The organism is Exiguobacterium sp. s138 (genome assembly GCF_018618775.1).
GTDB lineage: Bacteria > Bacillota > Bacilli > Exiguobacteriales > Exiguobacteriaceae > Exiguobacterium_A > Exiguobacterium_A artemiae.
Window position 1 is genome coordinate 1 of the sequence record NZ_JACSMW010000012.1, and the last position, 41,794, is coordinate 41,794.

The following is a 41,794-nucleotide window of genomic DNA, read 5'->3' on the forward strand; positions in this document are numbered from 1 at the left end:
GAAAGTAGTTGGGGGCTTCCCCCTGTGAGGATAGGACGTTGCCAGGCCAGTAAGAGACCGATCTGCATTTTGCAGGTCGGTCTTTTTGTAGTTTAGATTGGAAAGGACTGTAGGAGATGAAAGGTCGTATGCCGATTATTGAAGCACTTTGTGCTCATGTAGAAAGAAAAGCTACTTCCTGGCATGTTCCAGGACATAAAAATGGAACATTGTTCGAAGGATTACCGTCTTTTTTCGAATGGGATAAAACAGAATTGCGAGGGTTGGATGATTTTCATCATCCGGAAGAGGCCATTTATGAAGCAAAACTCTTATTACGTCAAGTCTATGAAGCACGTGACAGTCATTTCTTGATTAATGGATCGACAGTTGGTAATTGGGCAATGTTAGCTGCGGTCTCACAGCGGGGAGACCGGATATACGTTCAGCGTAATTCCCATAAATCAGTTTTTAATGCGTTGGAATGGCTTGGGTTATCTCCGATTTTATTGGAACCGGAAATAGATCCCTCCACAGGTATCAGCGGAAATGTTTCACGTGAAACATTGGAGGAAGCGTTAACGACTTTTCCGGGAGGCGTTGCGGTCTTTTTAACTTCGCCGACCTATTACGGTGAAACGGCTCGAATCGAGGAGTTGCTTCCATTCACGACAGCATCGGGTATACCATTGTTGATTGACGAAGCCCATGGTGCTCATTTCGGGGAAGCTTTTGGCGTTCGTTCAGCGTTTGAACTGGGAGCCACTGCTGTTGTTCAATCGGCGCACAAGACGTTACCTGCTCTGACAATGGGAGCCTGGATCCATGAACGCTTTACGGATGACGAACGGAGACGGTTAACAAGGGCTCTTCAGGCCTTTCAAACGTCCAGCCCGTCGTATCTGTTGATGGCTTCACTCGATTTTGCTCGTGAGTATCGTGAAAAATGGACGGTTTCCAATATGAAGTCTGTCCGGACCAGTCACGAACACCTTCATCAACAAATCAATCAATTAACAGATATAACGGCGTTTACGTTCGATGATTGGTCACGGATGATTTTGTCCTGTGAGGAATATTCCGGAAGTCAGTTAATCGAGGCGTTGGCGGATCAAGGACTGGATGCTGAGTTTGCTCTCGGACCCCATGTAGTTTGTATATTACCGCTACGAAGTATCGAGCCATTTGAACAGGATACCTGGATTAATCAGATCCAATTAGCAATCGAAACCTTAAAAGCGGAAGGAATTCCGGATAAAAGGTATATGGAACAACCGTTTATGGGTAAAATAAAGGTATCGTCCCTGGCTTGTCCACTCGATCAATTGGAAGACGCTGAGGCGGTCGAACAAACTTTTGAACAGTCAGTCGGATTGGTTTCACTTGAAACAATCATTCCCTATCCGCCCGGGATACCACTAATCCTACGGGGAGAACGGATAACAGCAGAACATATTACAATGATTGAACATTATATAAACACATCAATTCATCTGCAGGGCGGTGAGTTTCTCCATCAGGGGAAATTACGTGTGATACAGGAAGGAATTAGAGAATGACAGGAACATTTATTACAGTCGAAGGACCGGATGGTGCCGGAAAAACGACCCAGTTGCAATTACTTGCAGATCGATTGACGGCTGAAGGGTATGAGATCGTGATGACACGCGAGCCGGGTGGAACACGAATCGGAAATGAAATTCGGTCATTGATTTTAAATCCTGATTTTCAAGAGATGGATGAGATGACTGAAATCCTTTTGTATGCAGCTTCACGGGCACAACATGTCAATGAATTGATTCGTCCGGCTCTTGCTGCTGGAAAAATTGTTTTATGCGATCGGTTCATCGATGCATCGATTGCTTATCAAGGGTATGGACTGGGTTATACAATTGAACAGGTCCGTTCCATTAATCAGCAGGCAACAAACCATTTAACACCGGATCGAACGTATCTGTTTGATTTGACGGTGTCGGAATCGAAGCAACGAATGATGGACCGAGGGGCACTGGACCGAATCGAGCAACGCGATGATGCGTTCCGTCAACGGGTATACGATGGTTTTATGACGTTAGCGGTACAAGAACCGGAGCGTATTCAGTTGGTCGATGCCAATCAATCGATTGAAAGTTTACAAACGGAATTATGTAAGGATGTTTTGACGTATTTAAAAAAAAGGGAGAGATTATCATGAAAATGGTCATTACGATTGTTCAAGATAAAGATAGCCTACGTTTAGCAGAAGCATTGGTCGAACACGATTTTCGGGCAACAAAACTCGCTACGACAGGCGGTTTTCTCAAAGAAGGAAATACCACGTTCATGATTGGTGTCCAAAGTGAACGCTTGGATGATTTGATGCGTTTGATCAAAAAGAACTGTTCAAGTCGGGAACAAATGGTTTCACCGATTTCACCAATGGGTGGTCATGCCGATTCATATATTCCGTATCCGGTTGAAGTACAGGTTGGCGGAGCAACGGTGTTCGTCTTGCCAATCGAAGGGTTTCATCAATTCTAATGCAGACATTTCATGAACTAGAACAAACTCAATCGGTCATTGCGACGATTTTGCGCAACTCGTTACAGACGAATCGTATCAACCACGCTTATATCTTTACGGGAGACTATGAGCCGCTTCTTTTAGAGGCGGCTCAATTGTTCGCCAAAAGCCTGTTTTGTGAACGTCGTGATCAAATCGAACCATGTCAAACGTGCCGGAGCTGCCGTCGGATGGACAGCGGAAACTTGGTCGACTATTATCAAATCGAACCGGACGGTGCGACGATAAAAAAAGAACAGATTCAGGAATTGATGCATGATTTATCCTTACGGGGTCTTGAAGGTGACCGCCAAATCTATGTGGTGACGCAGTCGCATAAAATGACACCCCAGGCGGCAAACAGCCTGCTGAAGTTCTTTGAAGAACCGGGAGCGGGAAAAGTAGCCATTTTGATTACGAATCAACCGCAATTGCTGTTGCCGACGATTCGTTCGCGAGGTCAATTATTAAGTTTTCGTCCAGCGGATCGCCTGTTGATTGGACAAGTCCTGTCCGAAAAAACGGGACGGGATAACGAATTGACTCAGCTGGCGGCCCGAGTCTATCCTAAAATAGAAGATGCAGAACAGGCATTAGTCGAAGACTGGTTTGTAAATGCGCGAGTGTCAGTGTTACAATTGATGGAGGAATTAGCGAATCGTCCGGCGGATTTACCGTTGTTTGTCCAGGAGAAATGGATGAGTCAATTTAAAAATCGGCAAGATGCACGAATTGGTCTGGAACTGGTGACATGTTTCTTTGAAGATGTACTGCATCTTAAATTGAATCCGTCATGGGAAACGATCACATATGCAAACAGCCGGCCATTACTGGAACAGATGGGTGGGAAAAGTCAGACGACGATCACACGGTGGCTGCAGGCAGTACTCGCAGCCGTTAAACGGATCGAAGCAAATGTTAATCCTCAATTAACAGTTGAGCGTCTCATGTTTGACTTACAGAAAGGGTAGAGCGATATGCTAGAAGTAGTAGGCGTTCGCTTTAAAGAAGCGGGCAAAATTTATTATTTTGCACCTGGACAAGAGTCATTATCACGAGGACAATCCGTCATCGTCGAGACAGTACGGGGCATTGAATACGGCGAAGTGGTGATTGCCGATAAACAAATGGACGAAGAAGATGTGGTCTTGCCATTGAAATCCATCCTTCGGGTCGCAGATGATAAAGATGCGATGATCGTTCGTGAAAATAAAATGGCAGCGTTTGATGCGCATGCTGTTTGTGTGGAAAAAATTCGTGAGCACAAACTCGATATGAAATTAGTCGATGTCGAATATACATTTGATCGCAATAAAGTCATTTTTTACTTCACGGCAGAAGGTCGTGTCGATTTCCGGGAACTCGTCAAAGATTTGGCGGCTGTTTTCCGGACACGCATTGAATTACGACAAATCGGTGTCCGTGATGAAGCGAAGTTACTGGGAGGAATCGGTCCATGTGGTCGTGTTCTCTGTTGCTCTTCGTTTTTAGGTGAATTTGAACCGGTCTCGATCAAGATGGCGAAAGATCAAAACCTATCCTTGAACCCGACGAAGATTTCTGGTGTCTGCGGTCGTTTGATGTGTTGCTTAAAATATGAAAATGACACGTATGAAGAAATGCGACGGGATTTGCCGGATTACGGAAAACGTTTGACTGTTCCGGAAGGCGAAGGACGGGTAGTCGGTCTGAATATTCTTGACCAAATCGTTCAAATTGAATTAAAAGACCGTTCGCGGGTCCTGACTTACTCGATGGAGGAACTACTTTCTGTCGGTGCCGTAAAACAAAAACGACCAAAAGAATGACGGGGTGCATGCGCGTGGAGAGAGTCGATAAAAAAGAAATCATTACGCGTGTTGATGCGATCGAGCAACAGATTCACTTGCTGACTGAGCATCTGAGCGTATTGAAAGATCAGCTTGCTTACATGATGGAGGAGAACCAACATCTGTATCTTGAGAATCATCACCTCCGTGAGAAGGTAGAGCGCGATGAACAACAACCGATTACAGAAGAAGCACAGGCGGAAGCCGGTACAGGTGCTGGCTATGATAATCTGGGACGGTTGTATCAAGAAGGATTCCATATTTGTAACCTGCATTATGGTCAAGTCCGTAAAGACGGAGATTGTCTGTTCTGCTTGTCCATGTTAACGAAACATTGAGAGGCTGACTTCCTAGGAGTCAGTCTTTTTTTCAGAAAGGAAGAACGTTATGCCTGAACTATTATCAGATGAGCGACTGGATCATCTGCTTGGAAAAGAAGGACGAATCATTCAAAGTCCAACCGTGTTTTCATACTCTCTGGATGCTGCCTTGCTGGCACAGTTCGCCTGGGTGCCGATCCGACAGGGGAAGTTGGTGGATCTATGCGCCGGTAATGGAGCGATTCCCCTGTTTTTGTCTTACCGGACGAAAGGGACGATCACAGGACTTGAAATTCAGCCCCGTCTCGTTGATATGGCCGAGCGCAGTATTCAGATGAATGAAAAACAAGACCAATTGCAGATGGTCGAAGGTGACGTCAAGGAAGCCGGGAAACAATTGGGATATGGTCTTTATGACGCTGTCACATGTAATCCACCATACTTCCTGGCAAACGAATCGTCGAACCGAAATGCAAGTGAACATTATACGATTGCCCGTCATGAAGTATTATGTACACTCGAGGATTGTATCCGGTCGGCTGCAGATCTGCTGAAGCAAGGCGGAAAAACGGCATTCGTCCATCGTCCGGAGCGCCTGCTCGACATCGTGACATTGATGCGGCAGTACCGGCTTGAACCGAAGCGGATGCAACTCATCTACCCGAAAGAAGGCAAAGAGGCCAACATGTTGTTGATTGAAGGGATTAAAGATGCCAAGCCGGGTCTTAAGGTATTAGCCCCCTTCATCGTCTACGAACAAGACGACACATATACGTTACAGATGCGGAATCAGTTTAATGTCTGAGCATGCCGTCTACATTGTCCGTTGCCGGGACGGCAGTCTCTATACAGGATATGCGATTGATGTCGAAAAACGGTTGGCGACACACAATGCCGGACAAGGTGCCAAGTATACCCGGGCCAGACTGCCGGTCGTGCTCGAGTATACTGAAACATTTCCAACGAAATCGGAAGCCTTAAAGCGTGAGTATGCCATCAAACAATTGACACGTATAAAAAAAGAACGACTTATTCAAGGAGGGAGGTCATCTCATGAAAGCAACAAGCAGTTTTAAAGGACAAACGACCGGATTATACATCGTTCCGACACCAATCGGAAATCTTGAAGACATGACATACCGGGCTGTTCGTATCTTACAGGAGTCCGATCTCGTCGCGGCGGAAGATACGCGACAAACAATGAAGTTATTTAATCATTTTAAAATCGAGACGAAACTTGTCAGCTATCACGAACATAATAAGCAGGTCAGCGGAGCACGTCTGCTAGCTGATCTGCATGCGGGAAAACAGATTGCCTTGGTCTCGGACGCCGGTATGCCGGGAATCTCTGATCCAGGCAGTGATTTAATTCGGGAAGCGATTGCCGAAGACATTCCGGTCATCGTCTTACCGGGGGCAAATGCCGCGCTGACGGCACTTGTTGCCTCGGGTCTTGCGACAGAACGCTTTTTGTACTACGGTTTTTTGCCGCGTAAGAAAAAAGAACGTCGTGAGGCGCTTGAAACCGTCCGGTACGAAAAAGGAAGCCTGATCTTCTACGAGGCACCGCATCGTCTAAAAGAGATGTTAGGTGCGTTACGGGATGTGCTCGGTGACCGTCAATTGACGTTAGCCCGTGAACTGACTAAACGGTATGAAGAGTATATCCGGGGTTCTGTGACAGAAGCGCTCGAGTGGGCGGAAGAAGAGGTCCGGGGCGAGTTTGTCGTCATCGTCGAAGGATCGACCGAAGAACGGCCGGCGGAAGAAGAACAGGAAGCGGATCCGTTGCAACAAATTGAAAGGTATATCGAACAAGGCGAAAAACCGAATGCTGCCTTAAAACGGGTGGCGAAGGAACGGGGACTCGATCGCCAGGAACTGTATTTGCGTTATCATGAATCCTAAAAAAAGAAGCGACTCCGTTTGGAATCGCTTCTTTTGCTTATTCGTTTCCTGCGTAATGACGGTCGAGGAAATCTTTTAACTCAACGAGGACACGTTGTGCGCCGTCTGGAGAGAGAATCAATTTACCATCAGCTAGTTTGAAGTTATCTTCTGATACTTCACCTGTTACTTGGCAAGTCATGTTTGGTTTGTATTTTTTAAGGATGATTTGCTCGTTGTCGACATAAATCTCAAGAGCATCCTTCTCTGCGATTTGAAGCGTACGACGAAGTTCGATTGGAATAACGACCCGGCCGAGCTCATCTACTTTACGTACAATACCTGTTGATTTCATTTTGTTGTTCCTCCTCTGATGTCTAGGTTCTCTTTATTTTTGGAAAATCGTCAAAATTCGACATCACTTCTATAGAATGTAGAATACTAAACTTTCCAAAAGTAGTCAACCAATCTGAATAGCTTGAAATCAAAATGTCATTTATTTCTCAAAAAAGCCACATTTGAAACGATTTACTAATAGATTTTCCCTTTTTAAAGGAAATCAAACTATTTAGTGTGTTTTTTTGGTATTCGATGTCTGATGTCAAAAAATGTTTGCATTCGACAAAAAACGTGTTTCGACACAGACGACAGAACAGCGTATAATAATGAAATGAAATACAGAACGGAGGAATATCATGGCAAAAACATTTTATATCACTACACCGATTTATTATCCTAGCGCCAAGCTACATATCGGTCATGCCTATACGACAGTCGCAGGGGACGCGATGGCGCGTTACAAACGACTTCAGGGATTTGATGTCCGTTACTTAACGGGAACAGATGAGCACGGACAAAAAATTCAGGAAAAAGCGAAGGAAGCCGGTGTGTCCGAGCAGGAATTCGTCGATGGTGTCGTCGAACAAATCAAAGTATTGTGGGACCGTCTTGATATTTCCTACGATGATTACATCCGGACGACAGAACCGCGTCATAAAGAAGTCGTCGAACGTGTATTTGAAACGTTGCTTGAAAAAGGCGACATCTACCTCGGAGAGTACGAAGGTTGGTATTCCGTTCCGGATGAAACGTATTATACCGAATCACAGCTGGTTGACGGTAAGAGTCCGGACAGCGGTCATCCGGTCGAACTCGTTCGGGAAGAGTGTTATTTCTTCCGGATCAGTCAATACGCAGATCGCTTAGTCGAATATTATGAAGCGAATCCATCGTTCATTTTACCGGAGTCACGGAAACACGAGATGATCAACAACTTCATCAAACCGGGTTTACAGGACCTTGCTGTTTCACGGACGACATTTGATTGGGGCGTCAAAGTTCCATCGAATCCGAAACACGTCGTTTATGTATGGGTCGATGCGTTAACGAACTACATCTCGTCACTCGGATACGGAACGGATGACCAAGGAAACTTTGATAAGTACTGGCCGGCTGATGTCCATCTCGTCGGAAAAGAAATCGTTCGTTTCCATACCATCGTTTGGCCGGCTCTTTTGATGGCGCTTGACTTACCGCTTCCGAAACAAGTCTTTGCACACGGCTGGTTGTTGATGAAAGACGGTAAAATGTCGAAATCCAAAGGAAACGTCGTCGATCCGGTTCCGATGATTGATCGGTACGGACTCGATGCATTACGTTATTACCTCCTTCGGGAAGTACCGTTCGGATCAGATGGCATGTTCACACCGGAAGCATTCGTCGAACGGATGAACTTTGATCTCGCGAACGACCTTGGAAACTTACTCAACCGGACGATTGCGATGATCACGAAGTATTTCGACGGCGTCATTCCGACATATGCCGGAAATGTGACACCGTTTGACGAGACATTGTCGACACTGGCAAAAGAAACAGTCGAGAAGGTCGAAGCTGCGATGGAACACATGGAGTTTTCGGTTGCCTTGTCACACATTTGGCAACTGATCAGCCGTGCCAATAAATATATCGATGAAACACAACCGTGGGTGCTCGCAAAAGACGAGTCGAAAACGGATGAACTGGCATCATCGATGGTTCACCTGGTCGGTGCGTTACGTCACGTCGCCATCATGTTGCAACCGTTCATGACACGTTCGCCAAAAGAGATGTTCCGTCAACTCGGACTGGAAGGACAACCGATGGACTGGACGGCTCTTGAACAGTTCGCGGCTATTGAAGAAGGAACAAAGGTCGGTGCTGCCGAACCGATTTTCCCGCGTCGTGACATGAAAGAAGAAGTCGAAGCGATCGTTGAGATGATGAAACAAGCCTCTGCCGCACGTGTCGAAGAAGAGACGGAAGTTGAGGAAGAAGACACTGATGCTCGGCCGGAAACGACGATTGATGTCTTTGACCAAATCGAGTTACGTGTCGGAGAAGTCGTCACAGCTGAAAAAATCAAGAAAGCAAAAAAACTGCTGAAGCTGACCGTCGATATGGGGAAAGAGACACGACAAATCGTTTCGGGAATCGCGGAATGGTATGAGCCGGAAGATTTAGTCGGCCGTAAAGTCATCGTCGTCGCCAATTTAAAACCGGTCACATTACGGGGAGAATTGTCGCAAGGAATGGTGCTCGCTGCTGAGAAATCAGGTAAACTTGAATTAGCTACCGTACCATCAACGATGGCGAACGGAGCAAGCGTAAAATAATCCGGATGCCTGTGGACTTGATGTCACAGGCATTTTTTTGAAAGAAGGAGTCGAATAGTATGTTGATTGATACACACACACATTTAAACTCGGATCAGTTTGACGGAGATGTCGAGGAGACGATTGAGCGGGCAAGGGCAAACGGGGTTTCTCCGATGATCGTCGTTGGCTTTGATCACAAGACGATTGACCGGGCAATGGAACTCGTCGAACAGTATGACGACCTGTATGCTGTCATCGGATGGCATCCGGTCGATTCAATCGATTTCGACGATGCCGCCTATGAAAAAGTGGAACGATTGATGGATCATCCGAAAGTCGTTGCCCTCGGAGAAATCGGACTGGATTACCACTGGGATACGTCGCCGAAAGACGTTCAGGACGCAGCGTTTCGAAAACAGATTCGCTTGGCGAAGCAAAAAAATAAACCGATCGTTATTCATAATCGGGAAGCGACGGAAGATACGCTCCGCATTTTGGAAGAAGAAGATGCAAAAGAAGTCGGTGGGATTTTGCACAGCTACAGCATGAGTGCAGAACTGCTACCGCGTTGCTTAGCCATGAATTTCTACATTTCCCTCGGAGGACCGGTGACATTTAAAAATGCGAAGATGCCTAAACGCGTCGCACAGGAAGTACCGCTTGATCGTTTATTGGTCGAGACGGACTGTCCGTACCTGACACCGACTCCGTATCGCGGAAAACGGAATGAGCCGGCATATGTCCGATTCGTTGCGGAAGAAATCGCCCAATTGCGGGGAATGATGTACGCGGATATCGAACAAGCGACGACTGAGAACGCCAAGCGCGTCTTCCGCCTTCCATGATTCGATCGATCACCTATATGACCATCGGCTGCACCTTATTGTTGGTTGCCAGTCTGCTTTATATGATGATGGACCATCCGCGTGACGTTACGATTCTTGTGGATGGCCGGCAAACGAAAATCGAGACGGTGGAGACATCCGTTTTCGGTGTCTTGAAAGAAGCCGGCATCTCGGTTCGCTCACAAGATGTCATCGAGCCGGCTTTAAGTGCCGATCTTCCGAAAAATGATTTAATCGTCATTCAACCGGCTAAAGAAATTACATTAATCATGGGGTACGGTGAAGCACGGACAATCCGGACGCAAGCACGTAGTGTCGAGGATCTGTTAAAAGAACAGGGAATCAGCCAGATGCTTGAGACGGATGATGTGTATCCTTCGAAAGAAGCTGTTTTGACGAGCGGCATGACAGTCCGGTACCGGGAGGCATTTCCGATCGAGCTAATTGTCGAAGGAAAAGCGCGTGAAGTCTATACGTATCAAACGACGGTGCGGGAACTGTTGTCGATGCAGGGCGTTAAGCTTCAGACAGAAGACAAGGTCATGCCCGGTCTGGATACGGTCGTCGCAAAGGACATGCTCGTTACGGTCAATACGACACGGCGTGCCGTGCTGACGGAACAACAGCTGTTACCGTTTGAAGTCGAGACTGTCGAAGACGACACCTTACCGGCGGGCGAACAATTGGTGACGAAATCCGGTCGCCCGGGCATCCGGACCCAAAAATATCAATTGACCCTTGCGGACGGATTGAGTAAAGAAAAGAAACTGATTGCTAATGAAGTGACGAGTGAACCGGTTAAACAAGTCGTCAAGATCGGAACGAAACCCGTTGAATCGGTTGAGGCCGCGACGACACCGGCACCGACGTTTGATCAGGAAAAAGCGACGGTACCGTTAGCAGAAGAACCTAAGGCGGCAACTGATTTAGATTTTAGCAAAGCAAAAACCCTGATGGTTGAAGCAACGGCTTATACAAATGATCCGGCTTCCAATGGAAGTCAATTGTATGATGGACGGGCACTGACGGCGACCGGTTATGACGTGACGGATACGATCACGTATCAAGGACTGCCGATCATCGCTGTTGATCCGAAAGTCATTCCCCTCGGAACAAAGGTATATGTCGAAGGGGTCGGACTGGCGATTGCCCTTGATACCGGCGGTGCGATTAAAGGAAATAAAATTGATGTGCTTGTTGAAGGAGAGTCGACCGCCAAAACATTTGGCCGGAAGACGATCCAGATCTGGGTCATCCCGAACGAGACGACGGAAGCGGGCACTTGACGCTTCCTTGTTTTTTTTGTGGAAACAGGTACAATTACGGAAGTGTTTGAAAAAGGTGGAGAAGATATGATGCGGAAACGCTTAAAAGAAGTCATCGTCGTCGAAGGACGCGATGATACGACACGCTTACAGGAAGTATTTGATGTCGATACAATTGAAACGAACGGTTCTGCGGTCAATGAGCAGACCCTGCAGCGAATTGCCAAAGCGCTTGAACGGCGCGGTGTCATCGTGTTTACCGATCCGGACTTCCCGGGCGACCGGATTCGGGCCCGGGTTAACGAGCGGGTACCGGGATGTAAACAGGCTTACCTGCCACGGGCAGATGCCAAGGATAAACGCGGGAAAATCGGTGTCGAACATGCGTCACCGGAAGCGATTGAACGGGCGCTTGGTGCCGTATATGAGACGGAAGAGCAGCATGATGCGGAAGTGACGCGGGAGATGATTCTCGCAGCGGACTTGATCGGGGGACCAGCGGCCTCAAAACGCCGGAAACGGCTCGGACAGCTGCTCGCCATCGGTGAACCAAATGCCAAACAACTCGTCAAACGTGTCGCGTCGATCCGGATCACGAAACAAGAATGGGAAGACGCTTTGAAACAGATAGAGGAGGAACAGGATTGAAAGACATCGCAACACTACACCGGACAAAGGAAATCTTGGCGAAGCACGGATTTTCATTCAAAAAGTCCTTGGGACAAAACTTTTTAATCGATTTAAACGTACTCGGAAACATCGTCGGTGCCGCTAATCTGACACCGGACAGCGGTGTGCTTGAGATTGGTCCCGGTATCGGATCGTTGACGGAACAATCAGCAAAACAGGCGAAAAAAGTCGTGGCGCTCGAAATCGACCAGCGGCTCCTGCCGATTTTGGAAGATTCGCTTGCTCCGTATCCGCACGTGAAAGTCATTCACGGGGATGCGCTCGAACTGGATCTTGAAACGATCGTCGATGAAGAGTTTACGCAACAAGGGATTACGGACCTCGCTGTCGTCGCAAACCTGCCTTATTACGTGACGACGCCGATTATCATGCGGATTCTCGAAGCGCGGACACCGTTCCGGACCCTGATCATGATGATTCAAAAAGAAGTGGCGGAACGAATCGGGGCACAGCCGGGAACGAAAGCATACGGTTCCTTGTCGATCGCCATTCAATACTACGCAGAAGCAGAAGTTTGTTTTACGGTTCCGAAACAGGTCTTCATTCCTGCGCCGAACGTCGATTCGGCTGTCATCCGTTTAAACATTCGTAAAGAACCGGCCGTCAAGACACTTGATGAGAAACTCTTCTTCGAAGTAACACGCGCCAGTTTCGCACAACGCCGGAAAACGATTCTGAATAACTTATCCAGCCATTTTGGAAAAGCAGAAAAGGAAGCGGTCGAAGCGGCTTTACATGAAGCCGGCATTGATCCACGCCGCCGTGGCGAGACGCTCAGCCTGCAGGAATTTGCACAACTTGCCGACGCACTTTTGCCGATTAAAAAACGTTGACGGTAGACAAAAGAACAGATATAATATTTCCCCTTCCTAATATTTACTTCATATGCTATAATAAATATTAGTGAGGTGAAGCGTATGCCAAAGACGTTGAACGAAATCAGACATGTATTTGAAACACATGTAGGTGAAAGACTGACGCTAAAAGCAAGCGGCGGTCGTAAAAAGGTCGTAACCCGAATCGGAACGCTCGTTGAGACGTATCCATCGGTGTTTGTAGTCAAGCTAGACGCAGAGCGTCACAATGTCGAGCGAGTTTCTTACAGCTATGCCGACGTTTTAACCGACTCCGTACAAATCGAATTCGCGAATTCGTAAACTTACCTTCCGAAGTGGACAGAAATGTTCGCTTCTTTTTTTGTGCAAAGGTTGATACAATTCGTACAGGAAACGTACTAGAGGAGGAACGGCACGATGACGATTATTGTAAAAGCTCCAGCGAAAATCAATTTAGTATTGGATGCGACGGCGAAACGTCCGGATGGTTATCATGATGTACATATGGTGATGACGACGGTGGATTTGGCAGATCGTCTCGAATTGACGGAATTAGCGTCCGGCGAGATTCGGATGAATGCCCAACATGCTTACGTACCAAATGATGAACGCAACTTAGCGTATAAAGCAGCAGCAGTCCTGAAAGAACGATTCAACGTCAAGAGCGGGGTTGAAATCTATTTGGAGAAACAAATTCCGGTCGCAGCAGGTCTTGCGGGCGGTTCGAGTGACGCAGCCGCAACACTGCGTGGACTGAATGAACTATGGAAGCTCAACCTGACGCTTGAACAGTTGGCGGAAATCGGATCAGAAGTCGGATCGGATGTCCCGTTTTGTGTCATGGGTGGCACCGCGATTGCCACGGGGCGCGGGGAAAAGCTCGAGAAATTAGTCTCTCCTCCGCCTTGTTGGGTTGTACTGGCGAAACCGACCATCGGTGTCTCGACAGCAGATGTGTACGGAGCGCTTGATTTGGAAACAGCGGAACGTCCGGATGTCGGAGCAATGATCGATGCGGTCAAGAACCAAGATTTCACGGCCATTTGTGAATCGCTCGGCAATGTCCTTGAATCCGTGACATTACCGATGCATCCGGAAGTCGAACAAATCAAAGCGTTCATGACAAGTTGTGGAGCAGAAGGTGTCTTGATGAGCGGCAGCGGTCCGACCGTTTTTGCTTTGACGGAACACGAAAACCGGGCGCAGCGTCTCTATAACGGATTACGAGGATTTTGTAATGAAGTCTACGTCGTTCGTCTTTTAGGGGAAAACCATTGATAGTTTCCGTATGAAAATGATATATTCACTATTGAATATTCGGAATTACGGAGAGGTGGAACGATTTAGATGAAAATTCGGAGAAGTGGTCGGCTGGTAGATATGACACGTTACCTGCTGGATCATCCGCATCATCTGGTCTCATTGACGATTTTCGCAGAACGGTACAGCTCTGCGAAATCTTCGATCAGTGAAGATTTAGATATTGTCAGTGAAATGTTGGAGCATGAAGGAACCGGACGACTCGTCACTGTCCCGGGAGCCGCGGGAGGCGTCATGTTCATTCCGACCTGGAGCAGTGAAAAGGCGTTGCCGTTCATTGATGAATTATGTGAACGTGTCGCACGCCCCGATCGTCTGTTGCCGGGAGGCTACTTGTATCTGACGGACTTGCTCGGAGATCCGCGGATGGTGAAACAGATGGGACAAGTGTTTGCTTCTGTCTTCAGCCAGAAAAAAGTCGACGTCGTCATGACGATTGCGACCAAAGGAATCCCGCTTGCTTATGCCGTTGCCGAACAATTGGGTGTACCGTTCGTCATCGTCCGCTCAGACAGCCGGGTGACGGAAGGTTCGACCGTCAGCATCAACTATGTTTCCGGCTCATCGAAAGCAATCCGGACGATGGCTCTTGCGAGACGCAGTTTACCGCGAGGTGCGAACGTCCTGCTGATTGACGATTTCATGAAAGCTGGCGGAACGATCCGGGGGATGATGAGTCTGCTCAGTGAGTTCGAAGCGAACGTGGCAGGTGTCGGTGTGTTGATCGAAGCAGAAGGTGCCGAGAAGAAGATGGTCAATGAGTACGTCAGTCTGATGAAGCTTTCGGATGTTGATGTCGATCTTGGACAGATTCAAGTGAAACGGGGAAATGTCGACCAGTATTTCACAGATGGAGAAAACACCTGAATTTGACACAGATTTTTTTTGTAACTATACTGTAATTATCAAACTTTTGGAAATTATGCGTGAAATGAGTGGCAAAAGCTAAACCTTTGAATGTTTTAAGCCGTAAGTAGAAGTAGACAACGAAGAGTTGTGACAACGGTTATAAAAAGGGGTGCGGACAAAATGAATGTCACCGACGTTAAGATTCGTCGCGTCGTAGCAGAGGGTCGAATGAAAGCACTGGCCTCGATTACGCTCGACCACGAATTCGTGGTACATGATTTACGCGTGATCGAAGGAAACAGCGGTCTTTTCGTCGCGATGCCAAGCAAGCGGACACAGGAAGGCATCTTTCGTGATGTCGCCCATCCAATCAATGCATTAATGCGAAAAAAAGTCGAAGATTCAGTATTAGAAGCATATGCGATTCGTGAAGAAAACGGTGAGGCGTCAGAACTTGAACTGGCGGCGCTTGAAGCAACCGATCCTTCCTAACGCGATTGACAGGTCTCCGCCAATGGGAGAACCTGTCTTTTTTTATGTGTTTTGTCGATTTCCGGTCTGTCCTGTCATTGATTCGTTGCGCCATTTTCGTTATAGTGGGAACGAGTGGACTATTTCAGAACGAAATCAACACTAATTTACATGGAGGAGCGACAAGGATGAATCATTTCGCGGTAATTCTAGCAGCGGGTAAAGGCACTCGGATGAAATCAAAGCTCTACAAAGTACTTCACCCAGTAGCTGGGAAACCTATGGTACAACATGTCGTTGATCAGTTGACGACACTTGGTGTCACACGTCAAGTCGTCATCGTCGGTCACGGTGCAGAGTCTGTAAAAGAAGTGCTCGGCACATCGGTGGAATATGCACTTCAAAGTGAGCAGCTTGGCACGGGTCACGCTGTTCAAATGGCAGAACCTGTTCTTGGACAGGAAAAAGGTTCGACACTGGTCGTTTGTGGAGATACACCTCTTTTGACAAGTGAAACGTTACAGTCGCTCTTGCAACACCATGCAGAAACAGGTGCGAAAGTGACTGTTTTGACGGCACATGCGGACGATGCAACAGGATACGGACGAATTGTCCGCGGCGAAGACGGAAACGTCTCGAAAATCGTCGAGCACAAAGATGCGAACGCAGAAGAACTTCTCATTAAAGAAATCAATACCGGAACGTACGTATTTGATAATGAGATGTTATTCGAAGCACTTAAGCAGGTCAAAAACGATAATGTCCAAGGTGAATATTATTTGCCGGATGTCATCGAAATCGCTAAAGCAGACGGAGAAACGATTGCAGCCTATGCGGCATCGACGTTTGAAGAAACGATTGGTGTCAACGATCGGGTGGCTCTTGCGCAAGCGGAAACGTCAATGCGTAAACGGACAAACGAACATTGGATGCGTCAAGGCGTCACGTTCATCGATCCGGCGTCGACGTACATCGGACCGGATGTCGTCATCGGTTCCGACACAGTCTTGTACCCGGGCACACAGTTGCTCGGTAACACAACAATTGGCTCGGAATGCATCATCGGACCGAATTCGGATATCCGTAACAGTGAAGTCGCTGATCAAGCGGTCGTGCGTCAATCGGTCGTGACGGACAGCAAAATCGGACCAGCAGCACAGGTCGGTCCATTTGCCCATTTACGTCAACAAGCAGTTCTCGGTGCCGACACACGAATCGGTAACTTCGTTGAAGTGAAGAAATCGACTTTTGGTGAAGGCAGTAAATCTGCTCACTTGAGTTACGTCGGTGACGCGACGATCGGCACAAACGTCAACTTAGGTTGCGGATCGATCACCGTGAACTATGATGGAACAAATAAATTCCAAACGGTCATTGAAGACGATGCGTTCATCGGATGTAACGTCAATTTGATCGCGCCGGTCACGGTTGGTAAAAATGCGCTAGTCGCAGCAGGATCAACTGTTACGGACGATGTTCCGGAAAACGGTCTCGCTATCGCACGGGAACGCCAAACAACTAAACCAGATTACCGTTAATTTTTATTCGTTCATTATCCGTCGCTCTACTCGTCTAAACCCAAACAAATGGAGGCCACCTAACCATGTCTACTGTCTTAGAACATGAAATTCGTATTTTCGCACTTAACTCGAACAAACCACTGGCAGAGGAAATCGCTAAAGTCATCGGAATTCCTGTCAGCGAAAGTTCAGTCAAACACTTCAGTGACGGCGAAATTTCAATGAACATCGAAGAAAGCGTCCGTGGGGATGATATTTACATCATTCAATCGACAAGCCAACCGGTCAACGAAAACCTGATGGAACTTCTCATCATGATCGACGCTTTGAAACGTGCTTCGGCCCGGACGATCAACGTCGTTATCCCGTACTACGGATATGCACGTCAAGATCGCAAAGCCCGTTCACGTGAGCCGATCACAGCGAAGCTTGTAGCGAACCTGCTTGAAGTAGCCGGTGCGACACGCGTCGTGACGATGGATCTTCATGCTGCTCAAATCCAAGGATTCTTCGATATTCCAGTAGATCAATTAATGGGTGTTCCCTTGCTTGCTTCTTACTTCGAGAAGAAGAACATCGACCCGAACGAACTCGTCATCGTTTCTCCAGACCATGGCGGCGTAACACGGGCACGTAAATTAGCTGAACAATTAAAAGCACCAATCGCGATCATCGATAAGCGTCGTCCGAAACCGAACGTCGCCGAAGTCATGAACATCGTCGGCCAAGTCGATGGTAAAATTGCGATCATCATCGATGACATCATCGATACAGCGGGTACAATCACGCTTGCTGCCAATGCCTTGATCGAAAACGGAGCGAAGCAAGTGTACGCTTGCTGTACGCACCCAGTTCTCTCCGGTCCAGCCATGGAACGTATCGAAAACTCGGCAATCGAAGAGCTCGTCGTTCTCAACACAATCGATTTGACGCAACGTGAATGTGCAAGCAAAATCAAACAAATCTCGGTTGCACGCTTGTTGGCAGAAGCCATCATCCGTGTCCATGAACAAAAATCAATCAGCCCGCTCTTCAGCTGATTACAAACAGATATGAACGCCAAGGTCCGGTTTTTAAAAATCGGACCCTTGTGCGTTGCTTTTTTCGTCAGCGGGATCCAGATTGGAAAAGTAGAGGAGGTGCCGATATGAAATGTATCGTCGGTTTAGGAAATCCAGGTGCAAAATATACGAATACACGGCATAACATCGGTTTTTTGGCTATTGATGCCCTCGCCAAGGAACATGGCATAAAATTAACAGAGTCTAAGTTTAAAGCCGTCTTCGGAACGGGAATGATTAAAGGGGAACGGGTCGTTCTCGTTAAACCATTGACGTATATGAATTTATCGGGAGAAGCTGTCCGTCCGTTGCTCGATTTCTACAAAATCGCAGTCGAAGATGTCCTTGTCATTTATGATGATCTTGATTTGCCGCTTGAGAAGATGCGCCTGCGTTCAAAAGGGAGTGCCGGTGGTCACAACGGAGTCAAATCGTTGATTCAACATTTAGGAACACAAGACATCAAACGATTGAAACTCGGAGTCGGCCGTCCGCCGGCCCCGATTCAAGTCATCGACTGGGTCTTGATGCCATTTGCCAAATCAGAACAGACGACGTTGCAACATGTGTTGTCTGATTCCGTTAATATCGCAACTGATTTCATCGATACACCGTTTTTAGCTTTGATGAATCGCTATAACTGAACAAAACGCTTTGGGTGACCAAAGCGTTTTTGCTGTCGTCCTAGGAGGGAAAGTATGAAACAACTACAAAATCTGTTACTCGGTATTCCGGAGATCAAAACCGTCCGGGAACGGTTCCGCGACGGGGTCAATGCCCAACTGATCACGGGCCTGATGAATAGCGGGAAAGCGTTATTCATCGCTGGCATTTACCAAGAGACGAAAAAACGATTCGTCATCGTGACTCATAACATGTTCCAGGCTCAAAAATTATATGATGATTTAATTGAACTTGTTCCCGAGCAGGACGTGATGTTGTATCCGGTCGACGAAACGCTTGCCGCTGAATTATCATACGGCGCAAGCCCCGAACTTCGGGCAACCCGAATCGAGACCCGTCATCGTCTGTTGACGACGGACGACGGTATTTTAATCATTCCGCTTGTCGGTCTGAGACGATATGTTCCGACGGCATCTGACTTTTTAGATCATACGAAACGGATCAAACCGGGGGATGTCTTATCGATTCCGGACTTCATTCAGGAATTGGTCGATGCCGGATACGAACGGACAGCGACTGTGACGACGCCCGGAGAATTCGCGGTCCGGGGAAGCATCATCGATCTATATCCGTTGACTGTCGAACGTCCTTATCGGCTCGACTTATTTGATGAAGAAGTCGATTCGATTTATACATTCGATGCCGAGACCCAACGTTCACTTGGTGTCATCGCAGAAGCGTTAGTGCCTCCGGCGACGGAACATTTTGCAACACGCGAAGGATTGAAGACGGCGGGTGACAAGTTACGCCGTCTGTATGATGCGACGAAGGAACGGGTTCAAAGTACGGAAGTATTGGCTGCCCTTGAAGAAGGAATTGCCTATGACGTCGAAGTGCTTGAAGGCGGGGACCGTCCGAAACAACTCGCGAAGTATGCGCCGCTTTTATATGAAACGACGTTGCTTGACGATATTAAGGATGCTGTTTTGATTGTGGATGAAGTGGCCCGGATTGAAGAAGCGGCCGAAGTGCAGGATACAGAAGAAGCGGAATGGATGGCTTCGTTGATCGAACGGGGACAAAGTGTCAGTGACTATACGTTATCGGTTCCGATGCTGAATGTGTTCAAGCAACGGCAATTGCTTTATTTATCGTTGCTTCCGACACGGCGTAGCGGTGTGCCGGAAAGTGCGGCGATTCATTTCAGTATTAAGCCGATCGCTCCGTTCCATGGACAGATGGAACGATTGAAACAGGAAGTCGACCGGTATGGTCGGGCGGATATGTGGATGGTCTTTCTGGCAAGCAACCGGGAACGGGCGGAACGCATGCGGCAGACGTTATCCGATTACGGGGTCGAAGCGTCTCTGCATACGACGGAAGATGAAATCCGTCGCGGACATCCGTCCATCTTAATCGGTGGTATTCATGGCGGATTTGAGATGACAAACGCCCGTCTTGTCGTCATCACGGAAGAAGAAGTCTTTAAACAGCCGGCACGACGACGGAAACAAACGACGAAACTGACGAATGCCGAACGAATCAAAAGTTATCAGGAACTGAAGACCGGTGATTACGTCGTCCATATCCATCACGGAATCGGTCGTTATCACGGCATCAAGACGATTGATGTCGCCGGCAATCACCAAGACTACCTGCATTTGATTTATGCCGGTGAGGATTCCCTGTATGTCCCGGTCGATCAAATCGACTTAATCCAGAAGTATGTCGGGGCGGAAGGGAAAGAGCCGAAGATTTACAAACTGGGTGGGATGGAATGGAAGAAGGTCAAGGCGAAGGTTCAAAAATCCGTCGAGGATATCGCGGATGAACTGATTAAGCTGTACGCGGCACGTGAAGCGGCCGTCGGCTTTGCCTTCCCCGAGGATGATGACAGTACACAGGCTTTTGAAGCATCCTTCCCTTACGAGGAAACCGTCGACCAACTCCGGTCGATCGAAGAAATCAAAAAAGACATGGAGCGCCCGCGTCCGATGGATCGTCTGTTATGCGGGGATGTCGGTTACGGGAAAACGGAAGTTGCCATTCGGGCTGCCTTTAAAGCAGTCATGGCAGGCAAACAGGTCGCACTGCTCGTTCCGACGACGGTTCTCGCCCAACAGCATTATGAAACGATGCTCGAACGCTTCAGTGACTGGCCGATTAACGTCTCCGTCATGAGTCGTTTCCGCTCGGCAGCGGAACTGAAAGCCACGAAAAAGGGCTTGAAGGAAGGAACAATCGATGTCGTCGTCGGCACCCATCGTGTCCTGTCCAAAGATGTCCAGTTTGCCGACGTCGGGTTGCTGATTATTGATGAAGAACAACGTTTTGGTGTTAAGCATAAAGAACGGTTGAAGCAGTTGAAGACGAATGTCGATGTGCTGACACTGACGGCGACCCCGATTCCACGGACGCTGCATATGTCGATGATCGGGATCCGTGATTTATCAGTCCTCGAGACACCGCCGGAAAATCGTTATCCGGTCCAGACGTATGTCATGGAGTATGACGGAATCGTCATGCGCGAAGCACTCGAACGTGAACTTGGACGGGGTGGACAAGCCTTCTTTCTCTATAACCGTGTCGAAGGAATCGAACGGAAAGCGGAAGAAATCCGGGCTCTCGTTCCGGAAGCACGTGTTGTCACTGCCCACGGGCGGATGACGGAAACAGAACTTGAAAGTCAGTTGATTGCTTTCTTCGAAGGGGATGCGGACGTCCTGGTCAGTACGACAATCATTGAGACGGGAATTGACATTCCGAACGTCAATACGTTGATTGTCAACGATGCCGATCAGATGGGTCTGTCGCAGTTGTATCAATTACGCGGTCGGGTGGGCCGGTCGAGTCGTGTCGCCTATTCCTACTTCACGTACCGTCCGCAAAAACGATTGACGGAAGTCGCGGAGAGCCGTCTGCAAGCGATCAAGGAATTCACGGAACTCGGAAGCGGATTTAAGATTGCGATGCGCGATTTATCCATTCGCGGTGCCGGAAACTTACTCGGCTCACAACAATCCGGTTTCATCGATTCTGTCGGATTTGATTTGTACTCACAAATGCTGTCGGAAGCGGTCGAAGAACGGAAAGAACGGATGAAGGGCAGAAAAAAAGTTCAGAAATTCGTTCCGGACTTCACGTTCAGCCTCGATGCCTATATTCCAAGCCACTATATGGCGGACTCGGAACTCAAAATCGAGTTCTACAAACGTTTGAAGTATGTCGATACACCGGAAAGCCTGGAATCACTGGAAACGGAAATGTTGGAGCGTTTCGGAGAATTCCCGACTGAAGTCGCACGGTTGATTCAATTGACACGAATGCGAATCTTTGCCGAACGGGCACGGGTCGAACGGGTCAAACAAACAGATCCGAAAATCGAAATCGTCTTGTCTGAACAGACGACACAAACGTTGGATGTAGCGGATTTCGTGAAATGGACCGTTCCGATCGGACGTGGTCTTGGTATGGGGCAGGAAGAAGGAAAGCTGGTATTGACACTAAACCGCGGCAAACAAACCGTACAACAGATGACAGAGCAAGCCGAACGGTTACTGGCTGAGATTGACCGCCGGATCGTACAATGAGTCAACGAAGGACGATTGCGCAGGGAGCAGCCCTGCTCGCCATTTCGAGCTATGTCTCGAAATTGTTGAGTTTCTTTTACCGGATTCCGTATCAAAATATGGCGGGGGACTTCGGTTTATACGTCTATCAAACCGTTTATCCGGTCTTTGCCATCGCGGCGGCACTCGGTATTTACGCTTTACCGGTCGTCGTAGCCAAGTTGACGTTGCATCATCCGGAAGAAAAACGCGAAGTCTTATGGTCGATTTTCTTTGTCCTGCTCGCGATGTCGCTGACATTAGGGACGATTGGCTGGTGGGTTGCTCCTGGAGTCGCTGCCTTGTTCGGTGACGAACAACTTGTTCAACCGCTCCGTGCCGTCACGTTTACCTTTTATTTGTTACCGGTCATTGCTGTGTTGCGCGGAATGTTTCAAGCGGATCTTGAAATGCGTCCGACGGCGTTCTCGCAAATCACGGAAAACGCCGTTCGGGTCTGTTTATTGCTGATCGTGACGTACTATGGTGTGCAAGCCGGAGCGAATCCTTATCAAGTCGGCGCAAACGCGCATATGACGGCACTCGGCGGAAGCATTGCGTCGCTCGCTCTGTTGTTACGCTTTGCGAAAGGAAAAATCGGTCGTCCTGTCATCTCAGGTCGTCATCTCCGGCGTGTCGGACGTGTTTTGTTGACGAGTGGTCTCGCAGTCAGTATCGCATCGCTCGCTTTGCTGCTGATGCAACTGATTGACGGACTGACCTTCGTCAACTTACTCGGAGACTCAATGGAGACGAAGATTGAAAAAGGGATTTTTGACCGAGGATACCCTCTGTTGCAGTTTGCGATTTTGTTCGCGACCTCGATCAGTTTGGCGAGCGTTCCGACGTTATTGATGGAATACCGGAAACGTAATGACACAGCGACAAAGTTGCATCTTGAGACCCTGTTGCGGTCCGGACTGTTGATAGCAGCTGCGGCAACCGTCGGACTCGTTGGGGTCATGCGTCCGTTAAACATCGCCTTGTATCAGGATGATAACGGGACAGCCGCACTCAGCTGGTTGGCGGCAACGGCTTTCACGGCCTCCCTGTCCATGATCATCGTATCGTGCCTGCAATCCGTCGATGCGGAAAAATATGCGTTTGTCGGCGTGGTCGCGGGTCTGTTAATCAAACTCGGCCTCAATATTTACTTGATTCCCCTGTATGGCATGGTCGGTGCCGGTATGGCGACGTTCGGTGGGTTTGCGGTTATGGCGGCAGCCCAGCTGTTGTTGCTCAATCGAAAGTTTGGCCGGGTGACGGCAGGATGTCCTTTTTACGTTCGTCTTTTGAAGGCCGTCATTCCGATGGCTCTGTTTTTATACATCATCGAACAACTGTTTCGCCTGTCCGGCTGGGAAAACCGGATCGGAGCAACACTCGAGGTGGGTTTACTCGTCTTGGGTGGAGCAGGTGTTTTCTGTCTGTTTGCCTTACGGATGGGTGTATTGACGGAACGGGAATGGGCATTGTTGCCGTTTGGGGAAAAATTATATCGAATGCATCAGCATAGGAGGATCATATGACACATCAGATTACAGTCGTCGGCCTCGGTGTCGGGGAACTCGAACAGTTACCGTACGGGATCTATAAACGACTGAAAGAAACAAAACAACCGATTTACCTGCGAACGGCAGATCATCCTGTCGTTTCAGAATTGATGGCAGAGGGAATGAAATTTACATCGTTTGATTCCGTGTACGAAAAACATGATCAGTTTGAAGGCGTCTACCGTGAAATTGTGGCGACGTTACTTGAACAAGCTGAAAAGGAACCGATCATCTATGCGGTTCCGGGTCATCCGCTCGTCGCGGAGAGTACGGTCCAACAGTTACTCGCGCAAACGGAACATCTGGACATCATCGGCGGTCAAAGTTTCCTTGACCCGATGTTTGCCGCAGTCGGCGTTGATCCGATTGAAGGATTTCAATTACTCGATGCGACAGCCTTTGATATCGATGAAGCGCAGATCCGCCAGCATCTGCTGATCGGACAAGTCTATGATCAATTGGTCGCAGGTGATTTAAAGGTAATGCTGATGGAGCGTTATCCCGACGAACATAATGTGACACTGGTAACGGCAGCAGGGACAAGTCGGCAACACGTAACGACGGTTCCGCTTCATGAACTGGATCACATCACGACACTCAGTAACCTGACAACGGTTTATGTACCGCCTGTCACCGATCAAACGGTCTTGAATCGTGACTTCACGACACTTAAGCACATCATCGCCCGGTTGCGGGGAGAAGGCGGCTGTCCTTGGGACCAGGAGCAGACGCACGAATCGCTCAAAAAACATTTAATCGAAGAATCTTACGAATTACTGGAAGCAATCGACCTTCAGGACGATAACTTAATGATAGAAGAATTAGGGGATGTCTTGCTCCAAGTCATGCTCCATGCTCAAATCGGTCTCGATGAAGGATATTTTGATGTCCGGGACGTTATCGGCAGTGTCAGCGATAAGATGATCCGCCGACACCCGCATGTCTTTGGAGATGTAGAAGTCGACTCGGCTGCGGACGTCGTCAACAACTGGCAGGAAATCAAGGCCCAGGAAAAATCGGACCGGACCTATCTGTTGGATGGTGTCACTAAGGGAGCACCCGCCTTGTTGCGCGCAGAACAGATTCAAAAAAAGGTCGCCCGGGTCGGATTCGAATGGGAGACGGTTGCCGGTGCACTGGATAAAGTCCAAGAAGAGATTCAAGAATTAAAAGAGGCTCCGGCAGAGGAGCAGTTGGGTGAATTCGGCGACATTCTGTTCTCACTCGCTCTCGTCGGCAAGTATATGGAGTTATCGGCAGAAGATGCGTTACAACAAACGAATGACAAATTCATCCGCCGTTTTACACGGATGGAACAATTGGCTGATCGTCCGTTGACAGAATTATCGCTTACGGAACAGGATGCCTTATGGAATCAATCAAAGCAGGAGGAACAGTCATGAGACTCGATAAATTTTTAAAAGTATCTCGTTTAATCAAACGCCGGACCCTGGCGAAAGAGGTTGCCGACCAAGGCCGTATCAAAATCAACGGACTTGTCGCAAAAGCAAGCAGTACGGTTGCAGTCGGGGATGAAATGACAATCCGCTTCGGAAATAAGATTGTCACGGTTCAAATCGACAGCATCAAAGAACATGCGAAAAAAGAAGAAGCGTCGGATATGTATCAAATCATTCGTGAAGAAAAAGTGAATTCCGAAGAATCGATGTAATTTGGTTGAAAAAGGAAGTATACTAGAGAGTGTCAGAGATGACCACTCGGATAAGGAGGGATGATATGCCAGCACCATTGGAATCAGGGCGTGATACTCCGCCCAAGATCAAACCGCTGAATGACCGGAAAAAACAGTTGAGTCAAAATGCAATCGAAAACCGTTTACGTCTGAAGAGGCGCTTCTTAGTCTGTATGTCGATCTTTCTTATTGTCCTGTCCCTGATGGGGTGGTCATATATCGAGAAAAAACAACTGATCGCTGAACAGAAGCAGTCGTTTCAGGTAGCGAACCAAGAACAGGCGAAGGCAGAAAAAGAAACGGTTCGTCTGAAAGAAGAGATTGAACGATTGAATGATAAGAAGTATGTTGCGAACTTAGCGAGAAGTGAACTACTGTACTCGAAAAAAGGCGAAACAATTTTCTATTTTTCACCGGAAGATTAAACGAAGGTTCTCGATTGATTGAAAAAATGTAGAATCACTCGTATAATAAGAAAGAATCAACTAAAAAGGAGCAATACAATTTATGTCGATTGAAGTAGGCAGCAAAGTACAAGGGAAAGTTACAGGCATCACCAATTTCGGCGCGTTCGTAGAATTACCGACGGGTAAGACAGGTCTTGTTCACATCAGTGAAGTAGCAGATTCTTACGTTAAAGATATCAATGATGTCTTGACAGTCGGACAAGAAATCACGGTTAAAGTGTTGAGTGTAGAGAACGACGGTAAAATCGGTCTTTCGATTAAGAAAGCAGTCGATCGTCCAGAAGGCGAACGTCCTCGTCCTCCAGCTCGTCAATTTGATCGCGGACCACGTCCGGCAGGTCAAGACCGTGGACCACGTTCGTTCGATAACAAAGGACCACGTGGCGGAAGTGGCGGCGGTGGAAACCGTGGTGGCTTTAACAAAGGTGGCCGTGGCGCACCAGCTCCACGCAAAGAGCAAACGTTCGATACGTTGATGACTAGTTTCCTCAAAGATAGTGAAGATCGTCTTGCGACATTGAAACGACAAACCGATTCAAAACGTGGCGGACGCGGTGCTAAACGTCAATAACTTGCTGACCTGTTCTTTATAAGAATAGAGATGGAATGACGCCGTTCATTCCATCTTTTATTTTTTTAAAATTATTTTTATAAAAAGCGTTGACAATTATTTGACTCCACCGTATTATAGAAAATGTGCTTAAGACGCACGCGTTCAAAATATGGCGGTGTAGCTCAGCTGGCTAGAGCGTACGGTTCATACCCGTGAGGTCGTGGGTTCGACTCCCTCCGCCGCTACCATATTTTTTTGGCCCGTTGGTCAAGCGGTTAAGACACCGCCCTTTCACGGCGGTAACACGGGTTCGATTCCCGTACGGGTCATTCTGTAAAAAAGCTATCTCTATTTTATATAGAGGTAGCTTTTTTCGTTTAAGTGATTTTATTCATTAAGGGGGACCGGGCATGGAATTCGAGATTCATCTTCCGAAAGAACCTTTATTGGTTGCTGTTTCCGGCGGTTGTGATTCAATGGTACTGGCGCACCTTTTATATGAAGCGAATCATGATCTCATGATTGTTCATGTTCATCATGGTCTGCGTAAAGAATCGGATGAAGAAGCGGAAGCTGTCCGCGCTTGGGCGGAGGCGAGACGAGTAGGCATTCGGATGACCCATCTCGAGTGGGAAGGTCAAGCACCGAGCCAAGCAGCTTGCCGGACGAGACGGTATGCCTTTTTTCAAGAGGTCATGGCGGAGACAGGACGCCGGCACCTCGTCCTGGCGCATCACCGGGACGATCAACTGGAGACGCTGTTGATTCAGTTGATCCGGGGAGAAGCCGGCGTCGACGGCATTCCCCGAATCCGTTCTTTTGCAACAGGACAGATCCATCGGCCGTTGTTGCCGTATTCGAAACAACAATTGTATGACTATGCCAAAGCCCGTCAAGTCGTCTGGCATGAAGACGAGACGAATGCCGGCACCAAATATTTGCGGAATCAGATGCGGCACCGGCTCCTGCCGTTACTCGCAGAACTCCGTCCGGGCTATGAAGAAGCAACGGTTCAGGCGGCGATGGTTCGTTACGAGCAAAAACAGGAACACTTGAAGTATGTCACGTCATACGTCAAGGAACAGATGACGGATCGCGGACTGCCTCTGGAGGCGATTCAAAAACTGCCTACTGACTTCAGGCGGCTCGTTCTGCGTGCCTTGTTGCCTGACCACGACTTCACTTCCGAAGACTACAATCGATTTTTGACATTGTTACGAGTAGATATGCCGTCCGGTGAAGTGTATTATGGAAACTGGAGGATTCAGCGTACATATGGCTATGTGACATGTGTCCGTTGTCCGGAAAAGAACCTGCTTCCGGAAGCACTGGAAGTGGGAATCGATTTGGGCACTTATCATTATGGTGAACAAACGATTACGTTCTCTCGCACGACGACCGGCATTCCGTTTTCGGCCGTCCAGTTTCCGCTGACGATCCGGAGCGTCTTGCCGGGTGATCGGATTCGACTGGCGGTCGGCACGAAAAAAGTGAGTCGTATTCTTGTGGATGCGAAGGTTCCGCGGGCATCGCGGGCAGAAATTCCGGTTGTCGTGGATGCGGCAGGACAAGTTCTGGCGGTCATTGGACATCGAATTGCAATATTCGGGTCATTTGAACTCCTCGCAGAATCGTGTTTAATGATAGAATGGTAATGTAGTGTTTAAAATGGAGGAGGAATACCCAGCATGACGTTAATGAATGATATGGAAAAAGTACTGATTTCAGAAGAAGAGATCCAACATAAAGTCGGTGAACTCGCCGGTGAACTGACAGCAGATTATGGAGATCGTTTCCCACTCCTCGTATGTGTCTTGAAAGGCGCTATGCCGTTCATGTCAGATCTCGTCAAAAAGATGGACATGCACCTTGAAATGGACTTCATGGATGTCTCGACATATCACGGCGGTACGACATCAACAGGTGAAGTCAAGATTGAAAAGGATTTAAACACATCAGTAGAAGGACGTGACATCCTGATTGTCGAAGATATTATCGACAGCGGATTAACGTTAGGCTACCTCGTGGACCTCTTTAAATACCGGAAAGCGAAGTCAGTGAAGATCGTCACACTGCTTGATAAGCCAAGTGGTCGTAAAAACGATTTACATGCCGATTACAGCGGTTTCGTCATTCCGCATGAGTTCGTTGTTGGTTATGGTCTTGACTATGAAGAAAAATATCGTAACCTTCCTTATGTTGGTGTCTTGAAACCAGCAGTCTACGGCGGCTAATTATTTTTAATCTTGACTGTCACATGATAAGATGAAACCAATTACAAAGCGCGCTTTGCCGCGTTAGGATTCGTATCGATTGAAGAAAATCAATCAATTGATGCGGAGAGGAGGCCTACGATGAACCGAGCAGTGAAGAATACCCTTGTGTTTGGGGTCATTTTTCTAGCTTTGATCTTGTTTCTGCAATACTTGCAGAGTCCAGTGAACAAAAGCAAAGAAATCAATTACACACAGTTTGTCGAGTCAGTTGAAAAAGGTGATGTGAAGACGGCGACGTTCCAGTATGAGGGACAGACGTATAACGTCACAGGTGAATTACGTGAAAAAGATACGACATATGAAACGGTCGTACCGGCTGTTGATACAGAGTTGACGGATTTGTACACGCAATTGCGCAGTCAAAACGTCAAGATGGACTTTAAAGCAGCAGAAACAAACGGTGGTTGGATTGCGCTATTGACGACAATCGTGCCATTCATCATCATCTTCATCCTATTCTTCTTCTTGATTAATCAAGCACAAGGTGGCGGCGGCGGCGGTCGTGTCATGAACTTCGGTAAATCGAAGGCGCGCCTGTACGATACAGAAAAGAAAAAGATTACATTTGACGACGTGGCAGGAGCAGACGAGGAGAAACAAGAACTCGTCGAAGTCGTTGAATTCTTGAAAGATCCACGCAAGTTTGCCCGTCTCGGTGCCCGTATTCCAAAAGGTGTCCTCCTTGTAGGTCCTCCAGGTACAGGTAAAACGTTGTTGGCACGTGCCGCAGCTGGTGAAGCCGGCGTCCCGTTCTTCTCGATTTCAGGTTCTGACTTCGTTGAGATGTTTGTCGGGGTCGGAGCATCCCGGGTCCGTGACTTGTTTGAAAATGCGAAGAAAAACGCACCATGTATCATCTTCATCGATGAAATCGATGCCGTCGGTCGCCAACGTGGTGCCGGTCTCGGTGGTGGACATGATGAGCGCGAACAAACATTGAACCAACTTCTCGTTGAGATGGATGGATTCAGTGAAAACGAAGGGATCATCATGATTGCCGCAACGAACCGTGCGGACATCCTGGACCCTGCGTTACTTCGTCCAGGTCGTTTTGACCGTCAAATTACGGTTGAGCGTCCGGATGTCGTCGGACGTGAAGCGGTCCTTAAAGTACACGCACGCAACAAGCCGCTCGATACAACGGTTGATTTAAAAGCCATTGCGCAACGTACACCGGGATTCTCGGGTGCGGATCTTGAAAACCTCTTGAACGAAGCAGCACTTATCGCAGCCCGTACGGACCGCGACAAGATTTCAATCGTTGACTTGGAAGAAGCGATCGACCGTGTCATCGCAGGACCTGCGAAGAAGAGTCGGATCATTTCACCAAAAGAGAAAAAAATCGTGGCGTGGCATGAAGCCGGTCATACCATCATCGGTGTAACACTCGATGATGCGGATGAAGTCCATAAAGTAACAATCGTTCCCCGCGGAAATGCTGGCGGTTACGTCATCATGCTTCCAAAAGAGGACCGTTACTTCATGACAAAACCGGAACTTGAAGACAAAATCACCGGATTACTCGGTGGTCGTGTCGCGGAAGATATCGTCTTCGGTGAAGTTTCTACTGGAGCAAGCAATGACTTCCAGCGTGCGACAGGTCTTGCCCGTAAGATGGTCATGGAATTCGGAATGAGTGAAAAACTCGGACCGCTTCAGTTTGGTTCCGGTCAAGGCGGAAATGTCTTCTTAGGACGTGACTTCCAAAACGAACAGAACTATTCAGATGCGATTGCCCATGAAATCGATATGGAAATTCAAGCGATCATCAACAAGTGTTACCAAAAAGCGAAGACGATCTTAACGGAGAAACGCGATCAGCTTGATTTGATTGCAACAACGTTACTTGAAGTCGAAACACTGGATCAAAAACAAATTCACCATCTCTTAGAGACGGGCGAATACAAAAAGCATGAGCCTGCCGCTATTACAGAACCAAAAGCAGAAGAGAAAACGCCGGAATCGACGACACCTGTCATCGATCAACCGACAGAATCTCCGACGCAACGCGGCTCTGTCATCGATGAAGGGCAAAATGTCGATACGGAAAATCCAGATCAACCACGTCGGGATGATCAAATCTGATTTTTGATTTCTTCCTGTCTGTTTGACAGAAAAGACAGCAGAAATGAGACGGATGATTCGTTCGCGTGAGAGGTCAGCATTCCTAACTGGAGTGCTGATCTCTTTTTTTAGTGGTACCGATTCGCAGCACGCACTTCGATAGGTGATGACCAATCTGCATGGTATAATCACAGCGTATAATTCAGTTATCGTCAGAGAAAAGTGGGGAATCAGATGATTTTAGTAATCGATGTAGGAAATACGAATATCGTCCTTGGGGTATATGATGAACAAACCCTTGTGCAACATTGGCGGATTGCTACGGACCGGACCCGGACAACCGATGAATATGGCATGCTGGTGAAAGCACTGTTTCGTGATGCAGAGTTAAACGTGGAAGACATTGAGGGAATCGTGTTATCATCTGTCGTACCCCCTGTCGTGTTTCCGCTCGAAAACATGTGCGTCCGTTATTTCAACCGGCGTCCATTCGTAATCGGACCCGGAATCAAGACAGGACTTGACTTGAAAGTCGATAATCCAAGAGAAGTTGGAGCCGACCGGATCGTTAATGCCGTCGCAGCGACGGTCAAATACGATGGTCCTTTGATCATCGTCGATTTTGGAACGGCAACGACCTATTGTTATATCGATGCACAAAAACGCTATTACGGTGGAATCATTTCACCGGGTGTCATGGTGTCGACAGAAGCACTTTATAATAAGGCGGCGAAATTACCGCGGATTGAGATTGCCAAACCGCAGTCGACGATCGGCCGCAATACGGTACATGCGATGCAGTCTGGAACGTATTTCGGATACGTCGCGCAAGTCGATGGACTCGTCCATCGGATGAAAGAGGAAATGGGAGAAGCGACTGTCATTGCGACAGGTGGACTTGCCCGACTAATCAGTGAGGAATCTGCAACGATTAAAATCGTCGATCCATTTTTGACGCTTGACGGGTTGCGGATTATCTACGAACGAAATAAGTGAGGGAAAAATAATGAAACGTGAAGAATTATTGGCACAACTAAAAGATGACTACTTGGTCAGAGCACTAGGATTTAACGGTGAAGTCCGTGCTTTTGCAATCCGTTCGACAAAAACGGTATATGAAGCACAACTCCGTCATCAGACGACACCTGTCGTCACGGCGGCACTCGGTCGGACATTGACGATCGGCGCCATGATGGGAACGATGCAAAAAGGGGATACCCGCGTCACATTAAAAGTCGAAGGTGATGGTCCAATCGGAAAAATCATCGTTGATGCCGATGCAAAAGGACAAGTTCGCGGATACGTCAGCCATCCGCGTGTCGAGATGGATACGTACGTCAATGGTGACGGTCTGACGAAATTAAAAGTCGGCGACGCTGTTGGTCGCGGAAATATCTCGGTTATCAAAGACTTAGGTCTCCGTGATTTCGTCGGTGGACAGTCGCCGATTCAAACCGGTGAAATCAGCGAAGACTTTACGTATTACTTCGCCGTCTCCGAGCAAAGTCCGTCGGTCGTCGGAGCAGGTGTCCTCGTGTATCCGGAAGATGAATCAGTCATTGCAGCAGGCGGTCTGATTGTTCAATTGATGCCGGGTGCATCGGAAGAAACGATTGCGGCACTCGAACAACGTGTGGCAGCACTCAAACCGATCTCGATTTTGGTCGGTGAAGAAAAAACACCGGAAGAAATGTTGAGCCTGGTTCTCGGTGAATCATTTGAGATCCTTGATACGATTCCGGTTGCTTTCAACTGTACGTGCGAGCGTGAAAAATTAGCAACGGCTATCGTGGCACTCGGGCCGGATGAGATCCAAGCGATGATTGACGAAGATGGCGGCGCGGAAGCGGTTTGTCACTTCTGTTCGGAACATTACCAATACGATGTCGAAGAATTACAATCGCTTCGTGAAAAATCACTCGAAAGAGCATAAGAGGGTCTGAAGATGGGAACTGTAAACTCTAAGTACTTGTGGATGTTGATTTTTATTTTGTTGCTGACGAATTTTATGACGGGTGCCTATGCATTCATGGGCGAATTGCCGAAAGTCGATTCACCGAAGATCGTTCAGGACAGTATCGGCGGACCGCTTGAGGATGTCGTCGCGACGGTCGGAGATGAAGAGATTACACGTGCCGATCTGTATCAGACGATGCGTAAGGGTCATGAAAAAGAAACCCTTGACCGTCTGATTCGGGAAGCAGTCGAAAAACAGTCGGAAAACGGATCAAAGCCGACAGTAAAGCGCTTTGATTGACAATGTTCATCCAGTCCGTGGATAATTGATCTATCGGATTACTTGGAATTAAAGCTTTTCATTATGAGGAGGAATGGTCATGCGCATTGCGAATTCAGTATTGGATTTAGTCGGCCGCACGCCGATTGTTAAATTAAATCATTTGACAGGACCGGAAGATGCGGACGTGTATTTGAAATTGGAATATATGAATCCGGGGTCAAGCGTCAAAGACCGGATCGCTTTAGCGATGATCGAATCGGCAGAATCAGCGGGTCATTTAAAAGCAGGCGATACCATCATTGAGCCGACAAGTGGAAACACGGGAATCGGACTCGCAATGGTCGCTGCTGCTAAAGGATACCGTTCCATTCTTGTCATGCCGGAAACGATGAGCATGGAACGTCGAACTCTTCTTCGTGCGTACGGTGCGGAGTTGATTTTAACACCCGGCCCGGAAGGAATGAAGGGTGCGATTGCTCGAGCGACGGCAGAAGCGGAAGAACATGGTTATTTCATGCCGCAACAGTTCAATAATGAATCAAACCCTGTTGTTCATGAAAAGACGACTGGACCAGAAATCGTTGAAGCATTTGAAGGAATGACACTCGATGCGTTCATCGCCGGAATCGGTACGGGCGGTACGATCACAGGGGCGGGAAAAGTATTGCGCGAGGCTTTCCCGAGCATCGAAATCATTGCGGTTGAACCAACCGATTCTCCTGTTCTTTCAGGCGGAAAACCGGGTCCTCATAAACTGCAGGGAATCGGAGCCGGATTCGTTCCGTCGATTCTTGATACGCAGATTTACGACAGCGTCGAGCAGGTGACGACGGAAGAAGCGTTTGATCATGCCCGTCGTGCGGCGAAATCGAACGGAGTTCTCGGAGGTATTTCTTCCGGTGCTGCGATTGCGGCTGCTTTAAAAACAGCGAAGCGTCTCGGCAAAGGAAAAACGGTTCTGGCGATCATCCCGTCAAACGGAGAACGTTATCTCAGTACGCCACTGTATCAAGTGGAAGAAGAGACGGACAGTTCGAAACTGTAAACTTTTGAAGCAAGAGGTTCATTCCGATTTAAAGGAATGGACCTCTTTTTATATGTAATCGGCAAGTGACTTATGCCCGCCTGTCTGATTTTTTGCGTATAATGAGAGCAGAATAGTTCGGAAGTGGAGGAACGCTAGTGCGACAGACAGTATACGAATCATTTACATGGACAAAGGAACAGTTTTATAACCGGTACGTTGAACGGACAGCCGGACAGACAGGTCATATCTGGCTTGAGAGTGGACGAATCGGATCCTATACGATGGCAGGCGTCCGGCCGGTCGGTCACATCCGGACAAAAAACGGTAGAACGATCATTCAAGAAGCCGGACAAGAAAAACAATATACCGATGCTCCATTTACATTGCTCGAAGAGATTCGTGCGCGCTATGCATCGGCTCGTCCGGAAGGGATGCCGCCATTTTTTGGAGGATTAGCCGGATATGTCAGTTACGATGCCGTTCGTTATCTTGAACGGTTGCCGGAACAGGCAGAGGATGATTTGGCAACAGCCGATCTTTCGCTTTACTGGTATGATGAGGTCGCCGTATTTGATCATCAGACAGAACGATTGTTTATAGCTGTCACACGGGAAACGGAGGCGGAAGCGACGCTTGCTTTGGCGGCAGAAGTTTCATCGTGGCGTCAGTCGAGTCCGGCTCCGATGTTCGCAGCACCGGAAGAAAAAACGGCTGAACGGGGACGTTCATTCGAAAGGTCCGCCTTCATGCAGGCAGCTGACCGGATCAAACAATATATTGAAGCGGGAGATGTCTTTCAAGTGAACCTTGCCGTCCGCCAACAGGAACCGTTGCGGACAACACCCGCTCATATTTATGATGTATTGCGAACGATCAACCCGTCTCCGTATATGGGTTACTTTGCAGATAAAGAATTGGTACTCGTTTCAGCATCGCCGGAGTTACTAGTCGAAAAAATCGGTCTGTCACTCGCGACCCGTCCGATTGCCGGAACCCGGCCGCGCGGACAAAATGAGGAAGAAGACCTGGCGTTAGCGAAAACGTTACTCGACAATGAGAAGGAACGGGCGGAGCATGTCATGCTCGTCGATCTCGAGCGAAACGATTTAGGGCGTGTCAGCCGCTACGGTTCCGTCCATGTTGACGAATTGATGGTCATCGAAAAATACTCCCACGTCCAGCACATCGTCTCAAACGTCCGGGGAGAGATTGCCGCAGATGAAACCGGCAGCAGTGTCCTGGCTGCGATGTTCCCGGGAGGTACGATTACGGGAGCACCTAAAATCCGGACGATGGAGATCATTGAAGAGCTTGAGCCTGTTCGCCGCGGCATCTATACAGGAGCCCTCGGTTTTATCAGCTGGGCGGACGATGTAATTTTCAATATCTTGATTCGGACGCTTGTCGCGAAAGATGGTATGGCCTATATTCAGGCAGGTGCTGGCATCGTAACCGACTCCGACTCGGAAAGTGAATATGAAGAGTCGCTCAGTAAAGCAAAAGCACTCTGGGTCGCAAAAGAAATGGCGGAGGGAACGACATGATTGTATTAATCGATAACTATGATTCATTTACGTATAACGTGGTCCAATATTTCGGCGAACTCGGACAAGACATCCGGGTGTTTCGGAATGATGCCATCACGATTGAAGAAATCGAACAACTGGCACCGGATCATTTAGTCATTTCACCGGGACCGTGTACACCGAATGAAGCAGGCATCAGTCTCGAGGCAATCCGTTATTTCGCAGGTCGGATTCCGATTCTTGGGATCTGTCTCGGTCATCAGGCGATTGGCCAAGTCTTCGGAGGAAAAGTCGTCCGTGCCAAAACGCTGATGCATGGAAAAGTCTCCTTGTTGACGCATGACGGGTCGGGTATGTTCAGCGGAATCGAACAACAGACACCCGTGACACGGTATCATTCGTTGGTCGTCGAACGGGAGAGTTTTCCGGATATCTTGACGATGACGGCAGAAGCAGACGGCGAAGTCATGGCTTTGCGTCATAAGGAATGGCCGATCGTCGGTGTCCAGTTCCATCCGGAAGCGATTTTGACGCGGGACGGGAAACAGATGTTAAAAAACTTTTTGGAGTTGACACACTATGTATCTTTGGCATGATGGGAACGTGAAACGGGAAGAAGAAATCCGGATTTCACCGTTTGATCATGGTTATCTCTATGGAATGGGTGTATTTGAAACGTTTCGTACTTACGAGGGACATCCTTTTTTATTTGATGACCATATCGAACGGCTCCAGATGAGTTGTGCAGCAATCGGTATTCAATTGCCGTACGGGCGTGAACAGTTACTCCGGGCAGTAGAGGATCTTTATCGTGTGTATGAAGAACAGGATCTGTATATCCGGTTGAACGTTTCTGGTGGAGCACGGGACATCGGACTGTCGAGTGAACCGTATGCGGAACCGACTGTCCTGTTGTACGCAAAACCAATCGGACAGAGACAGCCGGCAGAACGGGCACTCGAGACGGTGCGTCTTGCCCGCAGTACGCCGGAAACCAGCTATCGGCTCAAGTCGCATCACTATATGAACAATCTTGTGGCGAAACGTCATTTGTTTAATCAAGAAGCAGAAGGGCTGTTTCTGACGAAAGAAGGCTTTATCTGTGAAGGATTGACGTCCAATATTTTTTGGCGGTACGGCAACCAATGGTATACACCGCCGCTTGAGACAGGGGCGCTGAACGGGATTACCCGTCAATTCATCATGGAACAGGTCCCGGTGGAAGAGCGGCTTGCGCTGTTGCCGCAATTAATAGAGGCGGATGAAATCCTTTGTACGAACTCCATTCAGGAAGTCATTGCCGTTTCGTCACTGGATGGGCGGACTTTCCCGGGTTTGACGGGTCAAGGTTATCAATCCATTCGGACGTTGTTTGATCAAGTGGTCCAAACGAAATGGTCAAGGAGGAAACAAGGATGACGAAAATCATGGGCATTTTAAACGTGACACCGGATTCGTTTTCCGATGGTGGAAACTATGTCGATCTCGAACAGGCGGTCCGGCATGCGAAGCAACTCGTAGCGGACGGAGCAGATGCAATCGATGTAGGAGGAGAATCAACAAGACCGGGGGCAGTGTTCGTATCCGCGGCAGAAGAAATCGAGCGGGTCGTTCCCGTCATCCGTCGGTTGAAGCGGGAACTGGATGTTTTAGTATCGATTGATACGTATAAACCGGATGTCGCGGAAGCGGCTGTTCGTGCAGGTGCCGACATTATTAACGATGTCTGGGGATCAAAGTGGGGTGACTGTTCAATGGTTAACGTTGCGGCACACTACGATGTCCCGATTATTTTGATGCATAACCGTTTAGAACCGCACGGGCCAGATATGCTGGCGGAGGTCCGGGCTGATCTCGAAGATTCGATTCGTTTAGCGAAGCAGGCCGGCGTTTCCGAAAATCAGATTTGGCTTGATCCCGGGATTGGCTTCATGAAAACCCATCAGGAAAACTTATTTTTGATGCGCCACTTGTCGATTACGACCGATTTCGGTTATCCGGTCCTGCTCGGGACGTCGCGCAAGTCGATGATTGGTTTGACGCTCGGATTACCGGCAGACCAACGCGTCGAAGGAACAATCGCGACAGTATGTTACGGTATCCAACAAGGATGTGAATGGATGCGAGTGCACGATGTCAAAGCAGTTAAGCGAGCCGCTGTCATGATGGATGCGATGTTGGAAACGGAATTAACGGGAGGGGAATGAAGATGGATCGAATCGAAGTGACAGGGATGCGTTTTTACGGATACCATGGTGTGTTTGCGGAAGAGACGAAGCTCGGTCAGCGCTTCAATGTGGATTTATCAATTGGCCTTGATTTGTTGCGTGCCGGTCAAACCGATGATTTACGGGAAAGCGTGAATTATGCTGAATTATACGAAGTGACAAAGCAGGTTGTCGAAGGAATGCCGTTGCAATTGGTCGAAGCCTTGGCGAATCGGATTGCGGAACAGGTTTTGGCACTCGATAACCGGATTCTTGAAACGACCGTCAAAGTCATCAAACCGGATCCGCCGATTGCCGGACATTATGAACATGTCGCGGTTGAAATCCACCGGAAGCGGGCGGATTACTTATGAATCGTGCCTACATCGCGTTAGGATCAAATATTGGAGATAAGGCGGGTCATCTCCGGGCGGCGATTGAGGCCATGCGTTCGCTTGCGACGACGCATGCTTTACGTCCTTCTTCTGTTTACGAAACAGCTCCTGTTGGGTACGTGGATCAGGATCTTTTTTACAACATGGTCGTAGAGCTCGATACGACAGAACCGGCAGATCGTTTATTACAAGCGTTACAACGGATCGAACAACAGGAGGGACGGAAACGGTTGTTTAAAAACGGACCACGGACACTTGATTTGGACATCATTTTGTATAATGATGAAACAATTCAAGCAGATGGGCTGACCGTCCCGCATCCCAGAATGCAGGACCGTGCGTTTGTACTGGCGCCGTTGCGTGAATTGATTCCTTCTTACGTCGTACCCGGTTTGAAGCAAACGGTCGAGGAGTTATATCGGGCATTGCCGGAAGCGGAGCGCACCGACGTACGACGGATTGAGTAAGTGTTGTTTCAGGAAGAGGAAGGGAAGAGAATGATGACAGGTTTTAAAATAGGTGACGTCGAACTGAATAACCGTGTCATTTTAGCACCGATGGCGGGTGTCTGTAATCCTGCGTTTCGTTTGATCGCAAAAGAATTCGGGGCAGGTCTCGTCTGTGCAGAAATGGTCAGTGATAAGGGAATCCTCTACGAAAACGAACGGACAATGCAAATGCTGTATGTGGACGATCGGGAAAAACCGCTCAGTTTGCAGATTTACGGCGGATCAAAAGAAACGTTGGTTCAAGCGGCTCAATATGTCGATGCGAATACGAATGCAGACATCATCGACATCAATATGGGGTGTCCTGTTCCAAAAGTGACGAAGTGTGACGCGGGTGCCAAGTGGTTGCTTGATCCGGATAAAGTCTATGAGATGGTTCATGCCGTATCACAAGCGGTGGATAAACCCGTTACGGTGAAGATGCGAACCGGCTGGGACAGCCACCATATTTATTGTGTTGATAATGTCCGCGCTGCGGAAGCGGGAGGGGCGAAGGCGGTCGCTATTCACGGCCGGACCCGGTCGCAGAAGTATGAAGGCGTCGCCGATTGGAATATCATCGGTGAAGCAAAACGGGCCGTGACTATTCCGATCATCGGAAACGGTGATGTTCAAACCCCGCAAGACGCGAAACGGATGATTGATGAAATCGGGGTGGACGGTGTCATGATCGGTCGAGCGGCACTCGGAAATCCGTGGATGTTGTATCAGACGATTCAATATTTGGAATCGGGTACCCTGTCGGTCGAGCCGACGCCACGTGAGAAAATTGATATTTGCCTGTTACATGCCGAACGTCTTGTCGCACTTAAAGGAGAAGACCTCGCGGTACGGGAAATGCGGACTCATGTCGCCTGGTATTTAAAAGGATTAAGCGGCAACGGGCATGTGCGCAAAGCCTTATTCGATACGAATACCCACACGGGACTGCAAAAGTTGCTGCATGAGTATGTTGAAACATTGGAAATGAATGCCGTACATGCGTGACAGGTAAAGTATAGTCGGACTTACCGGTTTTATGGTACGCTAATGCCATTGAAGATGAGCGAATCGGTTTTGCTAGGAGCTGTCGGTCATACCGGCAGCTTTTTCATCGAAGAAGTAAAAACCATCGTGAACCATTATAAAAGGAGTGAAGACAGTGAGTCAGGACATGGAAATGAACGATCAAATGCAGGTGCGTCTCGGTAAGATGAACGCCATGCGTGAACAAGGACTCGATCCGTTTGGTGCCCGTTTCGAACGTACAACAGATACGACGAGTATTCGTGCCGCTTACGGCGAACATGAAAAAGAAGAATTGGCAGAGCTGAAGCCGGACGTCTCAATCGCGGGTCGCGTCATGACGACACGCCGTAAAGGGAAAGTTGGCTTTACAAACGTCCAGGACGTCAATGGTCAAATCCAACTGTATGTACGTAAAGACGATGTTGGCGAAGAAGCGTACGAAATCTATAAAACATGTGACTTAGGTGATATCGTCGGAATCAGCGGTTACGTGTTCAAAACGAATGTCGGGGAACTGTCTGTTCACGTCACGTCGTTTACATTACTGACGAAAGCATTGCGTCCGCTTCCGGATAAATATCACGGATTAAAAGACGTCGAACAACGCTACCGTCAGCGTTACCTGGATTTGATCACGAATACAGAATCACGGGAAACATTTATTGCACGCAGTAAAGTCATTCGCGGCATTCGTCAGTATCTCGACAGCCTCGGATATTTGGAAGTCGAAACACCGATGTTGCATACGATTGCAGGTGGCGCTTCGGCACGTCCGTTTATCACGCATCATAACGCACTGGATATGACGCTTTACATGCGGATCGCGATTGAGTTACATCTCAAACGTTTGATTGTCGGTGGACTTGAAAAAGTTTACGAAATCGGCCGCGTCTTCCGGAATGAAGGAATCTCGACGCGTCATAACCCTGAGTTTACAATGATTGAGTTATATGAAGCCTATGCAGACTATAACGACATCATGAATCTGACGGAAAACTTGATTGCCCACGTCGCTCAAGAAGTACTTGGCACAACACAAGTCACTTACGGTGAAGATGTGATTGATCTGTCTGTCGGATGGAAACGGGCACACATGGCGGATCTCGTTAAAGAAGCAACGGGTGTTGATTTCTTTGAAGAGATTTCAAAAGAACGTGCACATGAACTCGCACATGAACATGGCGTTGAAGTACAAGCCCATATGACAACAGGACATATTCTCAATGAATTCTTCGAGCAGAAAATCGAAGAGTCGTTGGTTCAACCGACATTCGTCTATGGTCATCCGGTTGAAATTTCACCGCTTGCGAAGAAGAATCCGGAAGATCCTCGCTTTACGGATCGATTTGAATTGTTCATCGTTCGCCGGGAACATGCCAATGCCTTTACGGAATTGAACGATCCAATCGACCAACGTGAACGTTTCGAAGCCCAGCTTGTCGAAAAAGAAGCAGGGAATGATGAAGCGCATGAAATGGACAATGATTTCATTGAAGCGCTTGAGTACGGTATGCCGCCGACAGGAGGTCTTGGTATCGGAATCGACCGTCTTGTCATGTTGTTGACAAACGCTCCTTCGATTCGTGATGTCTTGCTCTTCCCGACAATGCGTCACCAGCAAAACTAATTAAGATCAGACTCTCCGCTTTCTTTATAGAAGGAAGTGGAGAGTTTTCTTCATTGGTGGCCACTAGAATTCCCGGTGGAAAAGCATGAGTATTCTTAAGCTGAAACGGGAATAATAACTTTTTAAATGTTTTTCTGATAAAACACTTGTACAAATAAAAACTCCATGGTATATTACTTCTTGTGCCGCAAATGGTTGTGACACACCGAAAAAAATATCGAAAAAAGTTGTTGACAATTGTGTTGATAACTTGGTAAGATATTAAAGTCGCTGAAAACGACATGACGAACTTTGAAAACTGAACGATGAGGCAAAAAACGTATCTTCGGATACAAACAATGAATGAAGCGCAAGCTTCGTCAACGTGACTCC

The 41,794-nt window shown here is 48.1% G+C and carries 43 protein-coding genes and 2 tRNA genes; 44 read left to right on the plus strand and 1 reads right to left on the minus strand.

What is annotated here, in order from left to right; all coding sequences use genetic code 11:
- Window positions 1–128: 128 nt before the first annotated feature.
- Genes KNP91_RS15215 through rsmI form a run of 9 tightly spaced genes read left to right on the plus strand, consistent with a single transcriptional unit; the run spans window position 129 to window position 6,577 of the window.
- Complete coding sequence (locus tag KNP91_RS15215; protein ID WP_214767563.1) at window positions 129–1,538, plus strand: aminotransferase class I/II-fold pyridoxal phosphate-dependent enzyme; 1,410 nt, start codon at window positions 129–131, stop codon at window positions 1,536–1,538.
- Window positions 1,535–2,173, plus strand: a complete 639-nt coding sequence (tmk, locus tag KNP91_RS15220; protein WP_012368936.1) for a dTMP kinase — start codon at window positions 1,535–1,537, stop codon at window positions 2,171–2,173. Before KNP91_RS15215 ends, tmk begins: the two co-directional genes overlap by 4 nt.
- On the plus strand, window positions 2,170–2,499 hold the full coding sequence (locus KNP91_RS15225; protein ID WP_012368937.1) for a cyclic-di-AMP receptor: 330 nt from the start codon (window positions 2,170–2,172) through the stop codon (window positions 2,497–2,499). The genes tmk and KNP91_RS15225 overlap by 4 nt, the downstream gene beginning before the upstream one ends.
- Complete coding sequence (locus tag KNP91_RS15230) at window positions 2,499–3,491, plus strand: DNA polymerase III subunit delta' (protein WP_012368938.1); 993 nt, start codon at window positions 2,499–2,501, stop codon at window positions 3,489–3,491. Before KNP91_RS15225 ends, KNP91_RS15230 begins: the two co-directional genes overlap by 1 nt.
- A 6-nt stretch (window positions 3,492–3,497) precedes the next feature.
- A complete protein-coding gene (locus tag KNP91_RS15235) occupies window positions 3,498–4,328 on the plus strand; it encodes a PSP1 domain-containing protein (protein WP_012368939.1) in 831 nt (276 codons plus the stop codon).
- An 8-nt stretch (window positions 4,329–4,336) separates the two neighbouring features.
- The gene (gene yabA / locus KNP91_RS15240) at window positions 4,337–4,687 is read left to right on the plus strand and encodes a DNA replication initiation control protein YabA (protein WP_114597427.1); all 351 of its coding nucleotides are present in this window, start codon (window positions 4,337–4,339) and stop codon (window positions 4,685–4,687) included.
- A gap of 49 nt (window positions 4,688–4,736) precedes the next feature.
- Window positions 4,737–5,474, plus strand: a complete 738-nt coding sequence (locus KNP91_RS15245; protein WP_214850861.1) for a tRNA1(Val) (adenine(37)-N6)-methyltransferase — start codon at window positions 4,737–4,739, stop codon at window positions 5,472–5,474.
- Window positions 5,467–5,745, plus strand: coding sequence for a GIY-YIG nuclease family protein (locus tag KNP91_RS15250; RefSeq protein ID WP_214767560.1), 279 nt, complete (start codon window positions 5,467–5,469; stop codon window positions 5,743–5,745). Before KNP91_RS15245 ends, KNP91_RS15250 begins: the two co-directional genes overlap by 8 nt.
- Entirely contained in the window at window positions 5,723–6,577 is an 855-nt protein-coding gene (rsmI, locus tag KNP91_RS15255; protein WP_214767557.1) for a 16S rRNA (cytidine(1402)-2'-O)-methyltransferase, read from the plus strand. Before KNP91_RS15250 ends, rsmI begins: the two co-directional genes overlap by 23 nt.
- Window positions 6,578–6,614: 37 nt before the next feature.
- On the opposite strand, the gene KNP91_RS15260 is transcribed toward rsmI, so the two are convergent.
- Window positions 6,615–6,911: a transition state genes transcriptional regulator AbrB gene (locus KNP91_RS15260; protein WP_012368944.1), complete on the minus strand. Its 297-nt coding sequence runs from the start codon at window positions 6,909–6,911 to the stop codon at window positions 6,615–6,617.
- Window positions 6,912–7,251: 340 nt separating this feature from the next.
- Between KNP91_RS15260 and metG the strand changes: the two genes are divergently transcribed.
- From metG to lysS, 35 genes are all read left to right on the plus strand, one after another.
- The gene (gene metG, locus KNP91_RS15265) at window positions 7,252–9,207 is read left to right on the plus strand and encodes a methionine--tRNA ligase (protein WP_214767554.1); all 1,956 of its coding nucleotides are present in this window, start codon (window positions 7,252–7,254) and stop codon (window positions 9,205–9,207) included.
- A gap of 59 nt (window positions 9,208–9,266) precedes the next feature.
- Complete coding sequence (locus KNP91_RS15270; protein ID WP_214767551.1) at window positions 9,267–10,034, plus strand: TatD family hydrolase; 768 nt, start codon at window positions 9,267–9,269, stop codon at window positions 10,032–10,034.
- Complete coding sequence (locus tag KNP91_RS15845) at window positions 10,031–11,320, plus strand: 3D domain-containing protein (RefSeq protein WP_214850863.1); 1,290 nt, start codon at window positions 10,031–10,033, stop codon at window positions 11,318–11,320. Before KNP91_RS15270 ends, KNP91_RS15845 begins: the two co-directional genes overlap by 4 nt.
- A gap of 66 nt (window positions 11,321–11,386) precedes the next feature.
- Complete coding sequence (rnmV, locus tag KNP91_RS15280) at window positions 11,387–11,947, plus strand: ribonuclease M5 (RefSeq protein ID WP_214850865.1); 561 nt, start codon at window positions 11,387–11,389, stop codon at window positions 11,945–11,947.
- Window positions 11,944–12,822 carry a 16S rRNA (adenine(1518)-N(6)/adenine(1519)-N(6))-dimethyltransferase RsmA gene (gene rsmA, locus KNP91_RS15285; protein ID WP_012368949.1) on the plus strand — a complete coding sequence of 293 codons (879 nt, stop codon included), beginning with the start codon at window positions 11,944–11,946 and terminating at the stop codon, window positions 12,820–12,822. The genes rnmV and rsmA overlap by 4 nt, the downstream gene beginning before the upstream one ends.
- Before the next feature lie 84 nt (window positions 12,823–12,906).
- Window positions 12,907–13,146, plus strand: coding sequence for a Veg family protein (locus tag KNP91_RS15290; protein ID WP_012368950.1), 240 nt, complete (start codon window positions 12,907–12,909; stop codon window positions 13,144–13,146).
- 96 nt (window positions 13,147–13,242) lie between these two features.
- Window positions 13,243–14,103 (plus strand): 4-(cytidine 5'-diphospho)-2-C-methyl-D-erythritol kinase, encoded by an 861-nt coding sequence (ispE, locus tag KNP91_RS15295; RefSeq protein ID WP_214767542.1) that lies wholly within the window; start codon window positions 13,243–13,245, stop codon window positions 14,101–14,103.
- Between the two features lie 69 nt (window positions 14,104–14,172).
- Window positions 14,173–15,012: a pur operon repressor gene (gene purR, locus KNP91_RS15300; protein WP_012368952.1), complete on the plus strand. Its 840-nt coding sequence runs from the start codon at window positions 14,173–14,175 to the stop codon at window positions 15,010–15,012.
- Between the two features lie 162 nt (window positions 15,013–15,174).
- Window positions 15,175–15,486, plus strand: coding sequence for a septation regulator SpoVG (spoVG, locus tag KNP91_RS15305; protein ID WP_012368953.1), 312 nt, complete (start codon window positions 15,175–15,177; stop codon window positions 15,484–15,486).
- A gap of 167 nt (window positions 15,487–15,653) precedes the next feature.
- Window positions 15,654–17,003: a bifunctional UDP-N-acetylglucosamine diphosphorylase/glucosamine-1-phosphate N-acetyltransferase GlmU gene (gene glmU, locus KNP91_RS15310; RefSeq protein ID WP_214850868.1), complete on the plus strand. Its 1,350-nt coding sequence runs from the start codon at window positions 15,654–15,656 to the stop codon at window positions 17,001–17,003.
- A 65-nt stretch (window positions 17,004–17,068) separates the two neighbouring features.
- Window positions 17,069–18,025 carry a ribose-phosphate diphosphokinase gene (locus tag KNP91_RS15315; RefSeq protein ID WP_012368955.1) on the plus strand — a complete coding sequence of 319 codons (957 nt, stop codon included), beginning with the start codon at window positions 17,069–17,071 and terminating at the stop codon, window positions 18,023–18,025.
- Window positions 18,026–18,132: 107 nt separating this feature from the next.
- A complete protein-coding gene (pth, locus tag KNP91_RS15320) occupies window positions 18,133–18,690 on the plus strand; it encodes an aminoacyl-tRNA hydrolase (protein ID WP_012368956.1) in 558 nt (185 codons plus the stop codon).
- Between the two features lie 54 nt (window positions 18,691–18,744).
- On the plus strand, window positions 18,745–22,260 hold the full coding sequence (gene mfd / locus KNP91_RS15325; RefSeq protein ID WP_012368957.1) for a transcription-repair coupling factor: 3,516 nt from the start codon (window positions 18,745–18,747) through the stop codon (window positions 22,258–22,260).
- A complete protein-coding gene (locus tag KNP91_RS15330) occupies window positions 22,257–23,807 on the plus strand; it encodes a polysaccharide biosynthesis protein (protein WP_214850870.1) in 1,551 nt (516 codons plus the stop codon). The genes mfd and KNP91_RS15330 overlap by 4 nt, the downstream gene beginning before the upstream one ends.
- Window positions 23,804–25,234, plus strand: a complete 1,431-nt coding sequence (gene yabN / locus KNP91_RS15335; RefSeq protein ID WP_214767537.1) for a bifunctional methyltransferase/pyrophosphohydrolase YabN — start codon at window positions 23,804–23,806, stop codon at window positions 25,232–25,234. The genes KNP91_RS15330 and yabN overlap by 4 nt, the downstream gene beginning before the upstream one ends.
- Entirely contained in the window at window positions 25,231–25,503 is a 273-nt protein-coding gene (locus KNP91_RS15340) for an RNA-binding S4 domain-containing protein (RefSeq protein WP_012368960.1), read from the plus strand. Before yabN ends, KNP91_RS15340 begins: the two co-directional genes overlap by 4 nt.
- Window positions 25,504–25,568: 65 nt before the next feature.
- Entirely contained in the window at window positions 25,569–25,949 is a 381-nt protein-coding gene (locus tag KNP91_RS15345) for an FtsB family cell division protein (protein ID WP_012368961.1), read from the plus strand.
- 82 nt (window positions 25,950–26,031) lie between these two features.
- Window positions 26,032–26,562 (plus strand): S1 domain-containing RNA-binding protein, encoded by a 531-nt coding sequence (locus KNP91_RS15350; protein ID WP_012368962.1) that lies wholly within the window; start codon window positions 26,032–26,034, stop codon window positions 26,560–26,562.
- Between the two features lie 153 nt (window positions 26,563–26,715).
- Window positions 26,716–26,792 (plus strand) — tRNA-Met (locus tag KNP91_RS15355).
- 9 nt (window positions 26,793–26,801) lie between these two features.
- A tRNA-Glu gene (locus KNP91_RS15360) sits at window positions 26,802–26,873 on the plus strand.
- Between the two features lie 81 nt (window positions 26,874–26,954).
- On the plus strand, window positions 26,955–28,199 hold the full coding sequence (gene tilS, locus KNP91_RS15365; protein WP_214850872.1) for a tRNA lysidine(34) synthetase TilS: 1,245 nt from the start codon (window positions 26,955–26,957) through the stop codon (window positions 28,197–28,199).
- Between the two features lie 33 nt (window positions 28,200–28,232).
- Entirely contained in the window at window positions 28,233–28,778 is a 546-nt protein-coding gene (gene hpt, locus KNP91_RS15370) for a hypoxanthine phosphoribosyltransferase (protein ID WP_012368964.1), read from the plus strand.
- A gap of 120 nt (window positions 28,779–28,898) precedes the next feature.
- Window positions 28,899–30,905: an ATP-dependent zinc metalloprotease FtsH gene (ftsH, locus tag KNP91_RS15375; RefSeq protein ID WP_012368965.1), complete on the plus strand. Its 2,007-nt coding sequence runs from the start codon at window positions 28,899–28,901 to the stop codon at window positions 30,903–30,905.
- 213 nt (window positions 30,906–31,118) lie between these two features.
- The gene (locus KNP91_RS15380) at window positions 31,119–31,880 is read left to right on the plus strand and encodes a type III pantothenate kinase (protein ID WP_026826988.1); all 762 of its coding nucleotides are present in this window, start codon (window positions 31,119–31,121) and stop codon (window positions 31,878–31,880) included.
- Between the two features lie 10 nt (window positions 31,881–31,890).
- A complete protein-coding gene (gene hslO, locus KNP91_RS15385) occupies window positions 31,891–32,817 on the plus strand; it encodes an Hsp33 family molecular chaperone HslO (protein WP_012368967.1) in 927 nt (308 codons plus the stop codon).
- Window positions 32,818–32,829: 12 nt separating this feature from the next.
- On the plus strand, window positions 32,830–33,141 hold the full coding sequence (locus KNP91_RS15390) for a SurA N-terminal domain-containing protein (RefSeq protein ID WP_012368968.1): 312 nt from the start codon (window positions 32,830–32,832) through the stop codon (window positions 33,139–33,141).
- A 79-nt stretch (window positions 33,142–33,220) separates the two neighbouring features.
- A complete protein-coding gene (gene cysK / locus KNP91_RS15395; protein ID WP_214850874.1) occupies window positions 33,221–34,168 on the plus strand; it encodes a cysteine synthase A in 948 nt (315 codons plus the stop codon).
- A gap of 137 nt (window positions 34,169–34,305) precedes the next feature.
- The gene (locus KNP91_RS15885) at window positions 34,306–35,694 is read left to right on the plus strand and encodes an anthranilate synthase component I family protein (RefSeq protein WP_012368970.1); all 1,389 of its coding nucleotides are present in this window, start codon (window positions 34,306–34,308) and stop codon (window positions 35,692–35,694) included.
- A complete protein-coding gene (locus KNP91_RS15405; RefSeq protein WP_012368971.1) occupies window positions 35,691–36,272 on the plus strand; it encodes an anthranilate synthase component II in 582 nt (193 codons plus the stop codon). The genes KNP91_RS15885 and KNP91_RS15405 overlap by 4 nt, the downstream gene beginning before the upstream one ends.
- Entirely contained in the window at window positions 36,256–37,095 is an 840-nt protein-coding gene (locus KNP91_RS15410; protein ID WP_012368972.1) for an aminotransferase class IV, read from the plus strand. Before KNP91_RS15405 ends, KNP91_RS15410 begins: the two co-directional genes overlap by 17 nt.
- On the plus strand, window positions 37,092–37,883 hold the full coding sequence (folP, locus tag KNP91_RS15415; RefSeq protein ID WP_012368973.1) for a dihydropteroate synthase: 792 nt from the start codon (window positions 37,092–37,094) through the stop codon (window positions 37,881–37,883). The genes KNP91_RS15410 and folP overlap by 4 nt, the downstream gene beginning before the upstream one ends.
- A 2-nt stretch (window positions 37,884–37,885) precedes the next feature.
- Window positions 37,886–38,257, plus strand: a complete 372-nt coding sequence (gene folB, locus KNP91_RS15420; protein ID WP_214850876.1) for a dihydroneopterin aldolase — start codon at window positions 37,886–37,888, stop codon at window positions 38,255–38,257.
- Complete coding sequence (gene folK / locus KNP91_RS15425; RefSeq protein WP_214767525.1) at window positions 38,254–38,745, plus strand: 2-amino-4-hydroxy-6-hydroxymethyldihydropteridine diphosphokinase; 492 nt, start codon at window positions 38,254–38,256, stop codon at window positions 38,743–38,745. Before folB ends, folK begins: the two co-directional genes overlap by 4 nt.
- A 33-nt stretch (window positions 38,746–38,778) precedes the next feature.
- Window positions 38,779–39,774, plus strand: a complete 996-nt coding sequence (dusB, locus tag KNP91_RS15430; RefSeq protein ID WP_041261775.1) for a tRNA dihydrouridine synthase DusB — start codon at window positions 38,779–38,781, stop codon at window positions 39,772–39,774.
- 166 nt (window positions 39,775–39,940) lie between these two features.
- The gene (gene lysS / locus KNP91_RS15435) at window positions 39,941–41,422 is read left to right on the plus strand and encodes a lysine--tRNA ligase (RefSeq protein WP_147269823.1); all 1,482 of its coding nucleotides are present in this window, start codon (window positions 39,941–39,943) and stop codon (window positions 41,420–41,422) included.
- Window positions 41,423–41,794 lie beyond the last annotated feature (372 nt).

What these genes read in the sequence shown, in the direction of transcription:
- KNP91_RS15215 (WP_214767563.1), top strand. Translation starts at nt 129, where the DNA reads ATGCCGATTATTGAAGCACTTTGTGCTCATGTAGAAAGAAAAGCTACT.
- tmk (WP_012368936.1), top strand. Translation starts at nt 1,535, where the DNA reads ATGACAGGAACATTTATTACAGTCGAAGGACCGGATGGTGCCGGAAAA.
- KNP91_RS15225 (WP_012368937.1), top strand. Translation starts at nt 2,170, where the DNA reads ATGAAAATGGTCATTACGATTGTTCAAGATAAAGATAGCCTACGTTTA.
- KNP91_RS15230 (WP_012368938.1), top strand. Translation starts at nt 2,499, where the DNA reads ATGCAGACATTTCATGAACTAGAACAAACTCAATCGGTCATTGCGACG.
- KNP91_RS15235 (WP_012368939.1), top strand. Translation starts at nt 3,498, where the DNA reads ATGCTAGAAGTAGTAGGCGTTCGCTTTAAAGAAGCGGGCAAAATTTAT.
- yabA (WP_114597427.1), top strand. Translation starts at nt 4,337, where the DNA reads ATGCGCGTGGAGAGAGTCGATAAAAAAGAAATCATTACGCGTGTTGAT.
- KNP91_RS15245 (WP_214850861.1), top strand. Translation starts at nt 4,737, where the DNA reads ATGCCTGAACTATTATCAGATGAGCGACTGGATCATCTGCTTGGAAAA.
- KNP91_RS15250 (WP_214767560.1), top strand. Translation starts at nt 5,467, where the DNA reads ATGTCTGAGCATGCCGTCTACATTGTCCGTTGCCGGGACGGCAGTCTC.
- rsmI (WP_214767557.1), top strand. Translation starts at nt 5,723, where the DNA reads ATGAAAGCAACAAGCAGTTTTAAAGGACAAACGACCGGATTATACATC.
- KNP91_RS15260 (WP_012368944.1), bottom strand. Translation starts at nt 6,911, where the DNA reads ATGAAATCAACAGGTATTGTACGTAAAGTAGATGAGCTCGGCCGGGTC.
- metG (WP_214767554.1), top strand. Translation starts at nt 7,252, where the DNA reads ATGGCAAAAACATTTTATATCACTACACCGATTTATTATCCTAGCGCC.
- KNP91_RS15270 (WP_214767551.1), top strand. Translation starts at nt 9,267, where the DNA reads ATGTTGATTGATACACACACACATTTAAACTCGGATCAGTTTGACGGA.
- KNP91_RS15845 (WP_214850863.1), top strand. Translation starts at nt 10,031, where the DNA reads ATGATTCGATCGATCACCTATATGACCATCGGCTGCACCTTATTGTTG.
- rnmV (WP_214850865.1), top strand. Translation starts at nt 11,387, where the DNA reads ATGATGCGGAAACGCTTAAAAGAAGTCATCGTCGTCGAAGGACGCGAT.
- KNP91_RS15290 (WP_012368950.1), top strand. Translation starts at nt 12,907, where the DNA reads ATGCCAAAGACGTTGAACGAAATCAGACATGTATTTGAAACACATGTA.
- ispE (WP_214767542.1), top strand. Translation starts at nt 13,243, where the DNA reads ATGACGATTATTGTAAAAGCTCCAGCGAAAATCAATTTAGTATTGGAT.
- purR (WP_012368952.1), top strand. Translation starts at nt 14,173, where the DNA reads ATGAAAATTCGGAGAAGTGGTCGGCTGGTAGATATGACACGTTACCTG.
- spoVG (WP_012368953.1), top strand. Translation starts at nt 15,175, where the DNA reads ATGAATGTCACCGACGTTAAGATTCGTCGCGTCGTAGCAGAGGGTCGA.
- glmU (WP_214850868.1), top strand. Translation starts at nt 15,654, where the DNA reads ATGAATCATTTCGCGGTAATTCTAGCAGCGGGTAAAGGCACTCGGATG.
- KNP91_RS15315 (WP_012368955.1), top strand. Translation starts at nt 17,069, where the DNA reads ATGTCTACTGTCTTAGAACATGAAATTCGTATTTTCGCACTTAACTCG.
- pth (WP_012368956.1), top strand. Translation starts at nt 18,133, where the DNA reads ATGAAATGTATCGTCGGTTTAGGAAATCCAGGTGCAAAATATACGAAT.
- mfd (WP_012368957.1), top strand. Translation starts at nt 18,745, where the DNA reads ATGAAACAACTACAAAATCTGTTACTCGGTATTCCGGAGATCAAAACC.
- KNP91_RS15330 (WP_214850870.1), top strand. Translation starts at nt 22,257, where the DNA reads ATGAGTCAACGAAGGACGATTGCGCAGGGAGCAGCCCTGCTCGCCATT.
- yabN (WP_214767537.1), top strand. Translation starts at nt 23,804, where the DNA reads ATGACACATCAGATTACAGTCGTCGGCCTCGGTGTCGGGGAACTCGAA.
- KNP91_RS15340 (WP_012368960.1), top strand. Translation starts at nt 25,231, where the DNA reads ATGAGACTCGATAAATTTTTAAAAGTATCTCGTTTAATCAAACGCCGG.
- KNP91_RS15345 (WP_012368961.1), top strand. Translation starts at nt 25,569, where the DNA reads ATGCCAGCACCATTGGAATCAGGGCGTGATACTCCGCCCAAGATCAAA.
- KNP91_RS15350 (WP_012368962.1), top strand. Translation starts at nt 26,032, where the DNA reads ATGTCGATTGAAGTAGGCAGCAAAGTACAAGGGAAAGTTACAGGCATC.
- tilS (WP_214850872.1), top strand. Translation starts at nt 26,955, where the DNA reads ATGGAATTCGAGATTCATCTTCCGAAAGAACCTTTATTGGTTGCTGTT.
- hpt (WP_012368964.1), top strand. Translation starts at nt 28,233, where the DNA reads ATGACGTTAATGAATGATATGGAAAAAGTACTGATTTCAGAAGAAGAG.
- ftsH (WP_012368965.1), top strand. Translation starts at nt 28,899, where the DNA reads ATGAACCGAGCAGTGAAGAATACCCTTGTGTTTGGGGTCATTTTTCTA.
- KNP91_RS15380 (WP_026826988.1), top strand. Translation starts at nt 31,119, where the DNA reads ATGATTTTAGTAATCGATGTAGGAAATACGAATATCGTCCTTGGGGTA.
- hslO (WP_012368967.1), top strand. Translation starts at nt 31,891, where the DNA reads ATGAAACGTGAAGAATTATTGGCACAACTAAAAGATGACTACTTGGTC.
- KNP91_RS15390 (WP_012368968.1), top strand. Translation starts at nt 32,830, where the DNA reads ATGGGAACTGTAAACTCTAAGTACTTGTGGATGTTGATTTTTATTTTG.
- cysK (WP_214850874.1), top strand. Translation starts at nt 33,221, where the DNA reads ATGCGCATTGCGAATTCAGTATTGGATTTAGTCGGCCGCACGCCGATT.
- KNP91_RS15405 (WP_012368971.1), top strand. Translation starts at nt 35,691, where the DNA reads ATGATTGTATTAATCGATAACTATGATTCATTTACGTATAACGTGGTC.
- KNP91_RS15410 (WP_012368972.1), top strand. Translation starts at nt 36,256, where the DNA reads ATGTATCTTTGGCATGATGGGAACGTGAAACGGGAAGAAGAAATCCGG.
- folP (WP_012368973.1), top strand. Translation starts at nt 37,092, where the DNA reads ATGACGAAAATCATGGGCATTTTAAACGTGACACCGGATTCGTTTTCC.
- folB (WP_214850876.1), top strand. Translation starts at nt 37,886, where the DNA reads ATGGATCGAATCGAAGTGACAGGGATGCGTTTTTACGGATACCATGGT.
- folK (WP_214767525.1), top strand. Translation starts at nt 38,254, where the DNA reads ATGAATCGTGCCTACATCGCGTTAGGATCAAATATTGGAGATAAGGCG.
- dusB (WP_041261775.1), top strand. Translation starts at nt 38,779, where the DNA reads ATGACAGGTTTTAAAATAGGTGACGTCGAACTGAATAACCGTGTCATT.
- lysS (WP_147269823.1), top strand. Translation starts at nt 39,941, where the DNA reads ATGGAAATGAACGATCAAATGCAGGTGCGTCTCGGTAAGATGAACGCC.